Annotated in this window: 41 protein-coding genes, 1 tRNA gene and 1 pseudogene; 26 read left to right on the top strand and 17 right to left on the bottom strand. The window is 38.2% G+C overall.

Annotated elements, in window-relative coordinates:
- Window positions 1–101: 101 nt before the first annotated feature.
- From AAOP42_RS03035 to AAOP42_RS03015, 5 genes are all read right to left on the bottom strand, one after another.
- Window positions 102–977, bottom strand: coding sequence for a DUF2971 domain-containing protein (locus tag AAOP42_RS03035; RefSeq protein WP_349526983.1), 876 nt, complete (start codon window positions 975–977; stop codon window positions 102–104).
- Between the two features lie 11 nt (window positions 978–988).
- Window positions 989–1,213 (bottom strand): hypothetical protein, encoded by a 225-nt coding sequence (locus AAOP42_RS03030; RefSeq protein ID WP_349526982.1) that lies wholly within the window; start codon window positions 1,211–1,213, stop codon window positions 989–991.
- A 336-nt stretch (window positions 1,214–1,549) separates the two neighbouring features.
- Window positions 1,550–2,662, bottom strand: a complete 1,113-nt coding sequence (locus AAOP42_RS03025; RefSeq protein ID WP_349526981.1) for a Gfo/Idh/MocA family protein — start codon at window positions 2,660–2,662, stop codon at window positions 1,550–1,552.
- Window positions 2,663–2,712: 50 nt separating this feature from the next.
- The gene (locus AAOP42_RS03020) at window positions 2,713–3,567 is read right to left on the bottom strand and encodes a sugar phosphate isomerase/epimerase family protein (protein WP_349526980.1); all 855 of its coding nucleotides are present in this window, start codon (window positions 3,565–3,567) and stop codon (window positions 2,713–2,715) included.
- Window positions 3,568–3,569: 2 nt separating this feature from the next.
- On the bottom strand, window positions 3,570–7,091 hold the full coding sequence (locus AAOP42_RS03015) for a PVC-type heme-binding CxxCH protein (protein WP_502947644.1): 3,522 nt from the start codon (window positions 7,089–7,091) through the stop codon (window positions 3,570–3,572).
- A gap of 169 nt (window positions 7,092–7,260) precedes the next feature.
- On the opposite strand from AAOP42_RS03015, the gene AAOP42_RS03010 reads away from it, so the two are divergent.
- Window positions 7,261–8,130, top strand: a complete 870-nt coding sequence (locus tag AAOP42_RS03010) for an AraC family transcriptional regulator (RefSeq protein WP_349526978.1) — start codon at window positions 7,261–7,263, stop codon at window positions 8,128–8,130.
- A 328-nt stretch (window positions 8,131–8,458) separates the two neighbouring features.
- Here the strand turns inward: AAOP42_RS03010 and AAOP42_RS03005 are convergent, their stop codons facing one another.
- The gene (locus AAOP42_RS03005; protein ID WP_349526977.1) at window positions 8,459–9,718 is read right to left on the bottom strand and encodes a glucuronyl esterase domain-containing protein; all 1,260 of its coding nucleotides are present in this window, start codon (window positions 9,716–9,718) and stop codon (window positions 8,459–8,461) included.
- Between the two features lie 316 nt (window positions 9,719–10,034).
- On the opposite strand from AAOP42_RS03005, the gene AAOP42_RS03000 reads away from it, so the two are divergent.
- On the top strand, window positions 10,035–10,598 hold the full coding sequence (locus AAOP42_RS03000; RefSeq protein WP_349526976.1) for a hypothetical protein: 564 nt from the start codon (window positions 10,035–10,037) through the stop codon (window positions 10,596–10,598).
- Window positions 10,599–10,616: 18 nt separating this feature from the next.
- On the opposite strand, the gene ppk1 is transcribed toward AAOP42_RS03000, so the two are convergent.
- A complete protein-coding gene (ppk1, locus tag AAOP42_RS02995; RefSeq protein ID WP_349526975.1) occupies window positions 10,617–12,707 on the bottom strand; it encodes a polyphosphate kinase 1 in 2,091 nt (696 codons plus the stop codon).
- Between the two features lie 189 nt (window positions 12,708–12,896).
- On the opposite strand from ppk1, the gene AAOP42_RS23750 reads away from it, so the two are divergent.
- Window positions 12,897–13,322, top strand: coding sequence for a DUF4372 domain-containing protein (locus tag AAOP42_RS23750; RefSeq protein WP_502947643.1), 426 nt, complete (start codon window positions 12,897–12,899; stop codon window positions 13,320–13,322).
- Complete coding sequence (locus tag AAOP42_RS02990; protein ID WP_349526974.1) at window positions 13,262–14,149, top strand: IS4 family transposase; 888 nt, start codon at window positions 13,262–13,264, stop codon at window positions 14,147–14,149. The genes AAOP42_RS23750 and AAOP42_RS02990 overlap by 61 nt, the downstream gene beginning before the upstream one ends.
- Window positions 14,150–14,204: 55 nt before the next feature.
- Here the strand turns inward: AAOP42_RS02990 and AAOP42_RS02985 are convergent.
- Window positions 14,205–15,689, bottom strand: a pseudogene (locus AAOP42_RS02985) (TrlF family ATPase); the annotation flags it as partial.
- A gap of 326 nt (window positions 15,690–16,015) precedes the next feature.
- On the opposite strand from AAOP42_RS02985, the gene AAOP42_RS02980 reads away from it, so the two are divergent.
- Entirely contained in the window at window positions 16,016–16,576 is a 561-nt protein-coding gene (locus tag AAOP42_RS02980) for a helix-turn-helix domain-containing protein (RefSeq protein ID WP_349526984.1), read from the top strand.
- A 349-nt stretch (window positions 16,577–16,925) separates the two neighbouring features.
- Complete coding sequence (locus AAOP42_RS02975) at window positions 16,926–18,629, top strand: ice-binding family protein (RefSeq protein ID WP_349526973.1); 1,704 nt, start codon at window positions 16,926–16,928, stop codon at window positions 18,627–18,629.
- A 314-nt stretch (window positions 18,630–18,943) separates the two neighbouring features.
- On the opposite strand, the gene AAOP42_RS02970 is transcribed toward AAOP42_RS02975, so the two are convergent.
- Window positions 18,944–19,336, bottom strand: a complete 393-nt coding sequence (locus AAOP42_RS02970; protein ID WP_349526972.1) for an START-like domain-containing protein — start codon at window positions 19,334–19,336, stop codon at window positions 18,944–18,946.
- A 114-nt stretch (window positions 19,337–19,450) separates the two neighbouring features.
- Here AAOP42_RS02970 and AAOP42_RS02965 point away from each other — a divergent pair.
- Together AAOP42_RS02965 and hemN are read left to right on the top strand one after the other, a co-directional pair.
- Window positions 19,451–19,527 (top strand) — tRNA-Met (locus AAOP42_RS02965).
- Window positions 19,528–19,699: 172 nt separating this feature from the next.
- Window positions 19,700–21,055, top strand: coding sequence for an oxygen-independent coproporphyrinogen III oxidase (hemN, locus tag AAOP42_RS02960; protein ID WP_349526971.1), 1,356 nt, complete (start codon window positions 19,700–19,702; stop codon window positions 21,053–21,055).
- Window positions 21,056–21,117: 62 nt separating this feature from the next.
- On the opposite strand, the gene AAOP42_RS02955 is transcribed toward hemN, so the two are convergent.
- Window positions 21,118–22,710, bottom strand: coding sequence for a fibronectin type III domain-containing protein (locus tag AAOP42_RS02955; RefSeq protein ID WP_349526970.1), 1,593 nt, complete (start codon window positions 22,708–22,710; stop codon window positions 21,118–21,120).
- A gap of 162 nt (window positions 22,711–22,872) precedes the next feature.
- The gene (locus AAOP42_RS02950; RefSeq protein WP_349526969.1) at window positions 22,873–23,232 is read right to left on the bottom strand and encodes an arsenate reductase family protein; all 360 of its coding nucleotides are present in this window, start codon (window positions 23,230–23,232) and stop codon (window positions 22,873–22,875) included.
- Between the two features lie 180 nt (window positions 23,233–23,412).
- On the opposite strand from AAOP42_RS02950, the gene AAOP42_RS02945 reads away from it, so the two are divergent.
- The 6 genes from AAOP42_RS02945 (at window position 23,413) to AAOP42_RS02920 (ending at window position 32,761) form a co-directional block, all read left to right on the top strand.
- On the top strand, window positions 23,413–25,737 hold the full coding sequence (locus AAOP42_RS02945; protein ID WP_349526968.1) for a transglycosylase domain-containing protein: 2,325 nt from the start codon (window positions 23,413–23,415) through the stop codon (window positions 25,735–25,737).
- A gap of 114 nt (window positions 25,738–25,851) precedes the next feature.
- Entirely contained in the window at window positions 25,852–26,352 is a 501-nt protein-coding gene (locus tag AAOP42_RS02940; RefSeq protein WP_349526967.1) for a hypothetical protein, read from the top strand.
- A gap of 252 nt (window positions 26,353–26,604) precedes the next feature.
- The gene (locus AAOP42_RS02935; protein WP_349526966.1) at window positions 26,605–27,621 is read left to right on the top strand and encodes an FKBP-type peptidyl-prolyl cis-trans isomerase; all 1,017 of its coding nucleotides are present in this window, start codon (window positions 26,605–26,607) and stop codon (window positions 27,619–27,621) included.
- 42 nt (window positions 27,622–27,663) lie between these two features.
- Window positions 27,664–28,758: a hypothetical protein gene (locus tag AAOP42_RS02930; protein WP_349526965.1), complete on the top strand. Its 1,095-nt coding sequence runs from the start codon at window positions 27,664–27,666 to the stop codon at window positions 28,756–28,758.
- A 206-nt stretch (window positions 28,759–28,964) separates the two neighbouring features.
- Window positions 28,965–31,514: a DNA gyrase subunit A gene (gene gyrA, locus AAOP42_RS02925; RefSeq protein WP_349526964.1), complete on the top strand. Its 2,550-nt coding sequence runs from the start codon at window positions 28,965–28,967 to the stop codon at window positions 31,512–31,514.
- A gap of 44 nt (window positions 31,515–31,558) precedes the next feature.
- Complete coding sequence (locus tag AAOP42_RS02920; protein ID WP_349526963.1) at window positions 31,559–32,761, top strand: tetratricopeptide repeat protein; 1,203 nt, start codon at window positions 31,559–31,561, stop codon at window positions 32,759–32,761.
- 84 nt (window positions 32,762–32,845) lie between these two features.
- Here AAOP42_RS02920 and AAOP42_RS02915 read toward each other — a convergent pair whose 3' ends face one another.
- From AAOP42_RS02915 to AAOP42_RS02905, 3 genes are read right to left on the bottom strand one after another with little or no spacing between them, the layout of a single operon-like run.
- The gene (locus AAOP42_RS02915) at window positions 32,846–33,607 is read right to left on the bottom strand and encodes a succinate dehydrogenase/fumarate reductase iron-sulfur subunit (RefSeq protein ID WP_349526962.1); all 762 of its coding nucleotides are present in this window, start codon (window positions 33,605–33,607) and stop codon (window positions 32,846–32,848) included.
- Window positions 33,608–33,614: 7 nt separating this feature from the next.
- On the bottom strand, window positions 33,615–35,624 hold the full coding sequence (locus AAOP42_RS02910; RefSeq protein WP_349526961.1) for a fumarate reductase/succinate dehydrogenase flavoprotein subunit: 2,010 nt from the start codon (window positions 35,622–35,624) through the stop codon (window positions 33,615–33,617).
- 9 nt (window positions 35,625–35,633) lie between these two features.
- Complete coding sequence (locus tag AAOP42_RS02905) at window positions 35,634–36,308, bottom strand: succinate dehydrogenase cytochrome b subunit (RefSeq protein WP_349526960.1); 675 nt, start codon at window positions 36,306–36,308, stop codon at window positions 35,634–35,636.
- Between the two features lie 344 nt (window positions 36,309–36,652).
- Here AAOP42_RS02905 and AAOP42_RS02900 point away from each other — a divergent pair, with 344 nt between their 5' ends.
- The 5 genes from AAOP42_RS02900 (at window position 36,653) to AAOP42_RS02880 (ending at window position 42,826) form a co-directional block, all read left to right on the top strand.
- Window positions 36,653–39,541, top strand: coding sequence for a T9SS type B sorting domain-containing protein (locus AAOP42_RS02900; protein ID WP_349526959.1), 2,889 nt, complete (start codon window positions 36,653–36,655; stop codon window positions 39,539–39,541).
- Window positions 39,520–39,948, top strand: coding sequence for a thiol-disulfide oxidoreductase DCC family protein (locus tag AAOP42_RS02895; RefSeq protein WP_349526958.1), 429 nt, complete (start codon window positions 39,520–39,522; stop codon window positions 39,946–39,948). The genes AAOP42_RS02900 and AAOP42_RS02895 overlap by 22 nt, the downstream gene beginning before the upstream one ends.
- Before the next feature lie 113 nt (window positions 39,949–40,061).
- Entirely contained in the window at window positions 40,062–40,934 is an 873-nt protein-coding gene (gene fabD / locus AAOP42_RS02890; RefSeq protein ID WP_349526957.1) for an ACP S-malonyltransferase, read from the top strand.
- 16 nt (window positions 40,935–40,950) lie between these two features.
- Window positions 40,951–42,087, top strand: coding sequence for an acyloxyacyl hydrolase (locus AAOP42_RS02885; RefSeq protein ID WP_349526956.1), 1,137 nt, complete (start codon window positions 40,951–40,953; stop codon window positions 42,085–42,087).
- 1 nt (window position 42,088) lies between these two features.
- Window positions 42,089–42,826, top strand: coding sequence for a head GIN domain-containing protein (locus AAOP42_RS02880; protein WP_349526955.1), 738 nt, complete (start codon window positions 42,089–42,091; stop codon window positions 42,824–42,826).
- 7 nt (window positions 42,827–42,833) lie between these two features.
- On the opposite strand, the gene AAOP42_RS02875 is transcribed toward AAOP42_RS02880, so the two are convergent.
- Entirely contained in the window at window positions 42,834–44,126 is a 1,293-nt protein-coding gene (locus AAOP42_RS02875; protein ID WP_349526954.1) for an aminopeptidase P N-terminal domain-containing protein, read from the bottom strand.
- Window positions 44,127–44,166: 40 nt separating this feature from the next.
- Between AAOP42_RS02875 and AAOP42_RS02870 the strand changes: the two genes are divergently transcribed.
- Window positions 44,167–45,636 (top strand): S8 family serine peptidase, encoded by a 1,470-nt coding sequence (locus tag AAOP42_RS02870; RefSeq protein WP_349526953.1) that lies wholly within the window; start codon window positions 44,167–44,169, stop codon window positions 45,634–45,636.
- Window positions 45,637–45,747: 111 nt separating this feature from the next.
- Window positions 45,748–47,166: a glycoside hydrolase family 32 protein gene (locus AAOP42_RS02865; protein WP_349526952.1), complete on the top strand. Its 1,419-nt coding sequence runs from the start codon at window positions 45,748–45,750 to the stop codon at window positions 47,164–47,166.
- Between the two features lie 23 nt (window positions 47,167–47,189).
- Here the strand turns inward: AAOP42_RS02865 and AAOP42_RS02860 are convergent, their stop codons facing one another.
- The gene (locus AAOP42_RS02860) at window positions 47,190–48,176 is read right to left on the bottom strand and encodes a glycosyltransferase family 9 protein (RefSeq protein ID WP_349526951.1); all 987 of its coding nucleotides are present in this window, start codon (window positions 48,174–48,176) and stop codon (window positions 47,190–47,192) included.
- Window positions 48,177–48,232: 56 nt separating this feature from the next.
- On the opposite strand from AAOP42_RS02860, the gene AAOP42_RS02855 reads away from it, so the two are divergent.
- The 5 genes from AAOP42_RS02855 to AAOP42_RS02835 all read left to right on the top strand — a co-directional run bounded on the left by AAOP42_RS02855 (window position 48,233) and on the right by AAOP42_RS02835 (window position 53,115).
- On the top strand, window positions 48,233–49,465 hold the full coding sequence (locus tag AAOP42_RS02855) for a M16 family metallopeptidase (protein ID WP_349526950.1): 1,233 nt from the start codon (window positions 48,233–48,235) through the stop codon (window positions 49,463–49,465).
- Window positions 49,466–49,531: 66 nt separating this feature from the next.
- The gene (locus AAOP42_RS02850; protein ID WP_349526949.1) at window positions 49,532–49,939 is read left to right on the top strand and encodes an EVE domain-containing protein; all 408 of its coding nucleotides are present in this window, start codon (window positions 49,532–49,534) and stop codon (window positions 49,937–49,939) included.
- An 85-nt stretch (window positions 49,940–50,024) separates the two neighbouring features.
- The gene (locus AAOP42_RS02845) at window positions 50,025–51,578 is read left to right on the top strand and encodes a hypothetical protein (protein WP_349526948.1); all 1,554 of its coding nucleotides are present in this window, start codon (window positions 50,025–50,027) and stop codon (window positions 51,576–51,578) included.
- 65 nt (window positions 51,579–51,643) lie between these two features.
- Entirely contained in the window at window positions 51,644–52,195 is a 552-nt protein-coding gene (gene pyrR, locus AAOP42_RS02840; RefSeq protein WP_349526947.1) for a bifunctional pyr operon transcriptional regulator/uracil phosphoribosyltransferase PyrR, read from the top strand.
- Window positions 52,192–53,115 (top strand): aspartate carbamoyltransferase catalytic subunit, encoded by a 924-nt coding sequence (locus AAOP42_RS02835; protein WP_349526946.1) that lies wholly within the window; start codon window positions 52,192–52,194, stop codon window positions 53,113–53,115. Before pyrR ends, AAOP42_RS02835 begins: the two co-directional genes overlap by 4 nt.
- 4 nt (window positions 53,116–53,119) lie before the next feature.
- Here the strand turns inward: AAOP42_RS02835 and AAOP42_RS02830 are convergent, their stop codons facing one another.
- The gene (locus AAOP42_RS02830; protein ID WP_349526945.1) at window positions 53,120–53,914 is read right to left on the bottom strand and encodes a CPBP family intramembrane glutamic endopeptidase; all 795 of its coding nucleotides are present in this window, start codon (window positions 53,912–53,914) and stop codon (window positions 53,120–53,122) included.
- Between the last annotated feature and the right edge of the window lie 207 nt (window positions 53,915–54,121).

Genomic DNA, 54,121 nt, shown 5'->3' with positions numbered 1-54,121 from the left:
AAAATTATCAAGTTTGTTCAATGCCTGTAGCGAATCATAACGATTGGCTGCCAATCTTAAAAATTCTCCCTTTGTCATAACTTTAGTCGTTTTCTTTAAATTTAAACATTATAAAAAAAAACGACAATTTGATATGCACCCACAAAATCTAATTCAGAAGTAAAATATTTAATATTTTTATTATTCCTACTTATTAGTTCTATAGCATTTTCAATATTTTCATTGTCGAAATTAACACCAAAAGTTACTTCTTTAATGATTTCTTTTTCAGGATACGGCAACCTGTATCCATTTGGGGCGATTATTCCGAAATTTGTCGCAGAAAATAATTGCATGCTTCTCATATTATTTTGAGCTAAACCTGCTAAAATAATCCGAAATTCATTTTCTAATCCCCAAATTCTCTTGTCTTTAAAAAGCAATATTTGCTCAAAGAAAAGATCTTCATTTTTATCGTCTTTGTATAGCCCAAAAATCCCGTCAATTCTTTTTGTAGTAGTTCCATTTTCATCTTGACTAATAGTGAAGTCATACGAATCAATATCTACTGGTTCTTCAAAATAATTTACCTTAGTTAGTGGGGAATTGCAAAACAACTTTTCAGAATAATAATTCTCAATCTCTTTTGCATCATATCCAATTGAAATACCTCTATGTGAATTTGCATAATGTGACCAAAAATGCAGATTATTAAATCCTTTATCTCCTGTTTTTCCTTTTTCTGTTGGTTTTGTTAAACATAGAATTCCAAAATCTTTTGTTTTTCTTTTCACAAAATCTAGTAGTAGTTCATTTTCGGGCTTTTTATTTTGAGTGAAAATATTTTTAGCCCCATTAAAAGCTCTTAATATATCCATATTACTATCAAAAGGGTCATTGAAATTAGTTGGTTTTGAAAACCAAAAATATCTTTTTTCAAGAGCATCTTTTGAATAGTCATTCCAATCAGAATATTTATAAACGATATCATTCTCCATTTTTAGGAATTCTACTCATTTTCTTTAAAACCATCATATACCCAAACACCAATTAACGCTACAATCCAATATAATGGAATTCCTAAGAAAATTGAATAGCCAAAAAAATCGTCACCGGAATAGTATCTTTCATTCAATGCTCCAATTGTCCCACCTAATATCATGGCACCTGGAATTGTTCCAACAACAACAGCTCTTTTTACACCTGTTTTTAATTCCTTAAATTTTTTGAACATACCTTATTCGTTTAATCTCTACAAATTTAATTTTCAAATTACTTGAATATTTCATTCATCATTTAGACTAATGCACCACAACATTGGAGTATTGCACTCCATCCGCTATACATCATTTATGAATTCCATTTATTATTATCTCATAAAAATAACAACTATTTCAAAGGTTATTATAATAATGCCAAATAAAGATGTCAACTCAGATTCAATCAGGCGCATAAAAAAAGGATGGCTTATAAAACCATCCTTTTTTACTTGGTATATTTTCTAGAGACTTTGTGAGGTGAATAATTTAGCTTTCCTAAACTTTGAAAGTTTAGGAAAGCTTCTCACCTCCTACTCCAAAGTAAACGCTGGCAGCTTTACGATCTCTCCACCATTCATGGCTGAGTCATGTGCTAAGATTCCTACACAGGTGATGTTGGCGGATTGCTTTGCGTTAGGATAAGCCGTTTTTCCTGTAAGCAAAGAATTGACAAAAGCATGTGCCAGGTGTGGGTGCGAGCCTCCGTGCCCTGCCCCTTGTATAAAAGACAAATGCTGGTTGTCGTCAGAGTCATAAACTCCCGCCTGAGTAAACGACTGAATCTCCTCCGGTAGCAAATGGGCATAATCAGGCACTGTCACTCGCTCAGGAGTTTCACCTGTATGGATCACTGGTTGTTCACCTTCGATCAGCGACCATTCAAATGTCTTTTTCGATCCATATACATCAAAACTCTCCCTGTACTGGCGGGCAGTATTGAACAACGACCTGGTGATCTCAGCAGACAAATCAGAGTCTTTGTATTTGATATGGCAGCTCTCTATGGCAAAAGGAGAACCGTATTTAGGAATCAACTTTTCATCGATAGTCCCAGAACCAAAGCACGAAACATACTCCGCCTGAGACTGTGCCAATGCCAATATTGGCCCTACGCAATGGGTAGCATAGTACATTGGAGGCAATCCTTCCCAATAGCCCGGCCATCCTGCCATTTCCTGCTGATGAGAAGCCCTCAGAAATTGTATTTTTCCCAATTCTCCTCTGTCATAAAGCTCTTTTACAAAAAGAAACTCACGGCAATACACCACTGTCTCCATCATCATATAAGTCAGGCCTGTGGACTGTACCAGCTCCACTATTTCTTTGCATTCTTCCACTGTAGTGGCCATTGGCACGGTACACGCCACATGCTTTCCGGCTTTCAGGGCAGCTATAGACTGTTCTCCATGGTTCGGTATTGGCGAATTAATATGAACGGCATCCACATTTGGGTCTTTGAGCAATTCATCGAAATCCTGGTATCTTTTTTCTATTCCGAATGCATTACCTACCTCATCCAGTTTAGACTTGGTGCGCTGGCAGATGGCATACATATTTGCATTTGGGTGTTTTTGGTAGATAGGGATAAACTCGGCTCCAAAACCAAGACCTACTATGGCAATGTTGATTTTTTTGTTGTCCATGTGATATTATTCTATTAGTAATTGTATTTTATTCGAATAAAAAAGTGAGGCTACTTGTTAAAAAGCCCCTTTAAAAAATGTATGCCATCTATGGCAAACTGATCCTGAGTTTCGGAGAATTTTTTCCAGATGCAAACTGCTCCGGCAAGCTCTTTCACCTCAGGCGTAAAGCTTTCGATCGACACTGTACCTTCGTAGTTGATGTTTTCCAAACCTGTTTTGATGTCTTCCCAGCGGGTTTGTCCGCTACCAGGCGCACCTCGATAATTTTCCGATACCTGGAAATGAATCAAATCTTTACCTACGGTTTCAATGGCAGTCTGTAGGTTTCTTTCCTCGATGGTCATGTGAAAGCTGTCCAATAGGATCTTAGCAGCCGGATGGTCGATAGCCTTCACCATGCGCACTACATCTTCGGCGGTGTTCACCAAGTCAGATTCAAAGCGATTGAGTGGCTCAAGTGCTATTTGTTGTCCATACTTTTCAGCGATCAGGCAGACTTTCCTTAGATTCCTCACTGCCAAATCCCATTCGGCTTTACGCTCGTCCGGTGGCAATAGTCTGGTTTTACCCACTGCCGAATACATTGGCCCGGCAACAAACGAAGCACCCAGTTCAGCTCCGATCTTAAAGCAAGCTTCTACGTACTCGAAGCAATTTTGATGGACGGCAGGGTCTTCGTTGGTCAAGTCTCTAGTGGAGCCAAATGCTCCGCAGATAATGGGCTTCAAATCATTGTCCGTCAATGCTTTTTTCACCACACTGATATTGATCAATTCAGGGTCTTCTACTGGTATTTCCACACTATCATACCCCATTTCTTTTATTTTTGAAAACAACCCAACCGTATCCGTATTAAAAGGGGATGTCCACAACCAGGTACTTACTCCAATATTGATATTCATAATTAAATAGATTTTTTAGGGGTTACTTTCATGATGCCATTCATTATGCGCCAGTGCCCGGGGAAAGTACAAACAAATGGATAATCGCCTGCTTTTTCCGGCACTTTAAACCTGAGCACAGCCTCGGTATTAGGATCGACAAGTTTTGTAGCAAACAATACCTGAGGGATACTTGGCACGTAGTTGTTGGCAGCACCATCTTTGGCAGAAGCCATTTTGTCGGCAGCTGCTCCTACTATTTCCAGACTATTGGGAGCCAATATCAACAAATTGTGTTGCATGAAGTCAATGTTCTTAAACCTGATTTCTACTTGTTGACCAACCTCCACTTCGAATGACTTCAGGTCATACTTCATTTCATTCACTATCGGCTTTATGGTGATTACCTTGGCTGGTGTCCCTGGGTTATCCGCAATTGCATCACCGGATTCCAAGTCACTTTCATTGTAATAATTTTTCAGAAACACCTTGGCAATCGGGTTTTGTTCATTAAATGCAGTTTTTGCCTTTCCACCTTTTAATTCCTCAATTTGATAACTCCATTTACCTGCCAAGGCAATGGATTTGCCTTTGATTTTCAATTTTACATCATCGGGTTTGCCCCAAAAGCCACCACCACTTCCGGTATCTGTTACTTTTACAGCAACCACATTTTTGCCACTCTTCAACAGACCAGTTGGTACTTTGTAGCTTCGAAAGGTATCATATTTTCCTTCCCCTCCTATGCGTACCCCGTTGACCCATGTTTCGTCAGAGTCATCAATTTTCCCTAAATCCAAAGTAGCTGACTGACCTTTTTGAGCAGATGATAAATTGAATTCCTTTCTAAACCAGATGATGCCATCTACATTGCCGATTTCTGTTTCTTCCCAATAGCCGGGAACTTTAATTTCCTTCCAATCGGAAATATCCAGGTCAGCTTCCCATCGTTCCTGAGGCTTGTTCTGAGATTCATTAAGCACCTCTTCCACCATAGCTGGCTGCATTTGCTTCACTGCCTGTAGAAACCCCGCCTTATGTTTGGATGCGGCAATGTAAAGTGCCTGAGACAACCATTCATCTCGCTCTATTTCCTTGTTTCGCCCAAGTGCAAAAAGCATTTCGCCTATTCCATCGGATTGAGGCATTTCTGATATCACCAAAATGGCCGCTAACTGTGTGTTTTTGTTTTTGTCTTTTAAGATCCCTGAAGATTGAATTGCCAGACTTGCCCACTCAGCTTTTGGTAATACCTGCACTGCTGCCTTTCTCACTCCGGCAGATGGGTGCTTCAAAGCTCTAACAACGGTATTGGATACATCTTCTGCCATCGGGTCTGCCAATATACCCAACCCATGTAGTGTCCAAAGTGCGTGGATCGCCCCTGGATTGATTCCAATATCATCCACCGACTTGTCATTAATCAAAGCCAATAAATCAGAAACCACATCCTTTTTATTCCTTTCTACCAACAATCTTTGTGCGGTCAGTCTCCAAAACAAATTGTCATTTTGAAGGGCAACTATCAATCCATCAGTGTCATCAATGGACAATGAAAGTTTCCTGTAAGATTTAGCCCCTTTGTAAACCAACCTATAAATTCTACCATGTTTTTTATCTCTGAGTGGATTGATATGAGCGTTTCCTGCTCCATTTTCAAATCCCGGAGGAGTAGGGTTGTGCTGGATGATGAAATTGTACCAATCGGCAATCCATACGGCTCCATCAGGACCAACTTCTGCATGCACCGGACCAAACCAGTTGTCGTTGCTGGCAATCAGATTCCATCCGTCCTTTTCTTTGAACCCAGCTCCGTCCTCTTCCAAAATAGCATTGTGAATCAACCTGCCCGTCGGTTCACAAACCAGGGCTACCCTATTCCAATAATTTGATGGGAAGCTTCTTGCTGTATATAGATTGTGCCCGGCAGCAGCTGTAAATCCTCCAAATACATCCACTTGCCTCACCTCGTTGGAGATAGGGTGAAAAGCGTAATGCCCGTCTATTTTCTTACTTCCATTGTCAGACAGACCTTTGACTCCTGCAAGGTATTTGTTTGGGATGCCCATAAATACACTGTGCGTATTGTTGGCCGTAGATGCAAACACATCAAAGTTTTCTGAAAAACCAAGCCCCCAGGTGTTATTACTTGTTTTGGTCAATTGCTGCAAGCCAGATCCATCTCTATTGAAACTGAAAATCCCTTGTCTGAACTTGGTAGGCGTTCCATCCACTACACCATCGTAACTGGAGTATCCCACAGTTCCCCATATTTTGTTGTCAAACCCATATTTTAAATTGGACGGTCCGGCATGGGTATCGAAAGTACCCCAACCTGTAATGAGTGTTTTGCGCACATCGGCTTTGTCATCCCCATTGATATCTTTTAAAAATAAAAAATGTGGTGCCTGAGAAACAATGATGCCACCATTGGCAAATACAAGACTGGTGGGTATATTCAATCCTTCAGCAAATACAGTAAACTTATCTGCCTTGCCATCTCCATCAGTATCTTCACAAATCTTGATTCTGTCGTCTCCCATGCCATCATCAGATCTAACTGTATTGGGATAATCTACCGTTTCTATGACCCAAAGCCTACCTTTTTCATCCCATGCTATAGCTATCGGATTGATAATATCAGGTTCGGCTGCAAATAACTCCAATTCAAAACCAATAGGCACCTGAGTCAATTGCATGGACTCCTCCGGAGACAATGCTTGCTGAAGTTGCAACGGTGGATCTCTCTTTTCATAATTGGGAATTTTGGCTTCAGTATATTTTGGTTGAGGAAAACTCAGTTTAGCTACTTTTCCTGCTACTTTGTCCCCTACTGCCCACAATATGCCCCGCTTCATCAAATCATGAAATCCAGGGTTACTCCACGTCCTGTCATCATGGCCGTATGCAGTGTAAAACATTCTGCCATTTTTATATCTATTCGTCCAGGTCCATGGTTCTACATGATCCCCATCTTTTCTTTCCATTAATATGTCGATGGAAGGGTTTATGTTTTGATGCACATATGTTTCATCCCATGTTTCAAATTCATTGAAGCCTTTCAGCATTTCTTTTCCCGAGGAAGTAAGATTGGCGGTAAATGTACCTTTCCCATGTTTTTTGAACTGACCTCCAACTATTTCTACATACTCCTTCGAATTTCGAAAGCAATAAGAAGCACAATGGATTGGAATCAGTCCTTTGCCCGAACCAACAAACTCAAGCATTGCTTTTTCCTGTTCTGGGGTTATTTCATCAATATTGGCATAAACAGCCAATCCGTCGAATTTTGTCAGATTATCCTTATTGAGGTCATCCGGATTAGAAGTGTAAGTGAATTGGATACCACTCTTCACCAAGGCTGAAGCCAACATCGGCATGTATCGCTCTGAATTGTGGTGTTCACTGTCATGTCCTAAAAACAGTATTTGGACATTTGGGCTTTCGTTGACACTCTTGCTATTGTCCCCGCCACAAGACAGCAGTCCTAACAAGAAAAGACATAGCGTAGCATGCCGAAAATACATCCCCATAGATGCATTCATTATTTTGGATTTTAAGTTGATTTGTTTCATTGAGTAATGATTATGTGTATAGCGTATTACAAAATAGCAAAACATTCACGTATATACCTTTCTTTATTATTGCCAACTTTGACTGTTTTATACCACATTAATATAAATATAGCGGCTTGTTAGTTATATTCGTCACAAAATGAAACAGCCAATACAAAAATCTGCTATCCCAGAATCCAAAACTTTTCTCATTCAAGAGTTGAAGGACGCTTATTTCGATCCCAATTGGCACTTTCATCACGAATACCAACTCTTTGTGGTACTGAAAGGAACAGGCACCCGTTTTATCGGAAATGACATCAGTCATTTTGAAGCTGGTGATATGGTTTTTACAGGGTCAAATCTTCCGCACGTATGGAGAAGCGATGAAGCTTATTTCGAAAACCATGACTTACAGACACATGGTATTGTCATCTATTTTTCTGACAATTTCATGGGAGATTCATTTCTAAACAAAGAAGAAATGAGCGGTATCAGGGAACTGTTCCAACGGGCAAATAGAGGATTGGAAGTAACAGGGCATACCAAAAACTTTATTTTGAAAAAAATGAAAGCCTTGCTAAAACAGGATGGATTTGACGGGGTACTCACTTTATTGCAAATATTAAATATAATAGCCGATTCTACAGAAGTAAAGTACATCAACAAAGCCGGGTACCTAAACACTGTCACCAATTCTGACTCTGAACGCATGCGCAACGTACATGATTTTATTCTCAATAATTACAAGGGAAATATATTGTTGAATGATGCGGCTTCTCTGGCCAACCTGTCACCAACATCCTTTAGCAGGTATTTTAAAGCAAGGACTAACAAAACCTTCTCAGATTTTGTTACAGAACTTCGTATCGGCCAAGCCTGCAAATTGCTACTCAACAAAGATGCCTCTATCACACAGATAGCCTACGAATGTGGTTATCAAACTCTATCGCATTTCAATCGGAAGTTCAAAGAAACGACGGGAACTAATCCTATGAACTACAAAAAAGCCTACAGTAGCCTCAATTGAATACACTACAACACTGTTCAAGGCAGAACAATCGCATTTAATCTACTATCCCCACATGACTACCGTCAAGTTATACAGGGGTCTGCTCAAGGGTTCAGACTGTCATGCTAAAAAATACCACAATTGATGCTATTGCTGTCAGTTTAGGCTATTTTGTCTTTTCGACGAAGGAGAAATCTTTCTTACTGCCCAAATAATCAAAAAAGATCTCTACCTCGGTAGACATGGCCTCAAAAGTTGGGATGACAAGGAGGCATTTTACATAGCGTGACTGCTATGGTTACTATACGGTAAAGAGGTTTTGTTTTTAAGTGCTCAACAATACTGTTTAGAGCTTTTTTAAATGGATATCTGCAAAATCCATGTACTTTTCCCAATCGAACGAAGTTACATCATGCCCTCCGGTGCGAATGTGATAAGCCTGCTTGCCTCTGATTACCGGAGAATCTATTTCCGGCATTTCGTCGGAGGTCATCACGTCACCACCATACAGCTTGAATGCCTTACTGGCATGATATATGGAAAGAAACTCACCCCTGGGATCTGCCCATCGGTCATCTACCGCACTGGCTACATATACGGGTCGTGGAGCCATCAATGCGATGAGCATGTGTTGGTCGATGGGTAAGTTTGCTTCATTGCTGTTGTACTCCTTAAATTTACTATTGAACCAGTGCGGAAAAGCCGTGTTGATTACCTGAACGGTTTCACCAAATTGCCTTTTGGACAATGCCGCACCTCCGCAACCAGAGTCATTGGATATCACCAATGCAAACCTCTGATCCAACGCCCCTGCCCAAAGGGATGTTTTACCTAATCTGGAATGGCCGAATACTGCAATTCTCTTTTCATCAATTTTAGAATCAGTTTCTATATAGTCCAGAGCCCGGGACAGTCCCCATGCCCAGGCGGAAATAGACGGCCAGTTTTTAGCTGACTCTTCATCTACCAGTCGGTGGATACCATTTTTAAATCCATCATCAAAGTCTGGATCAACATCGGCATAGTGAATGACTGCCAGTCCATAGCCCCTTTCCAAAATCCGCTCAACAGCCCACCTGCTTGAGCGCATGCCACGGCTTGATTCATCTACCTTGTTACCAGTCACTCCCAATTTGGTGCTGTTGTTTACATAACTTTCAGAAATAGTGATCTCAGGATAAGGATGAATGCTTTGATTGCCATAGAAATTGTACCCAAGGAAAAGAGGGACAGCCTTTTTACTTTTCGCAGGTAAAAAAATCATGATGGTCATATCCACCGTATCCCTTTCATTGTAAAAACTTACAACCACTTCTTTTGCATAGGCTTTACCTGACAGTGCCTTCTTATCGATCTTTCCAACTTTAAAATCCATCTCATATTTAAAATCCGGAATCTTACCATAAACATTTTGTTCAAAAAGGGATAGCAGTTCAGGTCTGCGTATATTTTGCCAGTCGTCTATATTGCTAATCTTTTTTCCTTCTTGAGAAATCATCAATGACGGTAAAGTGTAGTCTGGCACCTTGGCTTCATCATAATTGGCCTGACCAAAGCATAGGGAACCAAGTAAAATGCATGAACAAAAAATTAAGGGTAGTTTCATAGTAATTTCTGTTGTAAAAAAGATTCAAGAGCTATTGTGTGTCTAAAATACTGAAGATGGATAGTGTTACCAAATTAGTTTTGCCAATACCTTGCAAAGGATTTAAATAGCTTACTTCAATTATCTACGCTTGTCCTAGTTTTAGCAGCATCTTTGTGCATCTTCTGAAGATACTTGCCTAAGTACTTCTTGATAAAAAAGAAACCAGCCCTTGTGAGACAGTCTCTAAGATTTGCTCAAAATACCATCTTGAGGGTATTCTAAATCACTGTGAAACGGCTTTCTTTTGAACAAAGAAAACCTAACACTATAAAAAATGAACTACGCATACAGAAAATCGGCATTTGAAAAGGAAAAATCTTACGAGCTTACTCAGGATGGAATTAAAATTACAGACCATGATGGGGTTGTCTCATTAGTCAAGTATGCTGACATACTTCAGGTGAACCTCTCTTTTGTTTCTACCAAACACAATTCGTTTTATCAATGTGACCTCAAGCTTAAAAACGGAAGCAACCTTTTGTTCAAATCGCAGCACTATGCAGGTATCGCAAATTTTGAAGACAGAAGTGCTGACTATTCTAATTTTATAAATGGATTGCATAAAATATTGAATGCATCAGACTTGGGTATCAAATACAAAAAAGGTATTAGTTCCGTGGGCTATTTTGCAAGTATGGCTGTTTTCATAATCGCAGGCATTCTTTTCCCTATTGTGAGTATTGTGATGTTGATAGGTGGACAAATAATTTTTGGAGCGTTAGGTATTTTCATGAGTATCATGCTCTTTTTGAGGATGAAAAAATACATGAAAAAGAACAAACCGGGAGAATATACTCCTGACCAGCTTCCGGAAACATTAATTCCTGTAGCCATTTAATTCGTTAATAAAGGTTCTTTATTTTACACCTTCCCATGCTTTTACCAAGTCATAAGAAGCCAGTTGTGCCTGTACTCTTGGCTCTTCTTCTGATATTGGGATAGGTATGTTGTCGTTGTTCTGGCCAATCATTACAGCCTTTACATTGTCTGCAAATTGCACCTCCAGCAAATCTTTGATTTGACGTTTGAGGTCTTTATTGTAAACAGGGAATATGACTTCAATTCTGCTCCTAAGGTTTCTTTTCATCCAATCCGCCGATCCCATAAATACCTCCTCAGCTCCATTGTTATGAAATAAAAACATCCTGGAGTGCTCCAAAAACCGATCAACGATTCTCCTAACTGTAATATTTTCACTGATTCCCGGCACACCCGGCACCAAACAGCACACACTCCTGACTATCATTTCTATCTGCACACCAGCCTGACTCGCTTCATATAACTTTTCGATCATCACCCTTTCCTGAAGGTTATTGAGTTTTATTACGATTTTTCCTTTCTTGCCTTTTTTCACATGGCTGATTTCTCTATCAATAAGCCTCTTCAGGTTGTCGATAATATTGAATTGAGAAACAAACAAATGTTTAAAAGGCTTGGGTGGTTTTCTGCGGTAAAGGTAATTGAACAAATCATTGAGTTCTTCTCCTATTTTTTTATGGCAGGTTAGCAATCCCTGGTCGGAATAGATTCTTGCCGTATCTTCATTCAGGTTTCCAGTTCCCAGAAATGAATAATTCCGAATTGAACCGTCCTCCATTTTCTTTCTCACCAATGCCACTTTTGCATGTACTTTCAGCCCCGGAATACTGTAAATCACCTTTACTCCGGCATCCTGCATCTTTTCAGCCCACATCAGGTTATTGGCTTCATCAAACCGTGCCTTAAGTTCCATGAAAACAGTAACTTCTTTTCCATTTTTGGCAGCACTGATCAGTGATTCTCCTATTATGGAGTTTTTAGCCATTCTGTAAAAAGCAACTTTTACCTGCTTTACATGGGGATCAATAGCTGCCTGGTTGAAAAACTGAAGAATATAATTGTAAGAATGATAGGGAAAATGCAGTAGCTGATCGGAATCATCTATAGCAGAAAAAATCGACCTGTGTGTTTCAATTTTATAATGGCGCAAAGGTGTCAATTTAGGGAATTCTAATCTGGCTCCTATCGGATTGGGCAATCCAAAGAAATCCATCAAATTGTGATGAGACCCACCGGGCACCATATCATCCGGCGATAGATTAAAAGCTTCGGTAATAAACTCCAAAAGCTCTGTGGAAATAGCCGAGTCATACAAAAACCTGGAAGGTGTACCCAGGTTTCTTTTACTTATCTGCTTTTGAATCTTGCTCACCAAATCTCCGCTGTATTCATCTTCAATATGCAAATCAGCGTCTTTATTCAGTTTCACAGCCCTACATTCCAGTATTTCAAAGTCTGGAAATATAAAGTCCAGATGCATTTGAACTATATCATCCAAATACACAAAAATATGTCTCCCCTTTCGGGCAGGAACTTCAAAAAACCTTGACAACTTATCGGAAGGAATATTGAGATATGCATATTCAATACGTCCTGAAAAAACATCTTTAAGGCGCAATACATAGTACAGTTCTCTATTATTGAGAAAGCGTTCACGATTTGCTGTACTAAAAAAAAATGGTTGTATAAATGCCAGAACTTTGGTCTTAAAATAAAACAAGCATTCAGCCTTTTGCTTCTCATTCAAATCCCGATAATCGCATATAAAAACCCCCTCCTTTTCCAGGTCTTTGAGCACCCCATTTCTTAAGGTATCCCCATACTCGTCCATTTGAGTACGAATAATACTATGTACTTCTTTGAGTACACGCTCAGGCTCTACGTCGATAGCGGCATTGATTTTTCTCTTATTGATTTCTACCAACTGCCTGATATCTGCTACCCTTACCCTGAAAAATTCATCCTGATTGGAAGAATATATAGCCAAAAACCTAAGCCGCTCGAATATAGGATTAGACTTGTCTTTTGCTTCCATCAAAACCCGTCGGTTAAAAGCAAGCCAACTCACGTCACGATCTTGAAACGGGAACTTTTCAGACAAATCTTCAGTAATATGCAGTTCACTCATGGATTTAAATTTAATTACTCAGAACCCAATTGAGTAATAATTTGTTCAAATATTTTAGTAATTAATGATTTAATAATACTGGTATCCGATTAAAAGCTATGTTATCAGTATTAATATAAGAAAAGTACAATTGGTGGAGGAAACCTCCACCAATATGATGATGTTTGAGTTTCTCACCACTGAAACATCATGGTTAAAAGTACAAATTTATCAGGTCAACCAGTTATTTGCCAACTTCTTTCTTTCATACCATTTAATTTGGTTGAGCAATGTGTGAAAGAGCACCAATCAGATCACTATTACAAAGTGATGACGACCTATCGTCAATTGGTATTTTTATTCTATGGGGTAATTTCCAGATGCCATTCTCTTCGCAATTTATGCAAAGCCCTACTTTTCCTTGAAGGCAAATTGTGCTATTTGGGTATAGAGAAGCTTCCTGCCACCAGCACGTTAAGCGATGCAAACATTAACCGTTGCAGTGATGTATTTGGCAGTATATACAATAGCTTATACAAGCACTATGAACCATATCTGTCAAGGGGTACATTACTATGTTTATTGGAGGAGAGGTTGACCCTTCTAAAGTTGAGATTTTTGATTCTTCTACGGTGAGTATGTTTGTAGAAGTGTTTAAAGGGGCAGGGCGCAATTCTTTAAATGGTAAAAAGAAGGGTGGTTTGAAAGTACATGCCAAAATGCCTTTATCAGGTTTTGCACCTGATTTAATTTCTTTGAGCGAAGCTGCGTGTAACGATAAAACATTCCTCGGACAGCTGAACCCCAGATCAGGGACTATTTATGTTTTTGACAAAGGGTATGTAAGCTACAAGGTGTGGCAAGAATGGACAGGGCAAGGTGTTTTCTATGTAACCCGACTGAATGAAAATGCGGACTATGAAGTTTTATCCGGACAGCCCAACCACATTACTCAATATGCTCGGGGAGGGGTCATTTCTGACCTTGAAATCCAGTTAAAAACCAAAGAAACTATCCTAAAGGCCCGTTTGATTACATACAAAGATCCTGCATCAGGAAACATATTGAAGTTTGTTTCCAATATGTTCGACTATGATGTCTATACCATTATCCAGCTCTATAAACACAGGTGGAATATTGAAGTATTGTTCAAGCAAATCAAACAGAACTTTGAATTGGGCTGGTTTTTCTCGGACAGCCCCGAAGGAATCAAAACACAGGTGTGGGTGGCATTAATAGCCAATTTAATCTTTACGGTCATTCACCGACAAGTCAAAGAATGTGAATTGTTCATCACAATTGTTTCGATGGCTTCAAATAACCTTGGATCGTATCTGTCACTGATTAAATTACTCAAAAGAAATGCTCCGGTAGCTCAGGAAAGGACTATTCAAATAATGCAACTAAACTTATTTAACAGTAAACAGGGGGGTATTTTTGAAAATCTTGGAAAATCTCCTTAATTTCAACCTAAACTAACTGTTATTGAACTTCTCAAAGTTAGTCGGATACTAGAAATACTAAATCAAAATCTATTTCCTTGGTTATAAAAAATCTCTCTTTGAGATTCTCAATCCGAGAAATTTCGTCATCAAAGAATTGGTTTGACTTTGATAGCTCATCTTTATCACTTTTGAATTCCGAGTACTTTTCTAGGTCGATCTCCGAGATTTCTGATTTGCCTTTTAACTCTTGTAATTCCTTATTTAAAATTTCAATTTCGGCTTCTATTCCCTTTTTATCCCCTTTTTCTTTGAGTAAGGATTTCCTTTTGTTTAGCTCTTCGATCAATTGAAATACCTTATTGACCTTATTTGTGATTTCAGTATTGTTTTCACTACTAAAGGTCTCGTAATTTGAGATTAATTGATTTTTAGCATGGTCTTGCTTGATAATTCCCTCAATTAGCCTGTCAAGCTCCTTGTTTTTGTTTTTAGCCAAGCTGTACATGTAGCTTTGAGGAAAATATTCAATGTCACGGTTATCATTCACGGTTCCGTCCTTCCAAGTAACTGTTATGTTTTCGGTTACTTCGTTGACAAAATTCGAATAATCTATGTTGTCTGTTTTAACATCTTTATCACACTTCAACCTTTTCGCTATTGAGCCAAGTAATATTGATTTGCCTGTTGACCGTCCTCCAATTATGGAATTTAGATTTTGATTGAAATAAATTGTTTGGGGATGGAAACTACTGTGAGTTACTTTCACAGATTCGATTGTTTGATAACCCGCTTTTTGATGTGGCTTTAATGCTTGAATTCTAACCCTCTGCTTCGGTTCATAAACAACTTGCTTTAATCCTTCAAAAGTATTGTCGGCCTTAATCCAACAGTTTTCCTTGAGGATATATTTTTTGATATTATGGTTGTCTGAGCATATTATCATTGGAATGTGCTTTTTGATAGCAGGAAATACTAAATCAACATACCCCTGTTTATCATCTACTTTGCCAAGCTCATAGAAGTCTATTTTTTCAGCAATCTCAGTCTTTTGAGCCTCTCCATGAGCCAATGAATGCGTAATATTTTCGATGCTGTTGGATTTGTCTCCAGCATGAATAGTTGCCAATCCTCCCAACTCGTGAATCAGGTCGATGGTGTTATCGAGATGACAGTAAACCTCATTGTGCTTTTTATTCTCACCTTTAATTTTCGAGATGCTGGTCCTGTTTTCGATCTGTCCCCAAACGTATTCAAGGTTACAGTTTTCTGAGAAGATACCGATAAAATGGACAGGAGCTTTTCCTTTTGCATCTGATAAAAATTCAATCCCTGGTAAAACTGTAATCCCTTTTAATAAGCCCAAAACTTGCAATTCCCGAATTCTAGAAATGTCGATATGATGATGATCAGTAATTGCAACTACAGAAATTGAATGATTTGCCAATACATCTATGATTTCTTGATTAGTAACAGACTTGTCTCCGTAATCATATGAAGATGGTGTGTGAAAATGTAAATCCCACTTTCGCCATTCAGAACCCTTTTCAATTTTATCCATTTTCAATATTTAGTAACGATAGCCAAAGCAAGATTTGTCCAGATAATGTCAATTCATAGCAGCATGAAGCACAACATTTGAATATGACGCACTGTGCAACATACCTGACTTATGGCAATACCTAATCTTCCACTAAAGACCGGATCAGTATTTGCCGTCCGATAAAAATAACAACTATTTGTGGAGTTATTATGGTAAAGTATCAAAAGATGTTAAGTCCAGAGAAATAAGAATATCCCTTAAAGAAATTATATATAGGCCTGTGATCAATAAAATCAGTATTTTTGTTGACTCATGTGGTGATTGACATTTCTTACCTTACGTTTATGAAGCTTTACATCAAGTATATGGTCACCATCAGATGTAAGATGGTGGTGAAGGCTGAGCTTAAAAAATTGGGTATTCACTATGTTATTGTTGATTTGGGTAAGGTGGAGATTTTGGAAGACATAACACAAGAACAGTATGATAAGCTAAAGGTAAATCTGCTCAAATCAGGTTTGGAGCTTTTGGATGACAAACGCAGTATCTTGATTGACAAGATAAAGAATGTGATCATCGAGATGATCCACTACTCAGACAATATCCCTCAGGTGAATTATTCAAATTTTATCAGCGAAAAACTAGGTTATGATTATACCTACCTCTCCAATATTTTTTCCGAAGTGAAGGGGATTACCATTCAGCAATTCATCATTATGCACAAGATTGAGTATGTAAAAGAACTTTTGCTGTACGACGAACTCAACCTGACAGAAATATCGTACAAGCTTCATTACAGCAGTGTGGCCCACCTCTCCAATCAATTTAAGAAAGTCACCGGACTATCTCCCTCTTTTTACAAACAGTTGAAACAAAAGCGACTGGGCAATCTGGAAAATCTTTGATCAATTAGGGTGAGAACTCCTCTTCTACCGCCTTCACCCATAAGGTGAAACAAGTGATATATGTAACTATTAAGTTTTAGTGTGTAACTGTAATGCTTTTGATAGCCTCATCTTTGTATTGCATTAATAATTATGCTTTATGGGAAATACCATCACCTTCCAAACAGACAGATTAACGAGTTTCGAGCACTTGTAGACTTCCCATAACGAGTGTCATTTTCCCGTAATGAGAAAAACACCCATTCTGCAATTAATTCAAAGAGCTGACCAGCAGGTGGTTGAATATAATATCAGCTAGTGGCATATTAATCGCACTTCAGTTAGCAATAGAATTTAAACCAGATAAATTATGAAAATTAAAAATTCAGTATTCGTACTTGCGGTATTTCCTGTTTTGGTATTTCTTGGCTGTGGCAAGGACGAAGACCAAGTAATAGTAGCACCAACAATAGTATCGTCCACTCCAGTTGATGATGCTACCGGAATTGCCATTGCCTCCACAATTGAATTCAATTTTTTAGCTGCCATGGATCCTCAAACCATGAACAGTACTACGGTTGTCTTAATGGAAGGAACCACAGAGATAGCTACCGCAGTGGCTTATGACAATAATAAGGTAACAATGACCCCAACTGCTGAACTGGCAAACAGCACAGAATATACTGCTACGGTCAACACTGGTGCTGAGAGTGCACTTGGAGTCGCTTTGGAAAATGACTTTACGATTACTTTCACCACAGTAGCTGTCGTTGACAATGAAGCACCTGTTGTCAGTTCTAAAGATCCATTAAGCGACGCTACAGGAGTAGCCAGAGACAAGACAGTGTCAGTCGTATTTAACGAACCTATGGATCCTGCAACCATCAGTGCCACAACATTTACTTTGGTTCAAGGAATCACAGCTGTTGCTGGTACTGTATCTTATGCAGACAATACTGCTACATTTACAGCTGACGCAAATCTTGAATCTAAGACTACCTACACCGCCACGATTACAACAGGAGTTCAGGATTTATTTCAAAATGGATTAGCTACTGCCACCACCTGGAGTTTTACTACGTTGGATGACGCAGCACCATTTATCAATTCGACTTCTCCTCTAAGCGATGCTACAGGGGTTGCACGGAACAAAACAGTGTCTATTATGTTTAATGAATCGATGAATCTTGAAACCATCAATGCTACAACGTTTACTTTAAAGAAAGGCACGACTCCTGTAGCAGGTGTAGTGGCTTATGCAGACAATACAGCAACTTTCACCTCTACTACCATTCTTGAATCTAATACGGTTTATACTGCTGAGATTACAACAGGAGCTCAGGACTTATCAGGAAATGGATTGGCTACTGCCACCACCTGGAACTTTACTACAAGTAATGTAACAGCAACACTTGCAGTGGTAAATTTAGGCGAAGCAAGTAATTATGTGATCCTTGCCAAGACGGCTATCAACAACAGCTCCACTTCTGCTATTACAGGACATTTGGGATTGAGCCCGGCAGCTACTTCATACATCACCGGTTTGTCTTTAACCGATGCTACAGGTTATGCCACCTCAGCTCAAGTAACTGGTAATGTATATGCCGCCGACATGGCAGATCCTACCCCTATTAATTTAACTACTGCGGTAAATGATATGATCACTGCCTATAATGATGCAGCAGGAAGGCCAACACCAGAATTCCTTGAATTAGGGACAGGGAACATTGGCGGAATGACATTGTCTGCTGGTTTATATAAGTGGACTTCTACCGTGACTATCCCTTCAGATGTTACCCTTACAGGTGGTGCTGATGACGTTTGGATTTTTCAGATATCAGGTGACTTATCTCAAAGCACAGCGATCAATGTTACTTTGAATGGAGGTGCTCAGGCCAAAAACATTTTCTGGCAAGTAGCAGGCGAGGCTACATTTGGAGCAAATTCACATTTTGAAGGAAATATACTTTCGAAGACCGGGATTACTTTCCTCAATGGAGCATCAATCAACGGACGTACCCTTGCGCAAACTGCTGTCATACTTGACGCCAATGCAGTGACTAAGGTGCAATAAAAATTTTGTAGTGTAAGTTGAATAGAAAGCCATCCCTTTTTTAGGGATGGTTTTTTTGTGTCTTTTTTGTTGGTTCCACAAAACAATATATTTGAGTGCTTTACAGCAAATTCAAACCAAAATCTTAGACCTACAGATGACGAATACGAATTTTTTGTAGAAACCCAATGTGAGGTTATTTATAATATGACAAAGTGGGGATTTAAGTTTTGAACCAAAAAGGGTATAGTGATAATGACAGATTCTGATCAAGACCTTAAATGAGGTGTTATTTCCTGAATTGTTTTTTTGAATAGATGCAAGGGCGAAGGAAATTATCCCCCAACGATCTCTTTGAGTTTGTGCATCAGGTTTTCCCAGATTTCGCCAAGTTCGTCCAGATCATCCATTTCCGAATAATCTGTTACCCTCACGAAGACTGCCTGAGTCAACTCATTCATATCAATTTTAAATTCTACATAGTTAGGATCATCGTCGCTGGGGTCATTCGGGATAAACTCAATTTTAACCAGGCTGTTGGTGCGGTGAGCTACCATTTTAGCCTTGTTTTCTTCCCCATCCCATATTACGGTCAGTATTTTGTCTTCGTCTATATTGACATCATCAGCAAACCATTGCGCCAATCCGCTTGCTGACGAAAGGTATGGGTATAGCATCTTTTTCGACGCTCGGAATTCAAACTCTCCTGTATATTCAAACTTGCTCATATTGCCTTCATTTAATAAAAAACCAATGTACAGAATTTTTTGAAAAATGAGCCAAAAGATTTTTATTTCTTTTGGCAAATTAAATTTCATTGTGCTTAACTTTGCACCTCTTTTGGCGAGGTAGCTCAGTTGGTTAGAGCGCAGGATTCATAACCCTGAGGTCACGGGTTCAACTCCCGTCTTCGCTACCAAACCCTTGTATGAGTAATATAAGGGTTTTTTCTTTTATATCCGGTTAGTTTTTGAAATTTACTATGCATGATTTTTTTCATGTAAATGGCTGATATAACTCAATATCAATAAAGCCCTCTACACCCACCTTTGTAACTGTTATTGATATGTTTAATACAGGCTGTAAATTTTATGAACAATTACATTCAACTATTAGGAAAATACAATGTTCCGGGTCCGAGATATACCAGCTATCCTACTGTGCCTTATTGGAATGAAGAAACTTATAACACCAGTGCCTGGACATCTTCAGTTTTAAAATCCACATCGGATTTTGGTAATGAATTGAGTCTATATATACACCTGCCATATTGCGAGAGTCTGTGTACTTTTTGCGGATGTAATAAGCGGATTACGAAAAATCACGCAGTTGAAAGGCCATATATAGAGGGTTTGTTGAAAGAATGGGAATTGTACCTTAAGCTTTTTGATAAGCGGCCTGTTATCAAAGAAATTCACCTGGGGGGAGGCACACCTACATTTTTCAATCCTGAGAATTTACAAATTCTGATTGAGGGACTATTGAAACATGCTGGCCGTCATTTTAATTCTTCATTTGCTTTTGAAGCAAACCCGGTAAATACATCGGAAAAACATCTACAGACTTTATTTGATTTGGGTTTTGACAGGCTTAGCCTGGGAATTCAGGATTTTGACCCCAAGGTGCAATTTATGATCAATAGAATGCAGTCTTTTGATCTTGTGAAAGAAGTGACGGACAATGCCCGTGAAATCGGTTACAAATCCATAAATTATGATGTGATCTATGGATTGCCTTTTCAAACCAAAGATACTATCCGCAGTACCTTTGAGAAGGTAATGGAGTTGAATCCGGACAGGATAGCGTACTATAGTTATGCTCATGTGCCCTGGATCAAGGGAACGGGTCAGAGGAGATTCTCAGAATCAGATTTACCGAAAGAAGATGAAAAAAGATCTTTTTACGATTTGGGTAGGGAAATGCTTATGAATTCTGGATATATGGAAATAGGTATGGATCATTTTGGACGGCCTGGTGATGAACTGCTTGATGCTGTGAAATCCAATTCGTTGCATCGCAATTTTATGGGATATGTTCCTTTTGTATCAAAAACGCTAATTGGGCTGGGAGTGTCATCTATTAGTGATTCCTGGTATGGGTTTAGTCAAAATATAAAAGACATAGATGGTTATCTGGAAAGTGTAAATAATAATCAATTGCCTCTACTGAAAGGACATATACTGGGCGAAGAAGATTTGGAAATCCGTCAACTTATTTTGGATATCATGTGCCGGTTTCAAGCGGTATTGCCTGGTCAGTTGATGAATGATCAGACTATATCGAGCCAATTGCAGGAACTGGAAAATGATGGTATTATCTATCTTCAGGGAACTGATTTGTTCGTTACTCCGCTGGGAAGGGCATTTGTCCGAAATGTTTGTATGGTATTTGATTTAAGGCTAAAGAGGAGCAAACCGGAAGTGCAGTTGTTTTCAATGACAGTATGATATGCTTCTGTAAAAGCAAACAGACTGTATCAAAAAGACAGCCTGTTTGCAAATAATTAGGCTTATTTTTCTGTGGTAGTGAAAGAAGCTATTTCAGACCATTCGCTCCAATTGAGGTATTGGTCGCGGTAACGAACCCTCCAGAAGTAAGTAGTATTCGGACTCAATCGTGGCGTTTTTTCATCAGTCAAATCATCATCTTTTTGCCTGTTTTCTTTGTAATACCAGTTTTCACTTTGTTTCCAACTATCGAATGCGGGTTTTGAAAAATCCTCGGAAGTAGATATCTGCCAGTGAGATGCGGCATGAGTTGTACCTTCATATTTACTACTAAAAGTTCCGGCTTTTAATACAGCACCTGTAAATGCAACCTGCTCTTTAGAGGAAGGAGACAAAGGTTTGGGAGTATTAGGTTTTTTGTCATTTTTCCAGATGGTAATGACATCTCTTACTTCGTTTTCTCTTTGAAGTTCTTCGTTTCCTCTGCTGATTCTTTTTAAGGTAAATTTCGGATCTCCACCATTGGGATCAACCTCTACCATGACAAAACCATATTCATCCTGAGTTACTGTAAACTCATCGTAATCTCTGCCTTCAAACTCTCCCCAATTGTCTATCGCACCTCCAGCTGATGCCACGTTTACCCACAAATGCTTGTGGTCTTTGGATTGGCCTCTGGAGTATCCGTGAGTGTGCCCAAAAAAGTGTATGCTGGGCTTTCCCGTCTCAGTGCTGAATTTTTCCATGGCTTCCACTACTTTGCCGGTAAAGTCTTCTTCTCCCGGTATCCATAATTCTGATTTGTATGGGTGGTGCAGTTGCACGAAGACAAAATCAATATTTTCCATTTTGGCTGTTTTCTCCAATACTTCTTTGAGCCATTGCAATTGGTACTTGTCCTGATATCCTTCATCATTAGAATCCAGGCCAATGATTCTTACATTTCCGTAATCTTTAAACCACCAGTGTTCGGCATAGGCAGGTGTGCCATTTTCAGGTAAACTGAAATACTTAAAATAGTAGATTGAATTTCTTTCGTGATTTCCAGGTACAGGATAAACAGGGACATTGCTAAAAAGCTTCTCAGCCGGATTGAAAAATTCATTTTTCCATTGAGCGTAATTCGGTCCGCTTTGAACCAGATCTCCCGGGATCATAACCAATGCGAGATTGTCAACCAGGCTGTCATTTAGTTCTTTTTTCAGGTAAGACAATACACCTTCGTTTACCACCTCATGAAATTTATCAGGGTTTTGCCAGTCCCTTTGCATGTCGCTCATAGCAACAAGCCTGAATGATTTTTTATCGCTTGAAAAGGGTGGTGTTTTAAATTGAAATATATCGGAAACAGCTTTGCCTGTTTTCACTCTGTAATAGTATGCAGTAAACCTTTTCAATCCGGTTATTTCAACTTCATGAATGCGGGATTCATCGAAGTTGACATCAAAAGCTGTTCCTTTGTCCTTTTTGCCGAGCTTAGGAGTAAGCCCCCATTCTACAATGCTTTCTTCACCTTTATCAGTTTGCCACATGATTTTGATCGAATTTGGTTCGGCATCCTGAAGGTATGGTTGTATCAGGAATTGTTCATTCTGAGCTCTGAGTAAAAATGACACAAGAGACAGTGCTAAAAACAAGGTAACGTTCTTTTTCATCTTTTTCTTTTTAGTAGGTTAAGGTCTGTTATTTTGGATAAAATGATGATATCAGGAAGGTTTTATTTTCTGATTGTAGATTTTATTGTTGAAATTTTCAAAGCAATGTCCCTGCCAGGCTTGTCAAAAACAAAGGATAATTTGAGTATTGATCAAGAAATGTTAATTATTAGTCAACTCGGATTTTATAGCTTCTACGGTTTTGGCGGAGTTACCAACGAAAATTTTATCTCCAATTACAAAAATCGGTCTTTTCAAAAAAGTATATTCCTCTAAAATGTAGTTTTTGTAATCATCTTCCGATAGATTTTTAGCTCCCAGCCCCAGTGATTTGTATTTCATTGCCCTGCGACTGAATAAAGATTCATAGCTTCCCGATAAGGCATGCATTTCTTCGATTTGATTCGGGGTAATTTTTTCATTCTTAATGTCCTGTAATTCAAATTCTGAAAGCAATCCGTCCAGTTCATTTAAAATTCGAATACAGGTGGAACAAGTAGAGAGATAGTATATCTTTTTCATTTTATAAAATTGCGTTTTTTAAATTAGTGATTATAGGTTGTGAATTTAGGTTGGATTATTGAAATTTTAAACTCTGGGTGGTTTTAGATTTATGATTTTTATAAAATCTGTGCATTAAATATTATTCTCATGCAATGGTTCGTTGGTTCTGGTTTAGAGGCTGTACATATGTTTTGTTAAATGAAATTATTTCGATTGTATTTGGAGCTGTGGAAAAAAAGCAAACTACTGTTTATTCTGGTAGTTAGTGGAATCATATTGGTAGGAGCTGGCAGTGCAATGTATGTTGGGTATGTTGCTGTTTCAAATGGGGTGTTTGGGGAAATTCCTTCTGATGATGAGTTAAAGGCAATTAAAAACTATCAGGCATCTGAAATCTATTCTGCTGACAGTGTGCTTCTTGGCAGATACTATGTAGAAAACAGGACAGAGGTGATGTATGATAATGTTTCCCATTTCGTAATAGATGCCCTTATAGCAACAGAAGATGCCCGGTTTTACGGACACAAAGGAATAGACCAACGAAGCATGATGCGGGTACTTTTCAAAAGCGTGATTCTTGGTCAAAATACCGGTGGAGGCAGCACCCTCAGTCAGCAACTGGCAAAGAACTTGTTTGGTCGGGAGAATTATGGTTTTTTGTCCATTCCTGTAAATAAATCCAGAGAATTGATCATAGCCAATAAGCTTGAACATTTGTATTCCAAGGAAGAAATTTTAATGTTGTACCTGAATACCATTTCTTTTGGAGAAAATACCTACGGAATAGAGCTAGCTTGCCAACGGTTTTTCTCAACCACTCCCAAAGATATCAGTATTGAGCAGGCGGCAACACTGATTGGTATGTTGAAAGCTACTTCTACTTACAATCCCCGCATCAATCTCGGAAAATCTCTTGAGAGGAGAAATACAGTTATAAGTCAAATGGCGAAATATGGATATATTTCCTCTGGATCTGCTGACAGTTTAAGTCATTTACCTTTGACTTTAGCTTACAACAAGCTAAGTCATGACCAGGGATCGGCAACTTACTTTCGTGAATATTTGAGGCTCAAATTAGAGAATTGGCTGAAAGATAATGATGCTACTGACTCACTCAATTTATATACTAGTGGGTTGAAGATTTATACTACTCTGCATTCTAGGCTGCAGAAATATGCTGAGGAATCTGTCCATGAGCATTTGCAATATCTGCAACCATTGCTTCATGATGATTTTAAAAAACAGGGACTGTTTGAGCAGAATGAAAGTGTGGTGCTGAAGATTTTAAAACAATCTGATAGGTATAAACAACTACTTGACCAGGGTATCTCTGAAACGAAGGCTATTGAAAAGTTAAGGAAGCCAATTCAGACTACTTTATATACTTACGATGGAATTATAGATACACTGGTTTCTGTTTTTGATTCTGTCAGGCATGATTTAGGGATGTTACAGGCTGGTTTTTTGGTTGTGAACCCTCATAATGGTAAAGTTATGGCCTGGGTAGGTGGGGCATCTTATGAACATACTCAATACGATCACATTACGGCGCAAAGGCAGGTTGGTTCTGTGTTTAAGCCCATAGTGTATGCGCAAGCCATGATGGATGGTTATCAACCTTGTGATTTTATTTCGAATCAAAAAATTATATATACACAATATGAAGATTGGTCTCCAAAAAATTCCGATGGAAATTATGAGGGAAAATATTCTTTGGTGGGTGCATTGACCAACTCTGTGAATACAGTAAGTGTGAAGCTGGCTATGGAGTCTGGTATAGAGTCTATAATAAAATTGTCCAGAAACATGGGAGTCGAAGGACAGTTGCCAAATAGTCCTTCAATTGCGTTGGGTGCAGGAAATATTTCGCTGAAAAGCCTGATTCATGCATACACCGCTTTTGCTAATTCCGGAAAAACTGTTGGTATCAATTACATCACCAGTGTTAAAACAAGAGATGGCAAAGAAATCTATTTTAAAGAGCCCTCCGGTAATCAGGTGTTGCCTGTCGAGATTTCGCAAAATATAACTAATATGCTCCGGTCGGTAGTAGATAACGGAACAGCAAAAAGAATCAGGTATCAATATGGGATAACGGGTAATGTTGCAGGGAAAACCGGAACTACTCAAAATCATACTGACGGGTGGTTTGTGGGATATACTCCGGACTGGTTGGGTGGAGTATGGGTTGGGGTTGACAATCCCATAGTCCATTTTAGTGGTATTAAAAATGGCCAGGGAGCTAATACAGCCTTGCCGATTTGGGCTTTGTTTTACAAAAAAATAGAGAATGATAAGGAGCTGTATTCACTGGTGAAATCTGAATTTCAATTTCCAAATTCTATTGATTGTGAACCCTATAAGGAAGACTCTCCATTTTTAAAATTGTTTAAAAGGAAGGAGAAAAGAAATAACAATACAGGCATAAATAAAGACAACAAATTTAATAAAAACAGCAATGCTTCTTCACCGAAGAAAAGGAAGCGGAAAGGCTGGTTGAAAAATATTTTTGATGGTAATTAAATGTTGTAATCTTCGATTTGTTTGAGATAAAAGGGCTAAATACTTGAAATATTGAGCTTTTTATTATTAATTCGCTGGTTACTAACATTTGTAAAAAAGAAGAAAAACTGAATTATGATTGAAAAAATACTGAAAAACGGATTGCTTTTGTTTGGTGTTGTTGTTGCAATACTAATTGTAAATTCACCTGCTGTAGCGCAGGATGATGAGATTACCGATGATGAGTTGATGTTGTATGCTACTGTCATGAATAAAATTGACAGTATGAAAGAGGACATGAAAGTCAAATACAACGATTTGATAAAATCAGAAGAGTTGATGGATGAAGGCAGGAGGTTTAACGAACTAAAATCTGCTAAAGGGGATGAAGCAAAATTGGCTGAAATTAGTGCTACGGAAGAGGAAATTGCAGTTTTTGATAAGATACAGGAAGCGTATGACACAATGGTTGCAGATTTTAAAGAAGTTTATCCAACATTAATTAAAGATGAATTGGGTGCTGCTGTGTATAACAAAGTGAAAAAAGGGTTGAAAGCTGATCCTGATTTGAGAACGAAATATGAAGAAATAGTTGATTCCTTGAAACCTGAGGAAGGTGAAGATGGAGATGCCTGAATATTAAGAAAAGAAACAATATTGACAAAAAGGACTGCTGGCAGTCCTTTTTTGTTTTTTGTCATTTCATATATAAATTATCAGTATTAAATTTCTGTAATTCAGTTTTTTTGGCTTAGAACACGGATAACATTTTTATTTTTGGGTTGGGTAGATGATATGCCAGTTGTTCAATTGATATTTATTCATTTGAGAAGAAATATACCAGAGTAGTAAAAATTAAATTGAAGTTACCCCGTTGATAGTTCAAATTTGATATTTAATAAAACAGGTGTGAAAATTAGTCCGATAAAAAAGCTACTTGGTATTGTTGCCGTAGGTCATATATTGTTGAGTGCCTGTGGAGGTGGAAACGACCCTGAACCTACTCTGGAAGACCAGACAAGTATTGACAAAGCCTTGATAGAAGCTTATCTAACTGAAAATAATATTACAGCAACAGAGGATGGGTCCGGCATTTTTTACTATCCGGTAGTTGAGAATCCTACAGGTGCCCTTCAGCAAGTTAAGGGTAGTATTTTATCTATCTATTATTCAGCCAAGGTTTTGAATGGTCAGGTGATAGATGAAATCCTACTATCTCAAAATGAAGACCCATACAAACTAAAGCAGGGGGTGAATTCCATTGTGCCTGTTGGACTAGACATTGGCCTGGCTTTTATGAAAGAGGGAGAGACCTATACTTTTCTCATTCCTTCAGGGTTGGCCTATGGCGAATTGACTTTTTCCACTTTGATTCCTGCTAATTCAGTTATCGAGATAGAAGTAGAACTTGTATTGATTGAAAATGAACAAGATCAGCAGGACATTGAAGAAACACTCATCAATGATTATATAGCCGACAAAGAATTAGATGATCTGGTCAAAAACCCAACTGATAAAGTCGAACTCCTTCCCTCAGGTGTTTATTACAAACGAATAAGTGAAGGGAATGAAGATGAGGTAGCAATTAAAGGAGAACAAATTAGTACCACATATATAGCATCATTTTTAGACGATGCAGTATTTGACAGAACCAGTGGGAACGATACTTTTGATTTCAACTTTGACTCCAAAGTAGTAATGGATGGGCTGGATTTAGGAATAGCTGAGATGGAAAAAGGAGAACGGGCACTTTTGATTATTCCATCAGCACAGGCGTACCAACAGAGTGTTGGAGTAATTCCCTCATATTTGAGTGATGAGTTGGTCGAATTACAGGTTATTCCCGAATATGCCTCTAAAGTTGCCCCATATAAAGTTCTTGTATTTGACATTACATTATTGTAGGTAAAACATGATAGCTTCGCCAATAGAACTTCCTGTAGTTATTTGAAAACAAGAATTATCATATCGTTTTTATTGCTTCTGCAATTGTCAATGTTATCTACTCTGGCTCAGGAGTATGAAATAAATCCGGAAAACATATACAGAAGCCCCATACGAAAGATTCTCAACAACTTTTCATTTACGGTAACTACAGGGTATGGTAGTACCAAATACAAGCATAACCTGGAAGGATTTTATCTGGTACAAACACCTACAGATCAATACATTGCCAACAATGATGGACAACCTCTTGGAAATGAATTTGATGTGTACAGCGACTGGTTAAACAATCCGTTACTGGCTCAAACGATTACCAAAGTGGATTCCTTCGATGTTCCGTTTCAACCCATAGTCAATCCGGTCAACAATCCATTGCTAAAGTCTGACATGGAAATATTCAACGCAGATTCACTCGGGTTGCAATTCGCAGGTAAAGGGTTGAGTATCCCGATACTACTATCATTGAGGTACAACTATAAGAAATTTAGAATTGGCGGTGGTTACATGTTTGAATACCATAAAATCAAATCGTTCAAACCTAACGAAAGTGTGGAATCTCTCGGAATACGGGAATATCAACCCAATTTCGGATCGACTTTTTATAAAAGATACTGGGGAGAAATAGGCTATCGATTTTATGATTTCTGGGAATATTCATTTGCAGGTGAGTTACAGGTTGGAAAATTTAATGCCGGCGGCAATTTTAATTCCGCACTCATTCAGAGGGGAATGTATTTTAACTTCGGAATTTCTATAGAAAAAAACCTTTCGGAGTATTTCAGGGTTGTATTAAAACCCTCTTATGATTTTAAAAATTATAAAATTACTATACCAGGTACAGGAAAAACCATTGCGCACAAGCAACCTACATTTTTTGTGCAACTGGGAATAAGTATTACTTTCCCCGAAATACCCAGAAGCCCAATAAAAAGCGATCATGTTCAACTGAAACATGTGATTACAGATCCGGCAACAGGCAGATATATGGAAGTAAGAGGACAACCAATCTGGAAAATACAAAATCCTAAGGTCGGAGAAAACCATAGAAAACTATGGAAGTATAAAAATAAGAACAAAAAGAAAATCAACCCTTATTAACCTTCTGTTTTTCAAATAGCATTTAGAACGTTATTTCATTCTGTTTAAACGCCAAACAAATGCCGCATGAGTGAATAAAAGAGTTGTTGACTTTCTTAATTCTCGTTATTCTAAAATACAAACATTTAGTACTCAAGCATTAGTGCGTTTCGATATATTTTTACCTAAATTGCGTGCGGAAATTTGCATGAATATTTTAAAGAAATATGGCTGACGGAGATAACGAAAATTTGCCCCTTAGAGATCATAATATAATTCCTATAAACATCGAAGACGAAATGCGCGGAGCATACATTGATTATTCAATGTCTGTAATTATTTCACGTGCTTTACCTGATGTTAGGGATGGTCTGAAACCCGTACATAGAAGGGTACTTTATGGGATGCTTGACTTAGGAGTCCTGCACAACAAGGCGTATAAAAAATCTGCAAGAATTGTCGGAGAGGTACTTGGTAAGTATCACCCTCATGGTGATTCATCTGTTTATGATACGATGGTCAGAATGGCTCAGGAGTGGTCATTGAGATACCCTTTGGTAGATGGACAAGGAAACTTCGGATCAGTGGATGGAGATTCACCAGCCGCAATGCGATATACAGAAGCAAGGCTGAAGAGAATTGCAGAAGAAATGCTGGCAGACATCAACAAAGATACAGTTGATTACCAGCCCAACTTCGATGATTCTTTGAAAGAACCAACGGTACTTCCTGCTAAAATACCGAACCTTTTGGTAAATGGTACCAGTGGTATTGCAGTGGGTATGGCCACAAATATGCCTCCGCATAACCTGACAGAAGTTATCAACGGTACAATAGCATATATTGAAAACAAAGACATTACCATAGAAGAATTGATGCAGCATATCTCAGCTCCTGATTTTCCTACAGGTGCTACGATATATGGTTACAATGGTGTAAAGTCAGCGTTTGAGACTGGTAGGGGAAGGATTGTGATGCGGGCAAAAGCAGTATTTGAAACTACCAATACTGGTAGAGAACAGATCATTGTAACAGAAATACCTTATCAGGTCAATAAGGCTTCAATGATTGAAAAGACTGCAGCACTTATCAATGATAAGAAAATAGAAGGTATTAGTGATATTCGTGACGAGTCTGATAGGGATGGAATGCGAATCGTTTATGATCTTAAAAAGGATTCTATTCCTAATATTGTTTTAAACAATCTATATAAATATACTCAACTACAATCTTCTTTTGGTGTCAACAATGTGGCTCTTGTAAAAGGTCGTCCACATACTCTGAACTTGAAGGAGATAATAGGTTATTTCGTCGATCATAGACATGAGGTGATTGTGCGAAGAACTCAATATGAGTTGAACGAGGCAGAAAAGAGAGCTCACATTCTACAAGGGTATTTGATTGCTCTTGACAATCTTGATGAAGTTATTTCTCTGATCAGGCAATCAAGAGATCCGGAAATAGCCAAAACCGGTTTAATGGAGAAATTTGGGTTGTCAGAAATTCAGGCCAAAGCGATTCTGGAAATGAGATTGCAGAGACTTACTGGTCTCGAACGAGAAAAAATCCAGAAAGAGTATGAAGAAATCATGGAATTGATCGAACATTTGAAAGCTATTTTAGCTGATGAAGGCATGAGAATGGACATCATCAAAGAAGAGCTGGGGGAGATCAAAGAGAGGTATGGAGATGAAAGAAGATCCAACATAGAGTACAGTGCTGAAGATTTCTCAGCTGAAGATATGATCCCTGATGAAGAAATGGTGATCACTATTTCTCATGAAGGTTACATCAAGAGAACACCATCTGTAGAATTTAAGACCCAAGGACGGGGAGGAAGAGGTTCTAAAGGAGCAGGATCGAAAACAGACGACTTTACAGAGCATTTATTTATAGCTTCGAACCATAATTATTTGCTTATTTTCACAGAATTTGGAAAGGTATTCTGGAAGAAAGTATGGGAAATACCAGAAGGAACAAAAGCTGCCAAAGGGCGTGCTATACAAAACTTAATCAATATTGAATCTGAAGATTCAATTAGAGCTGTAATCAATGTCAAAACTTTGGGTGATGAAGATTATGTTAACAACAATTTCATCATAATGTGTACTCAAAATGGAGTTATTAAAAAAACTAGCCTTAAGGCTTATTCCAGGCCAAGACAAAATGGTATAAATGCAATTACTATCCGTGAAGGAGATAAACTTTTAGATATAAGTTTAACCAATGGGGATAATCATATCATAATCGCTAAAAAATCAGGGAAAGCAGTTCATTTTCATGAGTCTGATGTAAGACCAATGGGAAGAACAGCCGCAGGGGTGAAGGGAGTAACTCTGGAAGGGGCTGATGATTGTGTCGTTGGTATGGTTTGTGTCAATAGGGAAGAAGCCAATCTGCTTGTTGTTTCTGAAAATGGGTATGGTAAAAGGTCTTCAATAGAAGATTACCGAATTACTAAAAGAGGTGGTAAAGGAGTGAAAACACTCAATATTACTGATAAGACTGGTAAGTTGGTTGCTATCAAAGAAGTTGTAGATTCTGATGATTTAATGATTATAAATAAGTCAGGAATTACAATAAGAATGGCAATTAGCGGTTTAAGAGTTATGGGGCGGGCAACTCAAGGTGTCAGGCTTATAAAACTGGGTGAAGGAGATAGTATCTCATCAGTAGAAAAAATAGAGAATATTGAGGGGGATGAAGAGGCTGAATCCGAAGAAAACCCTGAAAATGCAAGTGACAGCAATGAAACAAGCGACAACAACGAAAATTAATTTTAAATAAAAAGAAATCAATCGAATAACTTAATAACGTAATCATGAGAAAGTTAGCATTTTTATGTCTGATCCTATTGACTGTGAGTTTAGCCCACGCTCAAAAAGGATCGGTAACTAAAGCATCTGCATATTTATCCAAAGGGGACTTTGCCAGTGCAAAAGCTGAAATAGATGTGGCCATCACTATTGAAAAAAACGCCGCAAAATCCAAAACCTGGTTTGAAAGAGGAAGAATATATCAGGCGATAGCAACCAGTGACGATGAGGCTGTAAGCAGCTTGGATAGTGAAGCCATTGCCAAGGCAGTAGAGGCTTATGAAAAAGTAATGGAAATGGATAAAGACAGCTCTCCTAATAGCGTGCTTTCTTCAACTAATATAGATGCCATGTGGGGTAAATTCATTAATGATGGAGGGACTGTATATGCGGAAGATAAATACGAAGAGGCCTATGCAAAATTCACTGATGCGTTATTGGTTAAGCCGGAAGATTCTTTGACTCTTCTTTATGCAGGAGTATGTTCTCAACAAGCCGAGAACTACCAAAATACTGCAGTACATTACTATAAGCTTGAACAATTGGGTTATGCTAGTGCAGATGTGTTTTCGACTTTGATTTACATTGAAAGAGCTGTTAATACGGATGAAGAAAAGGCATTAGAAGTGGTAAAAAGAGCACAGAAGGCTTATCCAATGGAATCAAGGTTTGGACAAGAGGAAATTAGCATCTTGATCAACCTGAAGAAACTTGATCAGGCAAAAGATAAATTGATTGCTTCTATCAAAGAAGATCCTACTAATATCAACCTTCACTTAAATCTGGCTATTATGTACGATAATATTGCCAGTAATTTGTCTGATGATGCTACGAAGAAAGATGAAGCAGCTGCAACCTATCAACTTGCCCTGGATGAATATTTGAAAGTAATTGAGCTTGAATCGGATAACTATGTAGCTAACTATAACGCAGGAGCGATCTATATTAATCAGGCTAAGGAATATTATGATCAGGTAAGAGATATGGATTTAAATTCGTACAATAAAAAGGGACCAGCATTGACTAAAAAAGCCGATGAAATTCTAATTAAAGGGTTGCCTTATATGGAAAAAGCCAACTCAAGTAAAGAAGATGTGGATGGGCTTAGGGCGTTAATGCAAATGTACAAGCAGCTTAAAATGTATGACAAAGCGGAAGCTATTTTGGATAAGGTTGATGAACTTGAGGCAGCATCCGGGGCTGAATAAGGAACTAAATACTTACTCAAAAAGAAAGCCTCAAAGTTCAACTTTGAGGCTTTCTTTTTGGTTCCTTTTGAAAAGAGAATTGTATCAACTAAAGCTACTTTTTATGAATTCTCTATTCATTCGTGCGATGTTTTCAAGAGAAATTCCTTTTGGACATTCGGCTGAACAAGCACCAGTGTTGGTGCAAGCTCCAAAGCCTTCTTCGTCCATTTGAGCTACCATGTTTTCTACACGTTGTTTGGCTTCTACTTTTCCCTGAGGCAGTAATGCAAATTGCGATACTTTGGCAGATACGAATAACATCGCTGAAGCATTTTTGCAACTGGCTACACATGCACCACAACCAATGCATGTAGCTGCATCAAAAGCCTCGTCAGCATCGTGTTTGTCAATAGGAATAGCATTGGCATCCTGAGTGTTCCCTGATGTATTTACACTAATGAAACCACCGGAAGCCATAATTCTGTCAAATGCACTTCTATCTACCATCAGATCCTTAATTACAGGAAACGCTTTAGCTCTCCATGGTTCAATATAAATAGTTTCACCATCCTTAAACTCACGCATGTGCAGTTGGCAGGTGGTGATTTGATCACTGGGGCCATGTGCCTCTCCGTTGATAAATAGAGAGCACATACCACAAATACCTTCTCTGCAATCGTGATCAAATGCTACGGGCTCTTCACCTTCGTTTACAAGTTGCTCATTTAAAATATCCATCATTTCAAGGAATGAACTATCAGGTGATACATTAGATACCTGATATGTTTCCATTTTGCCCTTGTCCTGGCTATTTTTTTGTCTCCAAACTTTTAGTGTTAAGTTTAATCCTTCGGTTGCTGCCATACCTTTATTATTTGTAAGAACGTGTTTTTAGTTCTATGTTTTCGTATTTCAATTCTTCCTTGTGCATTATTGCTTCAGAGGGCTCTCCTTGATATTCCCAGGCAGAGACATGAGTAAAGTTTTTATCATCCCTTACGGCTTCTCCTTCTTCTGTTTGGTATTCTTCTCTAAAGTGACCTCCACAAGATTCTTTTCTTTCCAGAGCATCTCGGGCAAACAATTCTCCCAGTTCAAGAAAATCTGCGACTCTTCCTGCTTTTTCTAATTCCTGATTGATACCATCTGCTGTGCCTGGTACTTTTACATCTTTCCAAAACTCAGCCCGTATTTCCTGAATTTCGGTAATAGCTTCTTTTAAACCTTGTTCGTTTCTGGCCATTCCCACTTTGTTCCACATCACATGACCCAATCGCTTATGGAAATGATCTACAGATTTAGTTCCATTATTGTTTATGAAAAAATCTATTTTTTCCTGTGCAGATTTTTCTGCTTCTTCAAATTCTGAAGTGTCAGTTGGAATTGCTCCTGTTCTGATGTCATTGGCCAGATAGTCTCCAATAGTGTAAGGGAGTACAAAATAGCCATCCGCCAATCCTTGCATCAGAGCAGAAGCACCTAGTCTGTTTGCTCCGTGATCAGAGAAGTTGGCTTCTCCAATGCAATAACAACCGGGTACAGTAGTCATTAAATTGTAATCCACCCATACACCACCCATGGTATAATGCACAGCAGGATAGATTTTCATAGGTGTTTTGTATGGATTGTCTGCTGTGATTTTCTCATACATTTGGAAAAGGTTTCCATATTTGGATTCAATTACCTTTTCTCCACGTGTCTTTATTTCTTCTTCCGAAGCATCATGGTGGCCATGAATATTAGCATCTTCACGGCCGTAACGCATAATTGCGGCACTAAAATCAAGATAAACTGCTTCTCCTGTTTCATTAGTGCCTACACCGAATCCAGCGTCACACCTTTCTTTGGCAGCTCTTGAAGCCACATCCCTAGGCACCAGGTTGCCAAATGAAGGATACCTTCTTTCCAGGTAATAATCCCTGTCAGCTTCAGCGATATCAGTGGGTTTCTTTTTACCTGCTCTGATGGCTTCTGAATCTTCTTTTTTAGCTGGCACCCATATTCTCCCATCATTTCTAAGGGATTCAGACATCAAGGTTAATTTAGACTGCTGATCTCCATGTTGTGGAATACAGGTAGGGTGAATCTGCGTGAAACAAGGGTTTGCAAAGAATGCTCCTTTTTTGTGAATCTTCCAACCTGCTGAGACGTTTGAGCCCATAGCGTTGGTGGAAAGGAAAAAAACGTTTCCATACCCACCTGAGGCAATTACCACTGCATGCGCAGAATGCCTTTCCAATTCTCCGGTAACCAGGTTTCTTGCAATGATTCCACGTGCTTTGCCATCTACTATTACAAGTTCTACCATCTCATGACGGTTGTACATTGCTATTTTCCCTTTACCAATTTGACGAGACATAGCAGAGTAGCAACCTAAAAGTAATTGCTGTCCGGTTTGCCCTTTGGCATAAAAAGTACGGGATACCTGAACACCACCAAACGACCTGTTGTCCAGAAGCCCGCCATAATCTCTTGCAAAAGGGACACCCTGTGCCACACACTGGTCAATTATATTGGTTGAAACTTCAGCTAGTCTGTGAACATTGGCCTCTCTTGATCGGTAATCACCTCCTTTTACAGTATCGTAAAAAAGTCTGTAGGTGGAATCACCATCTCCCTGATAGTTTTTTGCAGCGTTGATACCACCCTGTGCAGCAATAGAGTGTGCACGTCTGGGTGAATCCTGATAGCAAAATGCTTTTACGTTGTAGCCTAGTTCGGCCAGGGTAGCTGCGGCAGAACCTCCGGCTAACCCTGTACCTACGATGATAACATCTATAGACCTTTTATTCGCCGGGTTAACCAGCTTGATATTGTTTTTGTGGTTGGTCCACTTATCCTTTATAGGACCTTCAGGTATTTTGGAATCTAATTTTGTCATACCTTTTTATTAAAGAGATTGGATATAGTGAAAAATGGCAATAAAAATAAAACCTAATGGAATAGCTATGGCATAAATTTTTCCTGCTTTTACTATTGTAGGGGTATATTTAGCGTGTCTGGCTCCAATCGATTGAAATGCGGATTGAAAACCGTGTAGCAAATGCAACATAAGAAAGATGAAAGAAATTACATAGATTCCTACTCTTACAGGGTTAGTGAATTTATGTATTGTTTCTTCATAATACCTGTTGGAATCTTCTGGTGCAAAATGCACGTATTTGTGGATAATTTCCGGAATCCAAAAATCATAAAAATGAAGTCCTAAAAAACCTAGTATGGTGAGTCCCGATAGTATCATATTTCTTGATACCCATGTTGAGTTGGCTGCTCCATTGTTTACGGCATATTTAACCTGCCTGGCATTTCTGTTGTTTATTTCAAGTACAAAACCCATTACAAAGTGAAAAACCACACCAAAAATCAATATAGGTTGCATTACAAATTGAATCAGAGGATTAGTCCCCATAAAATGAGACAGCTCATTAAATGCCTTTTCACTAAACACGGAGGTAAGGTTGATGGCAAAATGCTGTAGGAGGAAAATCAACAGAAATAATGCAGAAAGTGCCATGGTAAATTTTCTGCCTATGGTACTTCTAAAGAATTGTGTAAACCAACTCATATATAGATATAATAAATGTGATTATGTATTAAAATTTCCAGCCCAAAGATATAGTTCGATTGCTAAGGAAACAATGTGTTTTTGATATTTATGATTTAACAACTATTATCTTTGAAAACCAACTTTATGATATAGATTGTAGGGAGTAACGGACGTCTGTTTAATTACTATTGTATTGTTATTTGATAATAAGGAAGTTAAAATCATGTTTTAATTAATGAGGAAAGAATGCTGAAATCAACTGTTTCAATAATAAAATTTAATTATTAGGCAGTAGATTTGGGGTGACAGACGAATGGGTTGTTAACAGGAGTGAATTTAGAAATGAAAAAGGATTTTACTAAATGATGACAAGAAGAAATAAGGTTGTTCTTTTATTTTTTAGCATATTAACGCTTGTCACATATGGCAGGGTAGAAGCTACTCATATCAGGGCAGGAGAGATTATTGCTATGCGAATATCAACTTCCAGTCTTACCTATAAGTTTTCCATCATTGGATATACAGATACGGGTTCAAATGTCATATTTGGCGGAGGGGAAGTTGATTTTGGAGATGGTACGATTATTAATATTGAAGAGGGCTCTCAGTTTTTTCAAAGAGAAGTGATAATCGATGCAGAAAAGCAGATTGCATACAATGTATTTGAGATTGAACATACATTTCAGGCACCCGGAGCATATATAGTTAGGTTTAATGAAAAAAACAGGAATGCTGATGTGAAAAACATGGCTCATTCTGTTGATACTCCATTTTACGTAGAAACAAGATTGCTAATAGACCCTTTTATTGGGACAAATAATACACCGATATTTTTAGTTCCTCCAATAGATGAAGGTGCTGTTGGAGCAAGATTCATTCATAATCCGGGAGCTTTTGATATTGATGGCGATAGTCTTTCTTTTAAATTGGTAGTACCTAAACAATATAAGGACAGGGAAGTAGATGAATATGTTGATCCCAATGACCCAAAGTTTTACGGTAATAATTATTCTACCTCCAATGAAGATCAAAATGCCCCCCCTTCTTTCAGCATAGATGCCATTACAGGGGATTTGGTGTGGGATGCCCCCGGGCTTTTAGGAGAATACAATGTAGCATTTATAGTACAGGAATGGCGCTTAATTCTGGGAGTATGGTACAACCTGGGGTATGTAACCCGGGATATGCAAATCATAATAGAAGATACCGACAACAATAGACCAGAAGTAATTATTCCTGATCCAATATGTGTTGAGGCGGGTACTTTAATTGACGAGGTGATACGTGGAATAGATCAGGACGGTCATCAGGTGAAATTGGAAGCGTTTGGTGGCCCGTTAGAATTTACAACCAACCGTGCAACGTTTACACCAAATGATGTTTTTGGGAATCAACCACTTTCGGGAAATTTTAAATGGCAGACAGAATGTAGCCATGTGAGAAAAAGGCCTTACGATATACAATTTAAAGTAACGGATAATCCTCCATTAGGCCCAAAGTTGGTCGATTTTAAAACCTTACCTATAACAGTTTATGCCCCTGCACCAACGGGTTTATCTACTACTGTACAAACCGGAAGGGCAATACAACTCGATTGGAATGAGTACAACTGTGGTAATGCAGATAAAATGCAAATATGGAGAAGAGTCGATAGCTATAATTTTATTCCTGACGAATGTAATTTAGGAATTCCTGAAAACTCAGGATATGAATTGATAGCAACGATAGACAGTATTAAATATACCGATGCTAGCAAAAATGTTATTTATAAAACTACATTTTGGGATGATAATAATGGAGAAGGACTTGCTCCGGGTGCAAACTATTGCTACCGGATAGTGGCTACTTTCCCAGAGCCTTCTGGTGGTGAAAGCGTTGTGTCATCTGAGGTCTGTGATATAATTCTGGCAGATGCGCCGGTAACAATTAAAGTGGATGTCATTAAAACAGACAGAGTTAATGGGCAAATAAAAGTAGAATGGTTGGAACCGTTTGAAATTGATCCGGTTCAATTTCCTCCGCCATACACTTATGAAGTCTTTAGAAGCGAAGGTTTTGATGGTAATCAAAATGAAGTAAGCCTGGGTAAAATAGCAGAAACTCAAATTACAGATACAGGATTGAATACTGCTGATTTGGTGTATAACTACCGTATTGACTTGTTTATCAATTCAGGAAATACTTATGTGGATTCATCTACTCCGGCTTCATCGGTAAAACTAGAACTTGAACCAGGGTTAAATTCTATACAATTGTTGTGGGATGCTAATGTGCCCTGGTCAAATGAAGTACAAAGTTATCCGTATCATTATATCTACCGTGATCGGGTAGATCCGGATAATCCGGATTTCTTAGTGTTGATCGATTCGGCAGAAGTGACAAAGGAAGGACTACAGTTTCTTGATGATGGGGAGTTCAACGGTGTTCCCTTGGACGAAATGCATAATTACTGCTATTATGTTGAGACCAATGGAAGTTATGGAAACCCATTGATTATGTCTCCCTTGGTCAACAAATCTCAGGTAGTTTGTGCAGAACCGAATGATATGGATCCACCTTGTACTCCAATTTCATTTAAAATAAATGAAGGGATGGATTGTACCGAGATTATCAAAGACAAAGGGTGTTTTTTTAGTGATTATTCCAACTTGGTTACGTGGGAATTGGATCTCAGCAGCGAATGCGAAGATGACATTGCAAGTTTTAATATTTATTACTCACAATCCAAAGAAGAGCCATTTGTCATTGTAGGTGCAAATGAAACAGGAAATCAATTTGCGCATGAAGGGTTAGATTCATTTAAAGGGTATTACTACATTACTTCCGTAGATAGGTCAGGTAATCAGAGTCAGCCTTCAGATACCATAATGTATGACAATTGCCCCAATTTTGTTTTACCTAATGTTTTTAGTCCTAATGGTGATGGTAAAAACGATGTGTTTTCACCATTCGTTGACAATTTTGAAGGTATCAGCATTCCTGATTTTGATTTAGCAAATTGTCCAAGATTTGTTGAGTCCGTAGATTTCAGAGTTTTTGACAGAGGAGGGGGAGTGATTTTTAGCTATGAGTCTGGTACGGGTAGAGAAGGAAGTGTCAACAGCATTCTGATCAATTGGAATGGTAAAACCAACTCTGGAATTGAGTTGCCGGCAGGAGTTTATTATTATATAGCTGAAGTGACTTACGATGTGTTGGATTCATCAAAAGCAAATGAAGTGTTTAACGGATGGGTTCAGATTCTCAAATAAGTACCAATCAAAGTATAGTCTTGTATGATGGAGTCTGTAATTTTTGCAACAGTTCTGTAAATTTTATTATCAGGCACGAAAGGCAGAGCGAGTTGAAGTTTGCTTCATTGCAGTCTGCTTTTGGTCAAAACGTACTTCATTCTTACAACGAAAAAACGAATGACTTTGAAAGCATTGTTTTTATCCATAATAATGTGATTTTCAAGAAAAGTAAGGCAGCTTTCGAAATTTCGAAATTTCTAAAACCTCCTTGGAATTGGTTAGCTGTATTTCAGGTTTTTCCCAGATTTATTACGGATTTTTTTTATGATGTTATTGCTAAAAACAGGTATGCTATTTTTGGTAAATCTGATACTTGTGCTATCCCAACACCAGCCTTAAGAAGTAGGTTTTTGGATGTGGTTTGATACTCTTGAATTGTAATAATCTTATTAAATGCTGAAATTGCTGATTCCAAATTATAATTTCAATCTGATCTCTTTTATGTTTGCAACTTTTAATATTAGATAATTATACAAATATGCAGGCATACGTCTTTCCCGGTCAGGGAGCACAATTTACAGGAATGGGTAAGGAGTTATTTGAAGGCAACAGCCAAGCCAAAGAACTATTTCTTGAAGCCAACGATATACTTGGTTTTGACTTGTCCAAGATAATGTTCGAAGGCACTGATGAAGAGTTGAAGCAAACTAATGTAACTCAACCGGCTGTTTTTCTACATTCTGTGATAGCTGCTTTGGTAGCGGAAGATTTTAAACCTGATATGGTTGCGGGTCATTCACTGGGAGAGCTTTCTGCGTTGGTCTCTAATAAGACTTTGACATTTCAGGACGGTTTGATGTTGGTTTCCAAGAGGGCTGCTGCCATGCAAAAGGCGTGTGAACTAAACCCTTCCACTATGGCTGCTATTTTGGGACTTGAAGATAAAGTGGTAGAAGATGTATGCGCTTCAATAGACGAAGTAGTGGTGGCAGCAAACTACAACTGTCCGGGTCAATTGGTGATATCTGGTTCTAATAAGGGAATAGAAATAGCCTGTGAAAAACTTAAGGAAGCGGGTGCAAAAAGGGCTTTGCCACTACCAGTAGGTGGTGCTTTTCATTCTCCTCTGATGGAGCCTGCCAGACAAGAATTGGCAGAAGCCATTGAAAATACCTTATTCAGTAAACCTATTTGCCCGGTTTATCAGAATGTAGATGCACTTCCTCATCAGGATGTCAACGAAATCAAATCAAATCTCATTGCTCAACTGACAGCTCCGGTAAAATGGACACAATCCGTAGAAAAGATGATAGCTGACGGAGCAACCGATTTTATCGAATGTGGGCCGGGAAAAGTACTTCAGGGGTTGGTAAAAAAAATACATAGAGAAGCTAATGTGAGCGCAATATGATGAGGTAGTTCCTTTCATGATCAAGCTAATTTCACCGAATCATTTCAGCAAACATATATTTTGGTATGGAGTTGTTTTGTATGTTATATTAGGGCATACAGCAGTGGCTCAAAAGCACGATCAGCAATACTCTCATCAATTTAGCCTGGAGTATTTCAAAGGGTTTATATTCAAACATTCGGATGAAGTGGCTCATGTAGCTGTATCCCATCCTACGGGTGTGGTTTTGGAATATGATAAGCATACTTATGGGTATAAAAGGTGGGAGTATGAATACCGTTATCCCGATGTTGGATATACGTTGATCTATCTGGATTATAACAATCCTGTTTTAGGTCAATCTGTTTCTCCAATGGCTCATTTTAATTATTATTTCAACAGGAATAGAGATTCAAAGCATGATTTTAAATTCAAATTTGCATTTGGCCCGGCTTTTCATACCCATCCTTATGATAGAGAGACCAATAATAAAAATAATTTTCTAGGGTCAACTTTTTCGTTTGCCATGCAGATGCAATTCAGTTATGATCACGACATTTCAGAAAAATTGGCAGTCAAAAGTGGCTTTTCTCTGACACATTTTTCTAATGCCTCTATCAGCAAACCCAACAAGGGGATAAACATAATTGCTGCTAATTTGGGTTTGATCTATAAAATAGACGATAAGCAGATTGAACAAAAATCTTATGAAAAAGAAGACTATAGCGGTCAACCAATCAAGTACAATGTATGCGTATCTACAGGATTGAGTGAATCTTTGAAGGAAGGGAATGGGGTTTTCCCTTTTTTTGTATTGAATACTTACGCAGATAAAAGGGTTTCCAGAAAAAGTGCTTTTAGTGTAGGGTTGGATTATTTTGTATCATATTCTTTGAGAGAAGAAGCTAAATATGATCCTAATCTAAGAGGGAAAGAAAAACCTGATTTTAAAAGGGCAGGAGTCACTGTTGGTTATGAATTGTTCTGGCATGATTTGTCTTTTTTGTTTCAATACGGACATTATTTTTACAGACCATATCAAAGGTTCAAACCAAAGTATCAAAGGTTGGGTCTGAAATACTATTTGAATGAAAAGCTATTTGTTTCATTTATGCTCAAAACCCACTTGCAAAAAGCAGAAGCAGGTGAGTTTGGTGTAGGCTGGAGGTTGTAAAATGAGGCACATTATACCTTACATATCGGTACTCTGGTTTTTGCTGTCTTGTGACAGCAAGGATGCCTATGATTGTGTGAAGAAGACGGGAGATATTTTAGAATATCAGGTTGAATTGTCTAATTCTTTTGATGCAATCCACATTTATTCAAATGTAGAAGTGGAGATCAAACAGGCACCACAGCAGTCTGTTGTTTTAATCACGGGAGAAAATTTGTTTGATGAAATGGTTATTGAAGTAGAAGATGGAGTATTAACTTTTGAAAACAACAATTCATGCAATTGGGTTCGGGAATACGGAACTACAAAGATCCAGATCACAACGCCAGATTTAAAACAAATTATATATGAAGGAGGAGCAACCATCAGCTCTGTAAATACTTTGGAGTTTGACACCTTATCTATTGATTCTAAAGATTCAAGTGGGGATTATATTCTGGATATTGTTTCTAATGAGCTGAACATTACGACTAAAAGGATTTCCAATTTTTACATTACAGGTACAGTCAGCGATCTTAATATTGATTTTCAAACAGGGGATGGCCGTTTTTATGGTAAAGACCTTATCGCACAAAATGTATCTTTTTATCAGAATGGTACTAATGACATCATGGTTTATCCGGTTCAAACCTTAGAAGGAGTGATTGATCGTTATGGCAATGTGATTTATTATAATACACCAGCCAATCCGCCAAAGGTGGAAACTTACAGCAAAGGAAAGTTGATTCTGAGCGAATAATATAGAATCAACCTTTATTCATAAGGCTTTCTATCTCATCTGCTTCAATAGGAATGTTCTTCATCAAATTGATATGACCATTCTCTGTGATGACTATATTGTCTTCGAGCCTAATACCAATTCCTTCTTCTCTAATGTAGATTCCAGGTTCGACGGTAAAAACCATTCCGGGTTCAATTTTTTTATAAATACTGGCTACATCGTGTACATTGAGACCCAGGTGATGGGAAGTGCCATGCATAAAATATTTTTTGTATGCAGACCACTCAGCTTTCTGGTTTTTGATGTCAGAAGTACTTATTAGTCCCAGATCAACCAGTTCCTTTTCCATCACTTCACCTACTGCTTTATGGTAATCAGGAATCACATTGCCAGGGATGAGCATAGCTGTAGCAACATTCTTCACTCTCAAAACCGCATCATACACAGCCCTTTGTCTTTTACTGAACTTGCCATTTACAGGTATCGTTCGGGTCATGTCTGCATTGTAATTGGCATATTCTGCACCTACATCCATTAGAAGCAAATCACCATCCATGCATTGTTGATTGTTTTCCACATAATGCAACACGCAGGCATTTGCTCCTGAAGCTATAATTGGATCGTAAGCAAATCCTCTTGATCGTTTTCTGAGAAATTCATGACTAAATTCCGCTTCAAGCTCATATTCCCAAACTCCGGGATGTGTCTTGTCCAGTATCCTTCTAAATCCACTTTCAGTAATATTACATGCATGTTGGATCAGATCAATTTCAGAATTGGATTTTATACAACGAAGGTCATATAAATGGGGAGCAATTCTGTTGTACTGATGCAATGGAAATCGTTTTTTACACCATTTGACAAATCGGTCACTTCGGGTTTCTACCCTGGAAGAATTGCGAATATGCTCATTAGTGTCGAGATAGATTTCATCTGATTCGGCCATGATGGTGGCGAGTGTATTTTCAAATTTATCCAACCACATTATGGTTCTTACTCCAGAAGTTTCTTGTGCCTCATTCGCCGTATATTTATGGCCTTCCCAAATCGCAATTTCCTCGTTGGTTTCTTTTAAAAACAATATTTCACGGAAACGTTCGTCGGGAAAACCCGGTGCAAGTAATAAAATTGATTCTTCCTGATCAATACCGGATAAATAGAACAGATTTGCGTCTTGTATAAATGGCATGGTGCCATCAGCACTGGTTGGCATAATGTCGCTGGAGTTGAATATAGCGACCGATTTTGGTTTTAGCCTGCTTGCCAGTTTTTTCCTGTTTTGAATAAAAAGGTCTTTTCCGATGGGTAGATACTTCATATAAAAAAAAGTGTTATCATTATGTTCTGTTAAAATAGATATGATTAAAAATCAATCAACGATAAAATTAGTATTTCTTTTATTACTACTGGTCTCTTGTGAGCAGAAAAGAAAGTATTGGATTTACTTTGACAGAATTAATTGCGAAAATTCCGAATGGTTAGATTTAACCTGCCAAGATAGACTTGCTACTTATGATATCGATTTGGATTACTTTTCCGGGTGGCTCAATGCAGGTACAGCTTTACTGACGAACTCCCAGGTTAAAGCCCTTTCTCATCTCACATTCGTTGGTGAAATTCAGCCTGTTATGGAATTGAATTTTGCTCCAATGGCATTTCATGAAGAAAAAATGGGTTTAAGCTTTGCACTTGAGCAGATAGAAGGAGAATTTTTCGTTGATAAAGAGCTAACAGGGAAAGGGGTAAAAATAGGAATTATTGATGGAGGTTTTTTGGAGGCAAATAAAAAGGAGGGACTTGCTCATATTTTTAAAAATAATCTGGTGAAAGCCTACAAGGACTTTATTACTCCTGAATTGAAAGAATATGGAGGTTCAAAGTATGCAGATGATGGCCATGGGACAGAGGTTTGGGAGCAAATTTCAGGAGTCAATGCCGAAAGGAATGTGAGATTTGGTTTGGCGACAGAAGCTGATTTTTATCTAGCCCGTACTGATGATGGTAGAAAGGAATACCGTCAAGAGGAAGAATACCTGATTCAGGCTCTTGAGTGGATGGAAAAGCAAGAGGTGAAGTTGGTCAATATCTCCTTGGGTTATTCCAACGGTTTTGACAACCCAAAAGAAAATTATCTACCAAAACAGATAGATGGAAAGTTTTCTGCCATAACAAGAGCAGCCGGAATTGCTTCAGAAGAAAAGGGAATGCTATTGGTTGTTTCTGCTGGAAATGATGGAAATAATGACTTCAAAGTTTTATCCACGCCTGCGGATGCCAAAGGTGTAATCACCGTAGGAGCGACTAATTTCAGAACATGGAACAAAGCCATTTATAGCTCCATAGGCCCGGAGAAACTTGGGTATATGAAACCCAATGTTTCATGCTTTGCTTCCAACGGCACATCATTTTCTGCTCCTGTTATTACCGGCTTGTCAGCATGTATCATGCAAATGGACAGTACTTTGACCAACTTTGATATTTTATCAATAATAGAGCAGTCTGCCCATTTATATCCCTTTGGTAATAACTTCATTGGCTATGGAGTGCCTTCATGTGAAAAGGCATTTGAATTGGTAAAAAGCCACAAACACAAAAATGTATCAGAGAAAGATAAACAGTTTGTTGTGTCCCAAAAGAACAAAATTGAATTAAAAATTCCAGAGTCATTTAAAGAGTTGGTGCTTTATCACAAGTCGGACAGTGTCAATGTACTTTTTCAGGAAAAAGCAACCTGTAAAGATTCCATTGTTTCATTGGTAAAGCCTAAAGGAGCAAAGTTTACTACAGTAGCCGCAAAGGATTTTGTACGGGAGGTAAGCTGGGAGTAACAGCTTGTATGAACTAAACATCCAAGTAGTTAAGTGTTTGAGTATATTAGCTTGTATTTTTCACTTTTTTATATGTTTCGAAAACTGATATATTCTACTTACTTTTTTTGCTTGGGTTTCATCTCAATTCAAACAAGCCTTGCAGATGATGGCTCAAAAATAAACATAGGCTCTAATCGGGAATTGTTTGTTGATTATTATTTGATTGATCAAATGAATGGGACTGAGTTGGTCATGCACGAGCCAATAGATGAAGGAGCAGTATTGTATTTTGATAGACCTTGGGAAGGGCCATTTTGTGGGTATTGTACTGTGATCAAAGATGAAGAAACCTATCGGCTTTACTACCGTGGGTTGCCCCAAGCAGGAGCAGATGGCAGTACTAATGAAACCACGTGCTATGCTGAATCAAAAGATGGTATCTCATGGAAGAAACCGAATCTTCAATTGTATAAGATTTCAGACTCAATGGACAACAATGTGATCTTAGCAGATAATGCTCCGTATAGTCACAATTTCAGCCCGTTTTTGGATACAAATCCCAAAGCAAAAAAGGATGAAAAGTACAAAGCTCTGGCTGGCACCAAAAAATCAGGTTTGGTGGCATTCAAATCCTTGGATGGAGTCAATTGGAAGAAAATGCAGAAAGAAGCAGTCTTCACAGAAGGTTTGTTTGATTCCCAAAATGTAGCTTTTTGGTCACAAAAGGAAAATTGTTATGTGTCCTATTTTCGCACATGGTCTGGCGAAGGGTTTTCTGGTAAACGTTCTGTAAGTCGCACTACTTCGAAAGATTTTATAAATTGGACAGCACCTCAAACGATGGGTTTTGGAGATACACCTATGGAGCATCTTTATACCAATCAAACCCATGCTTATTTCAGGGCACCTCAAATATACTTTGCGATAGCAGCCCGTTTTATGCCCAATCGACAAGTGTTGAGTGACGAAGAGGCTTCAAAATTGAATGTAAATCCAAAATACTACAAGGATTGTTCTGATGTGGTACTGATTACTTCGAGAGGAAGCAATAAATATGACCGTACTTTTATGCAGTCATTTATCAGGCCGGGAATCGGCATGCAAAACTGGGTGTCACGTTCTAACTACCCAGCGTTAAATACTGTGCAGACTTCTCCTACAGAATTGTCAATCTATGTAAATCAGGATTATGCACAACCGACTGCTCATTTAAGAAGATATAGTTTAAGGTTAGACGGTTTTGGTTCTTTAAGAGCTGGATATTCTGGTGGTGAAATGACTACCAAACCATTTACTTTTATAGGAGCAACTTTGCACCTCAATTACTCTACTTCAGCAGCCGGAGAAATCAAAGTAGAAGTTCTGGACGCTTCTGGAAAAGTGATTTCTGGATATTCGGCAGACGACTGTAGTATTATTATTGGAAATGAAATAGATAGAACAGTATCATGGGGAAAGGATAAGGATTTGAGCACTCTTTCTGGAAAAGAAGTTAGATTACGTTTTTTAATGAAAGATGCTGACCTCTATTCTTTTAAATTTGAATAGCACTATGATTTTTTGGACAGCAATTATACTAAGTTGAGTTCAGTTACATCAATTGAAAGTGCACAATCGAAGTGGCCTTTAGGGCAGTTTTTATAGCCATGTAGTCCGCAGGGACGACAATCTAATTGCTTGTCAGTTTGAACAACTCTGGAATTGGTAGATAATGGGCCAAACCCGAATTCAGGTATTGTAGAGCAAAAAATAGTAGTAACCGGAGCATTTAATGCCGAACAAATATGTTGAGGTGCAGAGTCGTTTACATAGTTCATTTCGGCATCTTGCATCAATGCGGCAGATTCTAATAGAGACATTTTTCCGCATAAGTTGATGCACTTTTCTTTACTGGCTGCCTCTATGATTTCGTTGCAAAGTGTGCTGTCTCCTGGTGCCCCCACGAAATATATATTTCCATCGAACTGAAACTGATCTAAAAATTCTATCCATTTCGATTTAGGAAATTGTTTCGTAAACCAAACAGAGGCGGGAGCGATAGTGATGAATTTATCTGTCTTATATGATTTCACCTTTTCGTAATGTGCTTCGGTTGGATACAATTTGGGTTTGGCTGCTTTGTCTTCTGTGAAGCTTCGGATCAATTGATTGTTTCTTTCTATGTCATGCTGACCGGAAGACATTACATGCGGTATTTTCTCATTGTATGAAAAGGACAAAGGATTTTGACTGTAACCAACTTTGTATCTGGCTTTTGAAAAAAATGAAAATAATCCTGTCGATAAGTACCTCTGTAGGTTTATAAGTAAATCGTATTTGTTTTTTCTGACCAACTTAATGACCTTGATTAGGTTTTTGAGTTTGTCGTTTTTCTTGTCCCAAATCAGAAGGTTGGCAACATGGGGATTGTTTTCAAAGAGCTGCTCATTTCCTTTTCTCAGGAGAAAATCAATTTGAGCATTGGGGAATTTGGCTTTCAGATTTTCAACTATACTTGTAGTAAGTATCACATCACCGATGAAGGCAGTCTGAATGACAAGGATTCTGTTTGGAATCATGAAATTTGGATTTAAAGGTGGCAAAATTAGTTATTTTTGTGGCTTGATTTTTAGAGATGAATGAATATGATTTGATTACCCTGCCAAATGGGATCAGGGTTGTACACAAGCATGTTACCCACACCAAAATTGCACATTGTGGGATCATGTTGGATATAGGGAGTAGGGATGAAAACCCAAATCAGCAGGGGCTGGCTCATTTTTGGGAGCACATGGCCTTTAAAGGTACGCAAAAACGCAAAGCCTTTCACATTATCAACAGACTGGAATCTTTGGGAGGTGAGCTAAATGCATATACCACAAAGGAGAAAATTTGCTTTTATGCCTCGATTTTAGATACTCATTTTGATAAATCGGTAGAATTACTCACTGATATTACTTTCAATTCTGTTTTTCCCGAAAAGCAAATAGAAAAAGAAAAGCAGGTGATACTGGAGGAAATGTCCATGTATCAGGACAGTCCTGAAGATGCCATTCAGGATGAAATGGACGAGTTGATTTTTGCCGGACATCAGTTGGGTAACAACATTCTTGGAAATACCGATAGTGTCAAGTCTTTTCAAAAAGCTGATTTTATACAGTTTTTGGCTGAAAATATTGATACGGGTAAAATCGTGTTTTCCATTGTAGGGAATGTACCCATAAAGAAAGTGGTGAGGATTGCAGAGAAATATTTGGGACATATTGCCAACATTACTTCTGTGAAGAAGAGGATTCCGGTCAATGGCTATACACCATGCGTCAAAAATCAGGACAAAGACATAGTACAGTCGCATTGTGCTATCGGTAAAAGGGCTTTTCATATTTATGAAAAAGAGAGAATTCCATTTTTTGTGCTGAACAACATACTTGGCGGGCAGAGTATGAACAGCCGATTGAATTTGACTTTAAGAGAAAAATATGGATTAGTGTATGGCATAGAATCCAGCTATCAGCCTTATACAGATACAGGTATGTTTTCCGTATTTTATGGTACAGAGCCGGATAGTCTTGAGAGGTCTATAGAGCTTACATTTAAAGAAATAAAAAAGCTGCAAGACAAAGTGCTTGGATCCGGTCAACTGCAAACCGCAAAAAACCAGATCAAAGGGCAGTTGGCAATGTCGGAAGAAAATTACAACAGCATCATGCTCATGATGGCAAAGAGTTTACTTGACTTGAACAGGATCCAATCCCTGGATTCTGTTTTTGAAAAAATAGACCTCATCACCGGGTCAGAACTTCAGGATTTGGCGGTGAGAGAACTTCAGCGGGATGATATGAGTATTCTTACCTACACTCCAAAATAATCTCAAATTCATTTTTCAATCCATTTCTATTTTTATAAATTTCAAAGCTCAACCAATCCTTATAGAATGAACTACTGGCTGATAAAAACAGAACCTAACACTTACTCATGGGATGACCTTGTGAAACTGGGCAGAGATCACTGGGATGGAGTGCGAAACTATGCCGCCAGAAACAATATGCGAAGTATGAAGGTAGGAGACTTGGCTCTTTTTTACCATAGTGTCAATGACAAATGTGTCGTGGGAATAGCCAAAGTAGTCAGAGAACATTACCAAGATCCTACTACTGAAGATGAAAAGTGGTCAGTTGTTGATTTTGCTCCTGAAAAGAAACTTAAAAGACCCGTGACACTGGAAGAAGTAAAGCAAGATGAGAGACTAAGTGAAATGGTATTGGTGAATAACTCCCGGCTTTCTGTTCAACCAGTGAAAAAAGAAGAATTTGATATTATTATAGGAATGAGTGAGTCCTGATCCGTGTATTTTCTATAAATTTATAGGGGTTTTGTTTTACTGGCTTTTTAGATACATGTAGGCTTGATTTCCCAAAATGTCGTTTATGAATAAGTACCTGTTACTTTTATTGCTTATTAGTTTCCAGTCTTTTGCTCAAAGGAAGGCAAAGAAAGATACTACTACTGAAAAGTCCTCATTTATTATTCAGCCCAATCGAATAGAATTTGAAATTGACAACAGCGATGGACATTTTCAAATAATTCCAGCAAAAGAGAATGGTTTATTGGTGATCAAAGAAACCAAAAACAGAAGCAGGGACGGTTTTGAGTGGAATTTCAACCTTGTAGATAGTGCTTTAAACATCCAATGGATCAGGCAGTATGCTATTCCTTTTGGATCTAGTTTTCTGGGATACGATTTTAATGGAGATGGTTTTTACCTGCTTTTTGGTAAATCACAGTATAAGCTGGAGGAAATGCGTGTGATGCGACTTGACTTGCAAAGAGGGGATACCACTTCTTACATGGTGAATACGGTATTTCCCATGCAGCTGAATACGTTTGAAGTTATTGAGAATACCATCATATTTGGGGGTACAGCAAACTTCAGGCCGGTGGTGATGCTCTATGACATGATAGAACAAAAACCAAAGGTGCTTCCGGGGTTTTATAACAATAACAGTGATATTATAGATGTAAGAACGGACGACAAAACCAAGACGTTTACTGTTATACTCAATGAAAAAACATACAAAAAGAAGGTGACGGTATCGATTAAAACCTTTGATTCCAGAGGAAACCTTTTGCAAACTAAAGCACTTGATGCGGACTATGAGAAAAGCCTGATTGATGGAGTGTCAACTACGTTTTCGAATGGCTCACAATATGTTGCCGGGACGTATGCCAGACGTAAGTCCGATTATTCAAGGGGTCTGTACCTGGCAAAGTTGAGAAATGGAGAGCAGGAGCTTATCAAATACCATAATTATGGTGATTTAAATAATTTCTTTTCTTACATGAAGGTGAAAAGAGAAAAAAGGATTAAAAGCAGAATTGAAAAAAGAAAAGGCCAGGGTAAAAGAGTCAAGTTCAACTATCGCCTGTTGGTGCATGATATTATACAAAGAGGTGATGAATTTATCCTGATAGGAGAAGCGTATTATCCTAAATACTCCAACAACAGTAGTGGAGGCTATTATACTGCATCCTCCAATTACGACTATAGAAACCTTTGGATCAATCCTAATTTTATTGGTTACAACTATACTCACGCTGTGGTAGTGGGGTTTGACCGTATGGGAAATATTTTATGGGACAATAGCTTTGAGATCAATGATGTGCTTAGTCTATCGTTACAGGAGTTTGTGAAAGTGAGTGTGGAGGAGGATAGAATCGTATTGCTTTACATTTACGAAAATGTATTGAGGGCTAAAATAATAGAAGAAAATGAAATAGTGGAAGGCAAAAGCTTTGATCCTATAGCCCTCAAGTTCAAATCTGATGAAATAAAAGATCTGTCCAAGAATATGGAAGGCATGGACAATTGGTTTGATGGAAAGTTTTACGCCTATGGTGTGCAACAAATTAAGAACCTCAAAGACAAAGATGTAAAGCTGAATCGTAAGGTTTTTTACATCAACAAAATTGAATATTATTAGTTGTTCCCTCAAAATTAATTTCCAATTATCCTTAACATGTTTCTATATTTGCATAATCTCAAGTTATGCAAAAAAGGCTTCTACTAAATAGTCAACACCTCAAGATAACAATTTCACGTCTTTGTCATCAATTGATAGAAAATCATGATGATTTTAGCCATTCCGTAATTCTTGGAATGCAGCCCAAGGGGATATTTCTCGCAGAAAGAATAAAATCAGAATTGGAGAAGATAACAGGCAAACCAATACAGCTGGGTTATCTGGATACCACTTTCTACAGAGATGATTTCAGACGAAGAAATGAAGTGATCACTGCCAATGAAACCAAGGTTCCTTTCATTATTGAAGATAAAAAAGTAATTCTTATTGATGATGTGCTTTACACAGGACGTACTGTGCGAGCTGCTATGGATGCCATGATTGCTTATGGTCGTCCTGCCAAAGTAGAATTATTGATTTTGATTGACAGGATTCACAGCAGAGACATTCCCGTTGAAGCCAGCTATGTAGGAAAAAAAGTAAATACCATACAATCACAAAAAGTACTGGTAGAACTAAAAGAACAAAACAAAAAAACAGATAACATTTGGTTGATTGATAAAGAAAAAATTAAATGAGTCGATTGAGTACCAGACATTTGCTTGGAATTAAAGATATATCCAGAGAGGATATAGAAATGATATTTGAAACAGCCGACAATTTTAAGAAGATCATCAATCGTCCTATTAAGAAAGTGCCTTCATTGCGGGATATTACCATTGCCAATGTTTTTTTTGAAAATTCGACAAGAACCAAGCTTTCGTTTGAATTGGCTGAAAAAAGACTATCAGCAGATGTAGTTAACTTCTCATCATCAGGTAGTTCTGTGAAAAAAGGAGAGACCCTGCTTGATACGGTTCACAATATTCTGGCAATGAAAGTGGATATGGTGGTGATGAGACATTCCAGTCCGGGAGCTCCTCATTTTCTTTCCAACCATATCAAAGCCAATGTCATCAATGCAGGTGATGGCACACACGAACATCCGACACAGGCATTGTTGGATTCATTTTCTATAAGAGAAAAGTTAGGCGATGTTGCTGGCAAAAAAGTCGTGATAGTGGGTGATATTCTGCATTCAAGAGTGGCACTATCCAATATTTTTGCTTTGCAAAAATTAGGAGCTAAAGTAAAGCTTTGTGGGCCAGCTACATTAATGCCCAAGTACATTACTTCTTTGGGAGTTACTGTTGAGTCTGATATACAAAAGGCTCTTCAATGGTGTGATGTTGCCAATATTTTGAGAATTCAAATGGAAAGGCAACAAATCAAATATTTTCCTTCTCTAAGAGAGTATTCTCTATACTTTGGAGTCAATAAGCCCATGTTAGAAAAGTTAGACAAAGAGATTGTGATTATGCACCCGGGCCCTATCAATAGGGGAGTGGAGATCACAAGTGATGTAGCTGACTCGGGCCACTCTATTATTCTAAATCAGGTAGAAAATGGTGTTGCAGTAAGAATGGCAGTACTTTACCTACTGGCAGGAGCAGAATAAGTATTCATCGAAATAGAAACAACATAAAGTACTGCAACAGGTTGGCTCCAAAATGAAGCCCTATTACAGCTAGTATTCCTCCGGTTTTCTGACGAATATATCCCAGGTACAGAGACCAGAAAAAAATCAAAACAACACCTGTGATACCGCCTGGTAATCCCCAATAATGTGAAATGCCAAAAATGGCAGCTTGAGTGAAAATGATTAGCGGCTTATTTGTCATTATTTTTTCTAACCCATTCCATATCATGCCTCTGAAAATATATTCTTCCACTACTGCATTGAGTACGGCATAGGCGATACCCATTACAATCAGGAAAAGAAATGAACCCTCCGGCAACATGCCTATAAATCTATCTATACTACTTTGATTCATTTTCAAATAAATAAACATGGCAATACTACTGATGCCAACTGCTAATAACATTTGAAGGATTAGTTTCCGATCCACTGACTCTTTATGCCACCATCCGATAGTACTTTTTATCCTTGGAAAGAAAAGGATAAGCAATGTGAACAGGACTACCGGAATGAGAAAGTAAGTGCCATTGAAATTAGTACCTATGAGCTGGGTAAACCATTCATTTATATACCTGCAAAAGTGAAGAATGATGAAAAACACTATAGTCGGAGCAAATTTTCTATTGAGATAATATGAGATGCCATATATTATCAATAGTCCCAATCCTATACCCCAAAATGCAATCTGATCCAATTCGAAATACCGCTCAACAGAATCCAGGCTGGCAACAAGAAGTATAAAGAATAATAAAATGAATTGCTTAAAGTCGAATTTCATAGACTCGGTAAATTATTGTAAGAGTAATTTAATTCATAAAATTAACTTGAAATGGGGGTGTTAATATAGTGGCGTCCGACTAAATTTTAAATACCCTGAAAAAGTACGTTTAAACGAAATGAGAAAAGATTTTTTCGATTTCCTAAAACTACCCCCGTCCCCTGAAGGGGTGATCAAAAAGTCCCCTTTAGGGGATTTAGGGGTGAT

The organism is Reichenbachiella sp. MALMAid0571 (assembly GCF_040151475.1).
In the GTDB taxonomy this organism is placed as follows: domain Bacteria; phylum Bacteroidota; class Bacteroidia; order Cytophagales; family Cyclobacteriaceae; genus CAXBNB01.
Note: the sequence above shows the minus strand (reverse complement) of the source record. Positions and strands in the feature narration are given on the sequence as shown.

What these genes read in the sequence shown, in the direction of transcription:
- AAOP42_RS02900 (WP_349526959.1), top strand. Translation starts at nt 36,653, where the DNA reads ATGATGACAAGAAGAAATAAGGTTGTTCTTTTATTTTTTAGCATATTA.
- AAOP42_RS03030 (WP_349526982.1), bottom strand. Translation starts at nt 1,213, where the DNA reads ATGTTCAAAAAATTTAAGGAATTAAAAACAGGTGTAAAAAGAGCTGTT.
- AAOP42_RS02870 (WP_349526953.1), top strand. Translation starts at nt 44,167, where the DNA reads ATGATTAAAAATCAATCAACGATAAAATTAGTATTTCTTTTATTACTA.
- AAOP42_RS02975 (WP_349526973.1), top strand. Translation starts at nt 16,926, where the DNA reads ATGAAAATTAAAAATTCAGTATTCGTACTTGCGGTATTTCCTGTTTTG.
- AAOP42_RS02970 (WP_349526972.1), bottom strand. Translation starts at nt 19,336, where the DNA reads ATGAGCAAGTTTGAATATACAGGAGAGTTTGAATTCCGAGCGTCGAAA.
- AAOP42_RS02920 (WP_349526963.1), top strand. Translation starts at nt 31,559, where the DNA reads ATGAGAAAGTTAGCATTTTTATGTCTGATCCTATTGACTGTGAGTTTA.
- AAOP42_RS02955 (WP_349526970.1), bottom strand. Translation starts at nt 22,710, where the DNA reads ATGAAAAAGAACGTTACCTTGTTTTTAGCACTGTCTCTTGTGTCATTT.
- AAOP42_RS02980 (WP_349526984.1), top strand. Translation starts at nt 16,016, where the DNA reads ATGAAGCTTTACATCAAGTATATGGTCACCATCAGATGTAAGATGGTG.
- gyrA (WP_349526964.1), top strand. Translation starts at nt 28,965, where the DNA reads ATGGCTGACGGAGATAACGAAAATTTGCCCCTTAGAGATCATAATATA.
- AAOP42_RS02880 (WP_349526955.1), top strand. Translation starts at nt 42,089, where the DNA reads ATGAGGCACATTATACCTTACATATCGGTACTCTGGTTTTTGCTGTCT.
- AAOP42_RS03000 (WP_349526976.1), top strand. Translation starts at nt 10,035, where the DNA reads ATGAACTACGCATACAGAAAATCGGCATTTGAAAAGGAAAAATCTTAC.
- AAOP42_RS03025 (WP_349526981.1), bottom strand. Translation starts at nt 2,662, where the DNA reads ATGGACAACAAAAAAATCAACATTGCCATAGTAGGTCTTGGTTTTGGA.
- AAOP42_RS02885 (WP_349526956.1), top strand. Translation starts at nt 40,951, where the DNA reads ATGATCAAGCTAATTTCACCGAATCATTTCAGCAAACATATATTTTGG.
- AAOP42_RS02835 (WP_349526946.1), top strand. Translation starts at nt 52,192, where the DNA reads ATGAGTCGATTGAGTACCAGACATTTGCTTGGAATTAAAGATATATCC.
- AAOP42_RS02875 (WP_349526954.1), bottom strand. Translation starts at nt 44,126, where the DNA reads ATGAAGTATCTACCCATCGGAAAAGACCTTTTTATTCAAAACAGGAAA.
- AAOP42_RS03010 (WP_349526978.1), top strand. Translation starts at nt 7,261, where the DNA reads ATGAAACAGCCAATACAAAAATCTGCTATCCCAGAATCCAAAACTTTT.
- AAOP42_RS02990 (WP_349526974.1), top strand. Translation starts at nt 13,262, where the DNA reads ATGTTTATTGGAGGAGAGGTTGACCCTTCTAAAGTTGAGATTTTTGAT.
- hemN (WP_349526971.1), top strand. Translation starts at nt 19,700, where the DNA reads ATGAACAATTACATTCAACTATTAGGAAAATACAATGTTCCGGGTCCG.
- AAOP42_RS02850 (WP_349526949.1), top strand. Translation starts at nt 49,532, where the DNA reads ATGAACTACTGGCTGATAAAAACAGAACCTAACACTTACTCATGGGAT.
- AAOP42_RS02915 (WP_349526962.1), bottom strand. Translation starts at nt 33,607, where the DNA reads ATGGCAGCAACCGAAGGATTAAACTTAACACTAAAAGTTTGGAGACAA.
- ppk1 (WP_349526975.1), bottom strand. Translation starts at nt 12,707, where the DNA reads ATGAGTGAACTGCATATTACTGAAGATTTGTCTGAAAAGTTCCCGTTT.
- AAOP42_RS03005 (WP_349526977.1), bottom strand. Translation starts at nt 9,718, where the DNA reads ATGAAACTACCCTTAATTTTTTGTTCATGCATTTTACTTGGTTCCCTA.
- AAOP42_RS02855 (WP_349526950.1), top strand. Translation starts at nt 48,233, where the DNA reads ATGAATGAATATGATTTGATTACCCTGCCAAATGGGATCAGGGTTGTA.
- AAOP42_RS02950 (WP_349526969.1), bottom strand. Translation starts at nt 23,232, where the DNA reads ATGAAAAAGATATACTATCTCTCTACTTGTTCCACCTGTATTCGAATT.
- AAOP42_RS02945 (WP_349526968.1), top strand. Translation starts at nt 23,413, where the DNA reads ATGAAATTATTTCGATTGTATTTGGAGCTGTGGAAAAAAAGCAAACTA.
- AAOP42_RS02940 (WP_349526967.1), top strand. Translation starts at nt 25,852, where the DNA reads ATGATTGAAAAAATACTGAAAAACGGATTGCTTTTGTTTGGTGTTGTT.
- AAOP42_RS23750 (WP_502947643.1), top strand. Translation starts at nt 12,897, where the DNA reads ATGGTTAAAAGTACAAATTTATCAGGTCAACCAGTTATTTGCCAACTT.
- AAOP42_RS02905 (WP_349526960.1), bottom strand. Translation starts at nt 36,308, where the DNA reads ATGAGTTGGTTTACACAATTCTTTAGAAGTACCATAGGCAGAAAATTT.
- AAOP42_RS03020 (WP_349526980.1), bottom strand. Translation starts at nt 3,567, where the DNA reads ATGAATATCAATATTGGAGTAAGTACCTGGTTGTGGACATCCCCTTTT.
- AAOP42_RS02860 (WP_349526951.1), bottom strand. Translation starts at nt 48,176, where the DNA reads ATGATTCCAAACAGAATCCTTGTCATTCAGACTGCCTTCATCGGTGAT.
- fabD (WP_349526957.1), top strand. Translation starts at nt 40,062, where the DNA reads ATGCAGGCATACGTCTTTCCCGGTCAGGGAGCACAATTTACAGGAATG.
- AAOP42_RS03015 (WP_502947644.1), bottom strand. Translation starts at nt 7,091, where the DNA reads ATGAATGCATCTATGGGGATGTATTTTCGGCATGCTACGCTATGTCTT.
- AAOP42_RS02845 (WP_349526948.1), top strand. Translation starts at nt 50,025, where the DNA reads ATGAATAAGTACCTGTTACTTTTATTGCTTATTAGTTTCCAGTCTTTT.
- AAOP42_RS02910 (WP_349526961.1), bottom strand. Translation starts at nt 35,624, where the DNA reads ATGACAAAATTAGATTCCAAAATACCTGAAGGTCCTATAAAGGATAAG.
- AAOP42_RS02895 (WP_349526958.1), top strand. Translation starts at nt 39,520, where the DNA reads ATGGGTTCAGATTCTCAAATAAGTACCAATCAAAGTATAGTCTTGTAT.
- AAOP42_RS03035 (WP_349526983.1), bottom strand. Translation starts at nt 977, where the DNA reads ATGGAGAATGATATCGTTTATAAATATTCTGATTGGAATGACTATTCA.
- AAOP42_RS02830 (WP_349526945.1), bottom strand. Translation starts at nt 53,914, where the DNA reads ATGAAATTCGACTTTAAGCAATTCATTTTATTATTCTTTATACTTCTT.
- pyrR (WP_349526947.1), top strand. Translation starts at nt 51,644, where the DNA reads ATGCAAAAAAGGCTTCTACTAAATAGTCAACACCTCAAGATAACAATT.